The sequence below is a fragment of the Streptomyces sp. 7R007 genome (assembly GCF_054850255.1).
The window spans coordinates 281,333-337,746 of record NZ_JBTWMV010000004.1 but is presented as its reverse complement, the minus strand read 5'-3'; the positions used below and the strand labels follow the sequence as shown (position 1 = coordinate 337,746).

Sequence of the window (56,414 nt, the reverse complement as noted above, 5' to 3'; positions counted from 1 at the left end):
GCTGCTGAAGGGCCGCACCGCCGTCATCACCGCCGCGGCGGGCGCCGGCATCGGCGGCGCGACCGCCCGCCGGTTCCTGGAGGAGGGCGCGCGCGTGCTGATCAGCGACGCGCACGCGCGGCGGCTGAAGGAGCACGAGGCCGAGCTGGGCCGGCGCTTCCCGGGCGCGGTGGCGTCCGTGCCCTGTGACGTCACCGACGAGACCCAGGTGGCGACGCTGTTCGACACCGCCGTACGCACGCACGGCCGGCTGGACATCGTCGTCAACAACGCCGGGCTCGGCGGCACGTCGTCCCTCGTCGACATGACCGACGAGCAGTGGTCCCGCGTCCTGGACGTGACGCTGAACGGCACCTTCCGCTGCACCCGGGCGGCCCTGCGCCGGCTCCGGGAGGACGGACGCGGGGGCGTGATCGTCAACAACGCCTCCGTCGTCGGCTGGCGCGCCCAGGCCGGCCAGGCCCACTACGCCGCCGCGAAGGCCGGGGTGATGGCGCTGACCCGGTGCGCGGCGATCGAGGCCGCCGAGTACGGCGTGCGGGTCAACGCCGTCTCGCCCAGCCTCGCCCTGCACCCGCACCTGGCGAAGGTGACGACGCCCGGGCTGCTGGAGGAGCTGACCGCGCGCGAGGCCTTCGGGCGGTACGCCGAGCCCTGGGAGGTGGCCAACGTGATCGTGTTCCTGGCGTCCGGCTACTCCTCGTACATGACGGGCGAGGTCGTCGCCGTCAGCAGCCAGCACGCCTGACCGCCGGAGCGGATCACAATGGACCCGTGCCGACCAAGAAGCCGACCAAGAAGAAGCCCCAGGTGACCGCCGCACCCGCCCGGCGCCGCGAACTCCTCGACACCGCCGCCGAGGTCTTCGCCGAGCAGGGCTACAACGCCACCACCGTACGCAAGATCGCGGACCACGCGGGCATGCTCGCGGGCAGCCTCTACTACCACTTCGACTCCAAGGAGTCGATGCTGGAGGAGATCCTGCGCACCTTCCTCGACGAGCTGTGGAGCGGCTACGACGCCGTCCTGGCGGCCGAGTCGGGGCCGCGGGAGACACTGGAGGCGCTGGTCACCGAGTCGTTCCGGGAGATCGACCGGCATCGCGCCGCCGTCGCGATCTACCAGAAGGAGAGCCGGCAACTGGTCGCGCAGGAGCGGTTCGCGTTCCTCGCCGAGTCGCAGCGCAAGTTCGAGAAGGCGTGGCTGTCCACGCTGGAACGCGGGGTCGCCGCCCGGGTGTTCCGGGCCGACCTCGACGTCCGCCTCACCTACCGGTTCGTGCGCGACACCGTGTGGGTGGCCGCGTCCTGGTACCGGCCCGGCGGACAGCACAGCCCGGAGGAGATCGCCCGGCAGTACCTGTCGATGGTGCTGGACGGGATCGCCGTACGCGAATAGCCCGTTCTGCTGAGGGAGTTGCCATGGCCGAGGCCTACATCGTCGAAGCGGTCCGTACGCCCGTGGGGCGGCGCGGGGGTGGGCTGAGCGGGGTCCATCCGGCCGATCTGGGCGCGCATGTGCTGCGCGAGCTGGTGGCGCGGGCGGACGTGGACCCGGCAGCCGTCGAGGACGTGGTCTTCGGCTGCCTGGACGCGGTCGGGCCGCAGGCCGGGGACATCGCGCGGACCTGCTGGCTGGCGGCCGGACTGCCCGAGGAGGTGCCCGGTGTGACCGTCGACCGGCAGTGCGGCTCCTCCCAGCAGGCGGTGCACTTCGCCGCGCAGGGCGTGCTGTCCGGCACGCAGGACGTGGTGGTGGCGGGCGGGGTGCAGAACATGTCGCAGATCCCGATCGCCTTCGCGACCCGGCAGGCCGCCGAACCGCTCGGCTTCACCGAGGGCCCCATCGCGGGCAGCGCGGGCTGGCGGGCGCGGTACGGGGACCGGCCCGTCAACCAGTTCGCGGGCGCCGAGATGATCGCCGCGAAGTGGGGGATCAGCCGTGAGGACCAGGAGGAGTTCGCGCTGCGGTCGCATCGCAGGGCGCTCAGGGCCATCGACGAGGGCCGGTTCGAGCGGGAGATCGTGGCCTGCGGCGAGGTCGCCGTCGACGAGGGGCCGCGCCGGGACACCTCGCTGGAGAAGATGGCCGCGCTGAAGCCGGTGATCGACGGCGGCACCATCACCGCCGCCTGCTCCTCGCAGGTCTCCGACGGGGCGGCGGCCCTGCTGCTCGCCTCGGAGCGGGCGGTGCGCGAACACGGGCTCACGCCCCGCGCGCGCGTGCACCACCTCTCCGTACGCGGCGAGGACCCCATCCGCATGCTCTCCGCGCCCATCCCGGCCACCGCCCACGCCCTGAAGAAGACCGGCCTGACCATCGACGACATCGACCTGGTCGAGATCAACGAGGCCTTCGCGCCGGTCGTCCTGGCCTGGCTGAAGGAGACGGGCGCCGACCCGGGCAAGGTCAACGCCAACGGCGGCGCGATCGCCCTCGGCCACCCCCTGGGCGCGACCGGCGCCAAGCTGATGACCACCCTGCTGCACGAACTGGAGCGCACGGGCGGCCGTTTCGGCCTCCAGACGATGTGCGAGGGCGGGGGCCAGGCCAATGTGACGGTCATCGAGCGCGTGTGACCGGAGGAACTAGACAGGGGTCACCCATTTCGGCGGACGGAGTCCGGCGCAGGCTCCCGAAGCCTGGGAGGCCCCCTGGGGCCGAGTGGCGCGAGGGGAGCCGTGGGGGATGGTGCCGATGTGCGAGGGCGGCGGTCAGGCCCATGTGACGGTCATCGAGCGGCTGTGAGTCCGGCGGTCAGGGAGTCGCTGTGAGTCTCCGGAGGGTCTCCTCCGCCTCCTTCACGATCCGTTCCACCAGTTCCGCGCACGACGGCAGGTCGTCGATCACCCCGGCGACCTGCCCGGACGCCATCACGCCGAGGTCCGTGCGGCCCTCCACCATCGCCGACCTCAGCAGCATCGGCGTGTTCGCGGCCAGCAGCACCTGGCCGAACGACAACTGCTTGCCGTGCCTGAGGGCGAGTCCGTCGCGCACCATCTGCCGCCAGGTCAGCCCGGACAGCCTGCGGAACCCCGCCGCCCGGCGCACGGCGTGCCACAGGGCCCTGGCGCGGCCGGAGTTCTCCAGCGCCGACACCAGCTCCGTACGCAGCATGCGGTGCGGCAGCCCGTCCACGGCCCGGGTCACGGTGACGTCCCCGACGCCCGCCGCCAGATACCTCGCCTTCACCGCGTCCGGCACCGTCGAGTCCGACGTCAGCAGGAACCGCGTGCCCATCGCGACCCCGGCCGCCCCGTAGGCCAGCGCCGCGACCAGCCCCCGCCCGTCGAAGAAGCCGCCCGCCGCCACGACCGGTATCCGCACGGCGTCCACCACCTGCGGCAGCAGCACCGTCGTCGCCACCTCGCCGGTGTGCCCGCCGCCCTCGCCGCCCTGCACGAGCACGGCGTCCGCCCCCCAGGCCGCGACCTTCTCCGCGTGCCGCCGGGCGCCGACGGACGGGATGACGACGACACCCGCCTCCTTGAGCTCGGCGATCAGCTCGGGCGAGGGCGCGAGCGCGAAGGAGGCGACCCGCACCCCCTCCTCGATCAGGATCCGCACCCGGTCCCCGGCGTCCGCCGCGTCCGCCCGCAGATTCACCCCGAACGGCGCCCGGGTACGGGACCTGACCTCCCGTATCGCCTCGCGCAGCCCGTCGGTGGTCATCGTCGCGGAGGCCAGGATGCCGAGCGCGCCCGCGTTCGCCGTCGCCGAGACCAGACGGGGGCCCGCCACCCACCCCATGCCCGTCTGCACGATCGGATGCCGGACGCCGGTCAGCCGGGTGAGCGCGGTGTCCATCGCTAGGAGACCTCCCCGGCACGGGCGTTCGCCGGGTCGAGGACCTCGCGGATCAGCCGCAGCTCCTCGGCGGACGGCTCGCGGGTGGACGGCACCTCCTCGGGGACGACGAGGGGGAAGGAGGTCGCCTCCGCGACCTGCTCCACCGTGACGCCCGGGTGCAGCGAGGCGAGGCGCATCGTGTGGTCGGGGGTGGCGAAGTCGAAGACGCCCAGGTCGGAGACGACCCGCGGGATGCGGTGGAAACGCGCCCCGTCCGCGTGGTCGTAGCCCACCCCGCACACCAGATCGACGCGCTCCACGAACACGCGCCGGGAGTGCCGCGGCACCCAGTAACTCGTCGGGTTGTTGAGGGTGTTGACCGGCGCTCCCCGCACCCCCAGCAACTGGCGCGTGGGCCGCTCCCAGTCGCCGATGCAGGAGATGTTCTGGTTGCCGTACCGGTCGATCTGGCTCGCGCCCATCATCACGTGCCGCCGGCCGCCGGTGACGAAGGTCAGGTGCTGCCGGTACGGCAGCCAGCCCTCGGGCGTGCCGTCGGGACGCACCAGCGTCGCCTCGCCGTCGGTGAGCAGCAGGTCGGGCGAGAAGGTGAGCCGGGCCAGCCGGGCGCCCAGCGCGGGGATCAGGCCCATGGGGCTGGCCAGCACCTCCCCGTCGCCGCGCCATGCCTCGGCGCAGGCGATCACGCAGTACTCGGCGCGCGAGACGGTCATCGGCCCGCTCCCCGGGTCAGGTTGAGCCGGCGCCCGGCGAACTCCGGCCACGGCGTGGTCGCGTACTCCCGTTGCGCGGCCTCGTCGCGGTCGTAGTCGGGAGCGCAGGAGGTGAAGTGGGCGCCGTTCGGCGCCTCGACGACCCCGGTGACGGAGTGCCGTTTGACCAGCAGCGACTGAAGCGGCGCCTCCTTGGTCAACTCCGCCGTGTCCACGATCCGTTCGCAGGAGACGTACGCCTCGTCCGCCGCCTCGCAGAACAGGTCGTCGAAGTACGGGTCCGGGCCCAGGTACTGCCCGTTGCCCAGCCGGTCGGCGCGGTTGACGTGGACCAGGGCCGCGTCCAGGCGCAGGGCGGGCATCGCCACGAACGTCTCCCCGTCCTCGTACGGCGAAGTGACCGTGCGCAGGCCGGTGTTGACCCGCATCACGTCCGAGCCGAGGCCGGCCCGGACCGGCAGGAACGGCAGCCGGTTCGCCGCCGCGCGCAGCCCCCACAGGAACATCGCCTCGTCGATCTCCATCAGTTCCAGGGCGCCGCGCTCGCGGGCCGCCCGGTAGTGCGGTTCCAGGGGGATCGAGTCGAGGGTGACGAAGGCGGCCACGAGTCTGCGTATCCGCCCGGCGGCGGCCAGCATGCCGACGTCCGGACCGCCGTAGGAGACGACGGTCAGGTCGGTGACGCCCGACCGCAGCAGGGCGTGCACCAGCGCCATCGGCTTGCGGCGCGAGCCCCAGCCGCCGATGCCGAGGGTCATGCCGCTGCGCAGCCGGGAGACGGCCTCCTCGGCCGTCATGGTCTTGTCGCTCACACGCCCTCCCTGCCGAACCCCTCGCGGACCCGGTCGGCCACCCCGACCGTGCTCGCCTCGTAGGTGAAGCCCTGCTCGAAGCGGTAGCTGCGGCGCACGTCCACCGGGTCGATGCCGTTGATCGCGGCCTTGGCCAGGCGCAGCAGCTGCCCGTCCTTGGCGGCGATCTCCCGTGCCAACTCCAGCGCCGCCTCCAGGAGTTCATCGCGCGGCACCACCCGCCACACCGAGCCGTGCGCGTGCAGCTCGGCCGCGGTCACCGTGCGGGAGGTGTAGTACAGGGCGCGCATCAGGTGCTGCGGCACCAGCCGGGCCAGGTGCGTGGCCGCGCCCAGGGCGCCGCGGTCCAGCTCGGGCAGCCCGAAGACGGCGTCCTCGCTCGCCACGATCGCGTCCGCGTTCCCCACCAGCCCGATCCCGCCGCCCAGACAGAACCCCCGCACGGCCGCCACCACCGGCACCTCGCACTCGTACACCGCCGCGAACGCCTCGAAGCAGCCCCGGTTGGCGCCGGCCAGCGCGGCCGCCCCCTCGGCCTGGATCTCCTTGATGTCCACGCCCGCGTTGAAGCCGCGCCCCTCGGCCGCGAGCACCACGCACCGCACCCCCGGATCGCGGCCCGCCGCGCGCACCGCCTCGGCCAGCGCGAACCAGCCGCGCACCGGCAGCGCGTTCACCGGCGGGAAGTCGACCGTGACGACGGCGATCGCGTCCTTGTCCGGCCCCTTTTCCGGGGCCGAGGTGGAGACACCCATGGAAGCATCAGCTACCTTTCCACCTAACGTTTGTTAGGTGGAGGGTAGCGGCGAATGGAGCTGAACGGGAAGGTCGCCGTCGTCACCGGCGGGACCCGCGGGGTGGGCGCCGGGATCGCGCGGTCCTTCACCGAGGCCGGCGCGCGGGTCGTCGTCTGCGCGCGCAGGCCGCCCGACGTGCCGCTGGACGGCGTCGAGTTCCGCCCCCTCGACCTGCGCGACCCGGACGCCGTACGCGCCTTCTTCACCGGATGGGACCGCCTGGACGTCCTCGTCAACAACGCGGGCGGCACGCCCTACCGGCGCCTGACGGAGGCGGACGCGGAGCGGCACGCGCGGGTCGTCGAGCTGAACCTGATCGCTCCGCTGACGGCGTCCCTGGCCGCGTACGACCACCTCCGGGCGAGCGGGGGCTCGGTGGTGATGGTCGGGAGCGTGAGCGGCGGCCGGCCCTCGCCCGGCTCGGCCGCGTACGGGGCGGCGAAGGCGGGGCTGGAGAGCCTCGCCCGTTCCATGGCCGTGGAGTGGGCGCCCGAGGTGCGCGTCAACACCCTCGTCGTCGGCATGGTCCGCACCGAGCTGTCCCATGTGCACTACGGCGGCGAGGAGGGCGTCGCGGCGGTCGCCCGCACCGTGCCGCTGGGCCGCCTGGCGACACCGTCCGACGTGGGCGCCGCCGCCGTCTTCCTCGCCTCGGACGCCGCCGCGTACATCACCGGCGCGAGCCTGCTGGTGCACGGGGGAGGGGAGCGACCGGCGTTCCTCGATGCCGCGACCGCCGACAAGGAGACGTGAGATGAGCGGAATCTGCCAGGGCAGGGTGGTCGTCGTCACCGGCGCCGGGCGCGGCCTGGGGCGGGCCCACGCGCTCGCGTTCGCGGCGGAGGGCGCCCGGGTCGTCGTCAACGACCTGGGCGTGGGACTGGACGGCCGCCTCGGGCCCGACAGCCCGGCCGGACGGGTGGTGGACGAGATCCGCGCGGCGGGCGGCGAGGCGGTCGCGCACGGCGGCGACATCGCGACCGGCGAGGGCGCCGCATCCTTGATCGCCACCGCCCTGGAGACGTACGGCCGCCTCGACACCCTCGTCAACAACGCCGGGTTCCTGCGCGACCGGATGCTCGTCAACCTCGACGAGGACGACTGGGACGCGGTCCTGCGCGTCCACCTCAAGGGGCACTTCCTGCCGCTGAAGCACGCGGCGGCGCACTGGCGGGCGCAGGCGAAGGCGGGCCGCACGCCCCTCGCCCGGATCGTCAACACCAGCAGCGGGGCGGGGCTGTCGGGATCGGTGGGGCAGGGCAACTACAGTGCCGCCAAGGCCGGGATCGTCGGCCTGACCCTGGTCGCCGCCGCCGAACTCGCCCGCTACGGCGTCCAGGTCAACGCGATCGCGCCCGCGGCCCGCACCCGGATGACGGAGCGGACGTTCGCCGAGACGATGGCGGCGCCCGAGGCGGGCTTCGACGCGATGGCCCCGGAGAACGTCTCGCCCCTCGTGGTCTGGCTCGGCTCCGCCGCGAGCACGGGCGTCACGGGCCGGGTCTTCGAGGCGGAGGGCGGCCGGATCACCGTCATGGAGGGCTGGCGGCCGGGCCCGAGCGCCGACAAGGGGGCACGCTGGAGCCCGGCCGAGGCGGGACAGACGGCTCTGAAGCTGCTGGAGCAGGCCGAGGCGCCGGGGGCGGTGTACGGGGCCTAGCGGCTCACTCGGTCAGCGGCGCGCTCCGGGGGTCGTGGTGTCGGCGCTGCCGCGGCACTCCACGCCGTGCGGCTGACGGCTGACGGCTGACGGCCTACGTGTCGCACTCCAGCACCGTCCGGCACAGGGCGCACCGCGCCCGCATCCGGCCCCGGACCGGCACCCGGATCCGCTGGTGGCAGGTCGGGCACGGGAACGACACCCGCAGCGGGCCCCGGCCCTCGGGAGTGAAGGTGTACGGGGTCCCCGGATGGGGGGCGGCGCCGGTGTGGTCCTGGGCGTGGCGCCGGTCGCGGGCGTACCGGCGCCGGCCCGCCCAGCCGGCCGCGGTCAGCGGCGGCTGCTCCCCGTCGTGGCGGGCCTTGGCCAGGCCCTTGACGTAGGCCGTGTAGGCCTGCGGGCTGGTGAACCACACCGACGGGTCCTCGCCGAAGACGAGGGCCCGTTTCGCCAGGACGTAGCCGAACTCCTCCGGGGTGAGGTAACCGAGCTTCTGCGAGGACGCCCCGTCCTCCCGGAAGGCGTCGAGCAGCAGCCAGCCCGCCCCCAGATAGGTCGTCGCCGTGTCGGTGAGGATCTCGTTGTCGCGGGTGCCGGGGAAGGACAGGTCCAGCCGGTGCAGGTAGACGTGCATCACCTCGTGGGCCAGGGCCGCCCCGATGTCGCGCCGGTGGGTGCGGAAACGGTCGTTCAGCTCGACGAAGTACTCGGGACCCGCGGCCAGTTCGACGTTCGCCGCGTGCGTCATCTCACGGAAGCCGACCACGAAGCGGGCGTCGGGCAGCCGGTAGTGCCGCACCAGCTCCCGGGCCACGCGCTGGGTGCCCAGATACAGGTCGTCGGTGTCGCAGAAGGCCACGTCGGCGGGGGCGACACTGGTCGCGAACGTCTGGATGGTGTCGTACGACAACCGTTTGTAGAGCGCGGTGATGGCGGCCCGCACCGTCTCCAGGTGTGGGAAGCCGTGCTCGACCGGTCCGCCGTTGGCCACGCCTGAACCCCCAAGACGCCCTGAACCCGATTCCACTCTACGGGGACACGGGCGGATTTTCGCCGCCGGAGTCCGGCGCCCGCAGCCGCGGCGCGCCCCCCGCCGCGGCCACCCCCTCCAGCTCCAGCAGCCACACCTCGTTGCCGCCCTCGCGCAGTACCGGCCCGGGCACGTACAGCGACCGCTGCGGGCCCGCCGACCAGTACCGGCCCAGCCCGAAGCCGTTGACCCACACGAACCCGCGGGTCCAGCCCGGCAGTTCCAGCACCGCGTCCCCCGCCCCGCGCACCGTCACACCACCCCGGTACAGGCCCCGCGCACCCTCCCCGGGCAGCTCCCCGAAGCCGACCCCGGAGACGTCCTCCAGCGCGTCCAGGCGCAGCCCCCGCGCGCGTACTCCGTGCAGGAACTGCCGCTCGTGCAGCAGCCCCCCGGTGATCCCCTTGGCCTCCCCGCCGCGCGGCCCGTAGTTCACCCTGCCCAGGGACTCCACCCACAGCTCCACGCGCGCGTGCCCCGCCACGGGCGCCGGGAGCTGTACGTCCTCCTCGGTGAGCACCCCGGCCCGCTCCCCGTCGACGTACACCACCGCGAGGTCCCGCAGCCCGCGCGCGATCAGCGGGTACGGCCGTCGGGGACCCGGCACGGTCACCTCGTAGCGCACGATCCCCCGGTCCACGCCGAGCTCCTCGAAGGTGGGCGGGACGGGAGAGGCGACCTCCGACCCGCCGAGCGCGTCCAGGACGGCGTCCAGGGGCGCCCACCCGGTCAGTTCCACCCCGGCGGGCGCACCCAGGGCCGGGGGAGCGGGCGGCGGGTCGGCCACCGGGCCGTACTCGGCGAGGACCTCCCGCAGGGCCCAGAACTTCTGCGTGGGGCGCCCGTACTCGTCGACGGGCGCGTCGTAGTCGTACGACGTCACGTCCGGCTCCAGCGGCCCGTCGTGCAGGGCGCCGCCGCCCCGGTTGGCGCCCGCCCAGCCGGCGAAGCTGGTGCCGCCGTGCGCCATGTAGAGGTTGACCGAGGCACCGCACTCCAGGATCTCGCGCAGGACCGCCGCTGTCTCCGCCGCGTCCCGGGTGACGTGCCCGGCACCCCAGTGGTCGAACCAGCCGCACCAGAACTCCATGCACATCAGCGGCCCCCGCGGCCGGTGCCGGCGCAGCGTGCCGAACGCCTCGCGCGCGTGGGAGCCGAAGTTCACCGTGGCGAGGACACCCGGGAGGGTGCCGCCGGTGAGCATGTGGTCCTCGGGGCCGTCGGAGGTGACCAGCGGCACCGTCACGCCCGCCGAGCGCAGCAGCGCGGCCAGCCGGCGCAGGTACTCCGCGTCCGAGCCGTAGCTGCCGTACTCGTTCTCCACCTGCACCATGACCACCGGGCCGCCCCGGTCGACCTGCCGGCCCACCACCTGCGGCAGCAGCCGCCCGAACCACCGCCCCACCTGCTCCAGGTAGCGCTCGTCGCTGGTGCGCGCGTGCCCGGTCAGCCAGTGCGGCAGCCCGCCGTTCTCCCACTCCGCGCAGATGTACGGCCCCGGGCGCACGATCGCCCACAGCCCCGCCCGACGGGCCGCGTCCAGGAACCGGCCGAGCGCCCCCACGTCCCGGTACTCGCCCGGCGCCGGCTCGTGCAGGTTCCACGGCACGTACGTCTCCACGCAGTTGAGGCCCATCGCCCGCAGCATCGCCAGCCGGTGCCCCCAGTACGCCTCGGGCACCCGGAAGTAGTGCAGCGCGCCGGACAGCAGCCGCACCGGCCGCCCGTCCAGCAGGAACTCCGTCTCCCCCACCGTGAACTCGCTCATGCCGCCACCCTCACCCCTGGCGGCGATCACCGTCCATGGACAAAGATCACGGCTACTTGGACCCGGGCGGCGGGAGAGGGGCGCGGATGTACCACACCTGGATGCGGTTCTTCAGCCCCGGCCCGGTCCACCACCGGCTCGGCCTGGTCTGCCTCGGCGTGGGCCTCCAGTACGGCCCCCTGCCCACCGTCGGCCCCCGCACCCTCGACCACCACGTCGCCGTCGTCATCAGCGCCGGCACCGGCTGGTACCGCAGCCCCGACGGACGCCGGACCACCGTCACCGCGCCCGCGCTGCTGTGGCTCACCCCCGGAGTGGAGCACCACTACGCGCCCGACGGCGACGCCGGCTGGGACGAGGGCTTCGTCGACTTCACCGGCCCCGCCACCGCCACCTACACCGACCTCGGCTACATCGAACCCGACCGCCCCGTCGTCCCCCTCGCCGACGCCGCCGGCCCCCGCGCCGTCATCGGCCGCATCGCCCGCGCCGCCCGCCGCGGCAACCCCCTGCTGGAGGTGGAGACCGGCGCCGCCGTGCACGAGCTCCTGGTCGCCCTGCGCCGCGCCCGCGCCGACCTCGCCCCCGACGGCGACCGGGTGCTGGAAGCCCTCGCCCGCGACGCCTGCCTGCCCCTGTCCGTCGCCGAGCACGCCGCCCGGCACGGCATGACCCCCGCCGAACTGCGCGCCGCCGTCCGCCGCGGCGCCGGCTGCAGTCCCAAGGACTACCTGCTCGGCATCCGCCTGGGCCGCGCCAAGGAGCTCCTCGCCGGCACCGAACTGCCCGTCGCCGCCGTCGCCCGCCGCGTCGGCTACGACGACCCGGCCTACTTCTCCCGCCTGTTCACCCGCCGCGTCGGCACACCCCCCGTCCGCTTCCGCGCCCAGCAGTACCGCGCGGTCCCCGGCGGCTGGAGCCACCAGGTCCCCGACCCCGACGATCCGCCGATGATCGGACCCGCCCCCGGCACGTAGGCTGTGCCCCCATGACCACCAGCGACAACAACGCGGCGGGCGCCGTGGACCCCGCCGTCCGCGAGGAACTCGCCCGGCTGCGCGACAGCATCGACAACATCGACGCCGCCGTCGTCCACATGCTCGCCGAGCGCTTCAAGTGCACCCAGCAGGTCGGCCACCTCAAGGCCCTCCACCAGCTGCCGCCCGCCGACCCGGCCCGCGAGGCCCGCCAGATCGAGCGGCTGCGCGCCCTGGCCGAGAACGCCAAGCTCGACCCGGCCTTCGCTGAGAAGTTCCTCAATTTCATCATCGCCGAGGTGATCCGCCACCACGAGCGCATCGCGGAGGACACCGTCAACGGCGGTGCGCCCTCGGCGAACTGACCTCGGCGGATCCCGCGAGGGGAGTGACAGACGGGCCCGCGGGAGGCATGCTTCCCGAGCACTCGTCGTCGCCCGGCGGACACACACCGTCAGGGCCGCGGTCGTAAGCTGGTTGTCCCACGCGGGAGGGACGTCGGGCCATGCCGTCGGATGCCAAGATCCTCATCGTCGACGACCACGAGGACACGCTGTACGCCCTGGAGAGCGCCCTGGCCCCGCTGGGTTACCTGCTGGGCCGCGCCACCAGCGGCGACGAGGCGCTCAAGCAGGTGCTCCGCGGCCGGGTCGGCCTGCTCCTGCTCGACGTGCGCATGCCCGGCGTCAGCGGCCTGGACGTGGTGCGCTACATGCGCCGCCTGGAGCAGACCCAGCACATCCCGGTCGTCCTGCTCACCGGCTTCGGCCCGGACCACGAACTGACCGCCACCGCCTTCGGCCTCGGCGTCGCCGACCTGGTCATGAAACCCATAGACCCCTGGTCGCTGCGCACCAAGGTCCGCTACCTCTACGACGCACACCAGCGCCAGCTCATGCTGGAACGCGAGATCCGCGAACTGCGCGAGCTGGTCAAGGACCCGGCCCCCCGCCCCGCCCTGCCGCACCCGGACGCCCGCGTCCCCCTCCAGCGCGACACCGGACAGACGGCGCCCGCGCCGGAGCGGACATAGGCCGCGTACCGGTCCGCCTCTGTGCCGTGCCGGTGCCATCAGGCAGCATGTCCTGCATGTCCGTACTGACGCGCGACGAAGCGCAGACCCGTGCCAGGCTCCTCGACGTCCAGCGGTACACGATCGACCTCGATCTGACCGCCGGGGACGAGCTGTTCACCTCCCGCACCGTCATCCGGTTCACGGCCCGCGCGGACGCGGACACCTTCGTCGAGCTCAAGCCGGCCGAACTGCGCAAGGCCCTCCTCGACGGCCACGCCCTCGACCTCGACACCTTCGAGGGCAACCGCCTGCCCCTGACCGGCCTGACCGCGGGCGAGCACGAACTGCTCGTCGACGCGACCATGCGCTACTCCCGCACCGGCGAGGGCATGCACCGCTTCACCGACCCCTCCGACGGCGAGACGTACGTCTACACCCAGCTGTTCATGGAGGACGTCCAGCGCGTCTTCGCCGCCTTCGACCAGCCCGACCTCAAGGCCGTCTTCGAGCTGACCGTGCGGGCCCCCGAGGGTTGGAGCGTCCTGGCCAACGGCCTCACCCGGCACCTCGGCGAGGGCCGCTGGCAGGCCGCCCCCACCCCGCCGGTCTCCACCTACCTCGTCGCCGTCGCCGCCGGCCCCTGGCACTCCGTGCGCACCGAGCACCGCGGCCTGCCCTTCGGCCTGCACTGCCGCCGCTCCCTCGCCCCCCACCTGGACGCGGACGCCGACGAGCTCTTCGAGATCACCCGGCAGTGCTTCGACCGCTACCACGAGAAGTTCGACGAGCCCTACCCCTTCGACTCCTACGACCAGGCGTTCGTCCCCGAGTTCAACGCCGGCGCCATGGAGAACCCCGGACTGGTCACCTTCCGCGACGAGTTCGTCTACCGCTCCGCCGTCACCGACACCGAACGGCAGACCCGCGCCATGGTCATCGCCCACGAGATGGCCCACATGTGGTTCGGCGACCTGGTCACCCTGCGCTGGTGGGACGACATCTGGCTGAACGAGTCCTTCGCCGAGTACATGGGCTACCAGACCCTCACCGAGGCCACCCGCTTCACCGACACCTGGGTCGACTTCGGCGTCATGCGCAAGGGCTGGGGCTACGACGCCGACCAGCGCCCGTCCACCCACCCGGTCGCCCCGGAGAACGTCGACGACACGGCCTCCGCCCTCCTCAACTTCGACGGCATCTCCTACGCCAAGGGCGCCTCCGCGCTACGCCAGCTGGTGGCCTGGCTCGGCGAGAAGGACTTCCTCGCCGGCATCAACACCCACTTCGCCCGGCACAGGTTCGCCAACGCCGCCCTCGCCGACTTCATCGACTCCCTCGCCTCCGCCACCGACCGCGACGTCCACGCCTGGGCCGACGCCTGGCTGCGCACCACCGGCGTCGACACCCTCCGCCCGGTGATCACCCCCGGCGAGGAGGGCACCTGCGACCTGCGCGTGGAGCACACCGGCAGCCGCCCGCACCGCATCGCCGTCGGCCTCTACGACCAGGACGTCACCGGCGAGGGCCGCCACCTCGTCCTGCGCGAACGCCTCGACCTCGACGTCCCGCAGGGCGAACCCCACCCCCTCGGCAAGCGCCCCGCGCTGCTCCTGCTCAACGACGGCGACCTCACCTACGCCAAGGTCCGCTTCGACGCCGAGTCCTTCGAGACCGTCCGCACCTGTCTGTCCGGCCTGCCCCAGCCGCTGACCCGCGCGGTCGTCTGGAACGCCCTGCGCGACGGGGTCCGCGACGGCGAACTGCCGCCCGCCGCCTACCTGCAGGCCGCCCGCGCCCACCTCCCGCACGAGAGCGACCTCGCCCTCGTCCAGGGCGTCCTCGCCTTCGCCACCGCCCAGGTCGCCAACCGCTACACCGCCCCCGAGGAGCGGCCGGCGGCCCTGGCCACCCTCGCCTCCCTGTGCCGCGACCTCATCCGCCGCACCGAGGACGGCGACAACCCCGGCCTGCGCCTGACCGCCGTACGCCACCTCGTCGACGTCACCTCCCAGCCCGACACCATCGCCGCGTGGCTCGCCGAGGGCACCGTCCCCGGCGGACCCGAGCTCGACCCCGACCTGCGCTGGCGCGTCCTCGCCCGGCTCGCCGTCCTCGGCGCCACCGACGAGGCCGCCATCGCCGCCGAGCTGGCGCGCGACCCGTCCGCCACCGGCCAGGAGGGCGCCGCCCGCTGCCGGGCCGCGCTGCCCGACGCCGAGGCCAAGCGGACGGCGTGGGAGGCGATGTTCGCGGGCGACGACCTGTCCAACTACCTCTTCACCGCCACCGCCCAGGGCTTCTGGCAGCCCGAACAGGCCGAGCTGGTGGGGGAGTACGTGGAGCGCTACTACGCCGACGCGGTGGCCGTCGCCGCCCGCCGCGGCCCCGCCATCGCCGAGGCGGTCGGCCGCTACGCCTTCCCGCACTACGCCGTCGACGCCGACCACCTCCGCCGGGGCGAGACCTGCCTGCGCGAGGCCGACCCGATCCCGTCCCTGCGCCGCAAGCTGGTCGACCAACTCGACGACCTGGCACGGGCGTTGCGGGTCCGGGAAGCTTAGAGCGCCGAGGGGGGGCAGGGGGATGAGCCGGCGCCGGGGGGCCTCGGTCATCAGCCCCGCAGCCGCAGCTCCGCCCGCCGTACCCCGCCCTCCCGCGGCCCCGTGCGGCGGTTGCCCGTCGCCGGGCCCGGCGCCGACGGTTCCTCCAGCGTGAAGCCGAGCGCTTCGAGGAACCGTTCCCCCGGCCGCCACCCGGGCGGCACGGTCGCCGTCACCCGCGTCACGCCCGCCGCCCGCTCCAGCAGGGACCCGGCCACCGCCCGGCCCAGCCCGCGCCCCCGCGCCCAGGGCGCCAGCAGGAACAGGCCCACCGCCACCTCGCCCGGCGCCGGGTGGTCCCGTACCGCGTCCACCAGACCCGTCACCTCTGCGTCCCGCTCCACCACCAGCAGCACCTTGTCCTGCGGCGAGGCCCCCCGGGGCAGCGAGTAGAACAGGCTCTGCACATCGCCCGGCGCCGACGGCAGCCCCGTGGCCGCCACGAACCAGTCCTCACACGCCTCGAACAGCGCCAGCAGCGGCCCCTCGTCGGCCGGCTCCGGCTCCCGTACGACGACCCGCTCACCGGGCACGTCGACCCACCACGCATCCGTCATGCGGGCGACGTTACGTCCGTGCACCACGGGCCCCAACTTGTTTTCCCCGGACGGGAGTACCCCGGTCAGTACCCACTTTCGGGTTCCGATCGTTGAACTCTTCGGGCGCGCCCCCGCAACCGAGTACAAGCTGGAAGTCCCTCTGCCCGGCGCCCCGGAGGTCCCACCATGAGCACGCCGCCCCTCGCCTCAGGCCCCCGAGGTCCCCGCGCCCTGCGGCCGCTGCTCGACACCGTCCTCGACGCCCTCGCCACCGGCGCCGACGCCCGCGGCGGACCGCTGCCGGCCGGCGGACCGCGCGCCGTCGCCGCCCGGGTGCGGGACGCCCTCGGCGACGTCCTGCCCGAGGACGGCGACCCCGACGCCCTGCGCGCCCTCGTGCACACGCTCGCCGAAGGCGCGGCCGACCCCGCCGACCCCCTGTGCGCCGCCCACCTGCACTGCCCGCCGCTCGCCGTCGCCACCGCCGCCGACCTCGCCGCCAGCGCCCTCAACCCGTCCCTCGACTCCTGGGACCAGGCCCCGGCGGCCTCCGAGCTGGAGGCCCTCGTCGCGCGGGCCCTCGCCCAGGCGGCCGGTGCCGCGGACGCCCTGGTCACCAGCGGCGGCACCGAATCCAACCAGCTCGCCCTGCTGCTCGCCCGCGAGGCGCACGGCGGCGGCGTCCACCTGGTCGTCGGCGCCAACGCCCACCACTCGCTGCCCCGCGCCGCCTGGCTGCTCGGCATGCCCGACCCCGTCGTGGTCCCCGCCCCCACGGGCACCATGGACCCGGCCGCGCTGGACGCGGCCCTCACCGCCCTGCCCGGCCCGCATCTCGTCGCCGCCACCGCCGGCACCACCGACGCGGGCCTCATCGACCCGCTGCCCGAGATCGCCGGCCTGTGCGCCGCCCACCGCGCCCGGCTGCACATCGACGCCGCCTACGGCGGGGGCCTACTGTTCAGCGACCGCCACCGCGACAAGCTCGCCGGGCTGGAGCGCGCCCACACCGTCACCCTCGACCTGCACAAACTGGGCTGGCAGCCGGTCGCCGCCGGCCTCCTCGCGGTCCGCCACCCCCGCGACCTCGCCGCCCTCGCCCAGCGCGCCGACTACCTCAACGCCGACGACGACACCGAAGCGGGCCTGCCCGACCTCCTCGGCCGCTCCCTGCGCACCACCCGCCGCCCCGACGTCCTCAAGATCGCCGTCACCCTCAGAACACTCGGCCGGACCGGCCTCGGCGCCCTGGTCGACCAGGTCTGCGACCGGGCCCGGGAGTTCGCGGCCCTGGTCCACGGCCACCCCGGCTTCGAGCTGCACGACCGGCCCGTCATCAGCACCGTCCTGTTCCGGCCCGCCCACGCCACCGACGACGCCGTGGCCGCCGTACGCCGGCGACTGCTCACCGACGGGCGCGCCGTCCTCGGCCGCGCCCGGCTGGCGGACCGCCTCTGGCTCAAGGCCACCTTCCTCAACCCCGCCACCCGCCCCGACGACCTGACAGCCCTCCTCAAAGCCGTCGAAGCAGCCACCGCACCACCGGACGTCACCGCAGCCCCCGCGGAAGGAAACACCCCCTCATGACCCCCACGCCCAACCCCCCACGCCCCGAACCCGACGCCCCCCGCGACCTCGTAGGCATCGGCATCGGCCCCTTCAACCTCTCTCTCGCCGCCCTCGCCCACCCCCTCGCCGGACTCGACACCGTCTTCTACGAACAGCGCCCCGGCTTCGACTGGCACCCCGGTCTGCTCATCGACGGCGCCCGCGTCCAAGTGCCGTTCCTGGCGGACCTGGTGACCCTCGTCGACCCCGCCAGCACCTGGTCGTTCCTGAACTACCTCAAGGAGCGCGAGCGGCTCTTCCCCTTCTACTTCGCCGAGCGCTTCCACATCCAGCGCGCCGAGTACGACGCCTACTGCCGCTGGGTCGCCGGCAACCTGCCCGGACTGCACTTCGGCCACCAGGTCGACGCCGTGCGCTGGAACCCCGAACGGGACGTCTTCGAGGTCGACTTCACCCAGCTCGACGCGGACGGCGAGGCGGAGGCGCTCGGCCGGACGTACACCCGCAACGTCGTCCTCGGCGTCGGCACCGAGCCGTACGTCCCCGAGCCGCTCAAGCCGCTGGTCGAGGCGCCCACCGTGCCCGTCGTGCACGCCGCCGACTATCTCGCCCACCGCGACACCCTGCTCGCCGCCGGACACGTCACCGTCGTCGGCTCCGGGCAGTCCGGCGCCGAGATCTTCCTCGACCTGCTGCGCGCCCGCCCCGCCGGCCACGAGCGACTGCACTGGATCGGCCGTACCGGGGCCTTCGCGCCCATGGAGTACTCCAAGCTCGGCCTGGAGCACTTCACCCCCGACTACACCCGCTACTTCCACGCCCTCGCCGAGCCCGTCCGGGACCGGCTGGTCGCCTCCCAGTGGCAGCTCCACAAGGGCATCGACGCCGACACCATCGCCGCCATCCACGACGAGCTCTACCGCCGCAGCCTGCACGGCGGCTGGCCCGACGTCGTCCTCACTCCCGGCGTCCGCGTGCGCACCGCCGGCCGCATCGCCACCACCAAGGTCGAACTCCACCTCGAACACGTCCAGCAGGACACCCGCTCCCGCCTCACCACCGACGCCGTCGTCCTGGCCACCGGCCACCGCGAGCGCCCCCTTGACCGCATCCTCGCCGGTCTCGACCCCTACCTGCGCCGCGACAGCCGCGAACGCCCGCGCGTCGACGAACACTTCCGCCTCGTCCTCGACCCCTCCGTCACCGGCGCGGTCCACGTCCAGAACGCCGGCCGCCACACCCACGGCGTCGGCACCCCCGACCTCGGCCTCGCCGCCTGGCGCAGCGCCGCCATCCTCAACTCCCTCACCGGCAAGGAGGTCTACCCTCTCCCCACCCGGACGGCCTTCACCACCTTCGGGCTCGACCAGCCGCACGAGCACCGCGTCCCGCAGGCCCGCCGGCCCGCCCAGGCCCTCACCCCGCTCGTCGACGGCCGGTAAGAGACCGTGCGGGGAAGGAAGACGTCCGGCGGCCGCGGTGTTGAGGCCGCCATGACCACCACCTGGATCGCCGCGCACCGCTACGCCGTCATCGACCCGCACGAGGACTTCCACCTCTTCGAACCCCGCGGCTTCGCCGACCAGACCGTCCGGCAGTCGTTGCGCCTGGCCGGGGGAGGGGAGGCGCTGCGGGTCCGGCTGAGCAACCGGTACGGGCGGGCGCCCCTGGAGGTCGGCGGTGCCCGGCTCGCCGTGCGCACCCGGGGCAGCCGCATCGACCCCGGAAGCGACACGCCGCTGCGCGTGTCGGGGGCCGACGCCTTCACGATCCCCGTCGGCGAGGAGGCCGTCAGCGATCCGGTCGAGCTGCCCGTGAGCGCGGGGGAGGAGCTCACCGTCAGCCTCCACCTGCCGGGCGACACGGGGCCGAGCACCTACAGCGCGGTGCCGTACGACATCGGGTACGCGGTCCCCGGCGACCGGCTGTCCGACCAAGTGCTGCAAGGCGCCGAGGAGTTGCCCCTCGGTCACTTCCTCGCCGGGGTGGACGTGCTCGCCCCCGCCGACACCCGTATCGCCGTCGCCTTCGGGGACTCCTGGATCGAGGGCGCCTTCACCACGCCCGGCGCCGACCGCAGCTTCCCGTCCCGGCTCGACCGGCGCCTGGCACGCGGCTGGATCGTCAACACCGGCATCTCCGGCAACCGGCTGCTCACCGACGAGGTCGGCGCCCATCTGCTGTCCCGGATCGACCGCGACGTCCTCGCCGTCCCCGGCGTCAGCCACGTCCTGGTCCACATCGGCCTCAACGACCTCGGCCTGCCCGGCGCCATCGCCCACCCCGAACCCGCCGCGGTCCCCACCGCCGAGGAGCTCCTGGCCGGGCTGACCACGCTCGCCGACCGCCTGCACGCCGCCGGCCTCACCGTCGTCGGCTCCACCATCGGGCCCTACGCCGGCACCGTCTACGACGGCTACGACACCGAGGCCGGACAGGCCGTGCGCCGCGAGGTCAACGCCCGGCTGCTGGCGGGCGACCACCCCTTCGACGGGCTCGTCGACGTCGCCGCCGCCGTCGCGGACCCGGACCGCCCCGACCGGATCCGCGACGACTTCAACGCCGGCGACGGCCTGCACGTCAACGACGCCGGCGCCCAGGCCATCGCCGACGCCGTCGACCTGTCCCTGCTGAAGCTGTAGAGCGCTAGAACACCGGCGTGCCGTCCCGGGTCAGCCTCCAGTCCGCCGACGCGAAGTCCTTCGGGTCCAGCACGCCCTTCGCGGTCACCCACTCCGCGATCCGGGTCCGGATCTCCGTGGACTCCGACCACAGCTCCTGCGCCGACGCGACGTGCGGGAACGCCCCGCCGCCGTTGGCGCGGTAGTTGTTCACCGCCAGCACGAACTGCGCCGAGTCGTCCAGCGCGGCCCCGTCGTGGGTCAGGTTCCTGATCCGCGACCCGGCCGGCCGGGCGATGTCGATCTCGTACGAAAGGCCGGACACGTAGTCGTAGTTGTAGTCCGGGCGCCCGTTCGCGTTGGTCAGCGCCTCCACGTCGACCACCGCCTCCGGTGCCGTCTGCACGAAGTACTCCGCGGAGTACTCCAGGTACGCCCGCAGCTGCGCGCCCGTCATCAACTTGGCGACCAGCGTGTTGTCGTACACGTAGAGGGACGACAGGTCCCGGATGGTGACATCGCCGGCCGGGATCTCCGACGTCCGCGAGAACGGCGAGGCCTGCGCGACCACCGGCAGCGAGGCGTACGCCGTCCCCGCCAGCGCCGCCTTCACCACGTCCTCCTGGACCTTGGTGATCAGGTCGATGATCGGCGCGTCCTTGTACCGTGCCTCGACCGTCGTCAGCGTCTCGGTCGCCGTACCGACCACCTGGTTGACGTACGCGACGACCTTCGCGTGCTCGTCCGACAGCAACTTGGTGATCTTCGGATCGTCGGCGACGGTGCTGGAGTTCAGCACCGTCGACGCCACCGACTCCACGCTCCAGCGGCCCTTGTCGAAGACCAGCTCGACGTCGAACACCGACAGCCGCTCGGCGAACGCCAGCGGCTCCGACAGCACGACCGTCCTCCCCGTCCGGGCGTTGGTGACCTTCAACTCCGGGATCTCCACGTGCGCGTGCCCCACGAGGATCGCGTCGATGTCCGGCACCTGCTGCGCCACCAGCGCGGCCGAGTTCTCCACGTACGGCAGCTGGTCACCGTACGACGACGTCCCCGACGAACCCGAGTGCGCCGAGACGACCACCACGTCCGCGCCCATCGCCTTCAGCCTCGGCACCCACTTCGCGGCCTGCTCCTCCAGCCCCGGGAACGCCAGCCTGCCCTGCACGTACGCCTTGTCCCAGATCGCGATGCCGGGGTTGGTCAGCCCGAGCACGGCGACCCTCACCGGCGGCAGTCCCGGCACGTGGAACGTCTTCATGACGTACGGCGGGAAAGCGGGCCGCAGCGTCTTCGCGTCCACCGCGTTCGCGCCCAGCAGCGGGAAACGGCACTGCTCCTCGAACCTGCGCAGCGTCTCGATGCCGTAGTTGAACTCGTGGTTGCCCAGCGCCGCCGCGTCGTAGCCGATCGCGTTCATCGCCTGCGCCATCGGGTGCACCGGCCCGCCCTCGGCGGTGATCGGGTCCACCTTCGCGTAGTAGTACGTCAGCGGGGTGCCCTGGATCGTGTCGCCGGCGTCCAGCAGCAGCGTGTTGCGGCGGCCCCGCTCCGCGCGGATCCGGTTGACCAGGGTCGAGATCCGGGCCAGGCCCTGCGCGTTGCCCGCCTTGTCGGAGTACTCCGCGTTCTTGAAGTAGTCCCAGTTGAAGACGTGCCCGTGCAGGTCGGTGGTGCCCATGACGGTGAGCGAGTACCGCCGGGCGGGCCGCCGCCCGCCCTCCGCGGCCTCGGCCGCCGGAGCCGCCACGGCACTCGCCAGCGCCACCCCCGCTCCGGTCGCGGCGGACTTCTCCAGGAACTTCCGGCGGTTCAAGGGCATGTCTCGATCTCCTCGGGAAACGGTCAACGACGCGCGTAGATTCTGACCTGCCCACGGCAAGCGGCAACAGGTCTGCCAGGTTGCGATCCGGTGACCTCACCCGGCCCGCGCGTGCCGGGAACTGACAGAGTGGGACGTATGACCACACCACCCGCAGAGGGCTCCGAGTTCGTCCCCTACGGCACCCCCGAAGCCCCCCGTATCGCCGTCCGCGGCGAGGCCCGCCTCGAAGTCGACCCCGAGATCGCCCGCATCGGCGTCACCGTCGCCTCCCGCGGCAAGGACCGCCGCACCGCCCTGGACGACCTCACCCGCCGCAACGCCGCCGTCCTCGACCTCGTCAAGAGCTACGGCGAGGCGGTCGAACACCTGGAGACCGGCGCCTTCTCCATCAGCCCGGAGCTCAGGGAGCGCGGCCGGGGCGAGCGGATCCACGCCTACCACGGGCGCGTCCACCTCACCGCCGAACTCACCGACTTCACCGCACTGGGCGAACTCACCACCCGTCTGGCCGACCTCGACCTCACCCGCGTCGACGGCCCCTGGTGGGCCCTGCGCCCCGACTCGCCCGCCCACCGCCAGGCCCGCCAGCAGGCGGTCCGCGAGGCGGTGCAGCGCGCCCGGGAGTACGCCGAGGCGCTCGGTACCACCCTGGCCGCCCTGGTCGAACTCGCCGACATCGGCGCCGAGAACGCCCGCCCGCTCGCCCCGGCCGCGCCCGGCGCGCGGATGCGCTCCATGGCCGCCGGCGCCGAGGACACCGCCGCCGCGCCACTCGACCTCGAACCCCAGCGCCAACGGGTCTACGCCCAGGTCAACGCCCGCTTCACCATGCGGCCGCCCACCCTGTGACGGGGCGGGCTTTGCAGCCGGAACGCTCATCAGAGCGGGTCGCCGCCCACTTCAACACTTGTCAACATCCCTTCACCGAAAGGTTGTTGAGTAGTCATGCCGGACCAATTCTCTACCGGCCGGTAAGCCATAGGCTCGACGACATGCGCCGAGCAAAGATCGTCTGCACCCTGGGCCCCGCCACCGACTCATACGACCAGATCAAGGCACTGGTCGAAGCCGGAATGGACGTCGCCCGCTTCAACCTCAGCCACGGCGGCTACGCCGAGCACGAGGAGCGTTACCAGCGCGTCCGCAAGGCCGCCGACGAGACCGGCCGCAGCGTCGGACTCCTCGCCGACCTTCAGGGCCCGAAGATCCGTCTCGGCCGCTTCACCGAAGGTCCCGTACTCCTTGAACGCGGTGACACCTTCACCATCACCGTCGAGCAGGGCGCCGAGGGCGACCGCCAGTCCTGCGGCACCACGTACGCCGGACTCGCCGCCGACGTCACCCCGGGCGAGCGCATCCTGGTCGACGACGGCAAGGTCTGCCTGCGGGTCACCGGTGTCGACGGGCCCCGCGTGCACACCGAGGTCGTCGAGGGCGGCATGGTCTCCGACCACAAGGGCCTCAACCTGCCCGGCGTCGCCGTCTCCGTGCCCGCCCTGTCCGACAAGGACGAGGCGGACCTGCGCTGGGCGCTGCGCACGGGCTTCGACGTCATCGCCCTGTCCTTCGTGCGCAGCGGCAAGGACGCCGAGGACGTCCACCGCATCATGGCCGAGGAGGGGCGCCGGCTGCCCGTGATCGCCAAGGTGGAGAAACCGCAGGCGGTCGACGCGATCGAGGACATCGTGGCCGCCTTCGACGGCATCATGGTCGCCCGCGGCGACCTCGGCGTGGAGATGCCCCTGGAGCAGGTGCCGATCGTGCAGAAGCGCGCGGTCAAGCTGGCCCGGCGCAACGCCAAGCCGGTCATCGTCGCCACCCAGATGCTCGACTCGATGATCGACAACTCCCGCCCGACGCGGGCGGAGGCGAGCGACGTCGCGAACGCGGTGATCGACGGCACGGACGCGGTGATGCTCTCGGGCGAGACCAGCGTCGGCAAGTACCCCGTCGAGACGGTCCGCACGATGGCGAAGATCGTCGAGGCGGCGGAGGAGGACATCCTCGCCAAGGGCCTGCCGCCGCTGACCGAGAGCAACAAGCCCCGCACCCAGGGCGGCGCGGTGGCCCGCGCGGCGGCCGAGATGGGCGACTTCCTCGGCGCGCGCTTCCTGGTCGCCTTCACGCAGTCCGGCGACACGGCCCGCCGCCTGTCCCGTTACCGCTCGCCGATCCCGATGCTGGCCTTCACCCCCGAGCCGTCCACCCGCTCCCAGCTCAGCCTCACCTGGGGCATCGAGACCTTCCTCGGCCCGCACGTCGAGTCCACCGACGCGATGGTCGACCAGGTGGACGAACTGCTCCTGAAGTACGGCCGCTGCCAGAAGGGCGACGTCGTGGTCATCACGGCCGGCTCACCGCCGGGAGTCTCCGGCTCCACGAACATGGTCCGCGTCCACCACATCGGCGAGGACGACAGCCCCGCATAGGTCAGTGCTTGGGGCCTACGTGGGCGTCCATGAGGGCCACGGAGATGGTGCGCGGGTATTCATAGCGCTTGCGCTCACCGGCGGCCATTCGGATCGTCCAGTCGGTGACGCGGCATCCGTCCGAGTGGATGAGACCCCGGAGGCTGTACGCAGGCTCGTCGAGGTCACGTTCGTCGCACCGGGGGCACTTCGGATCGTGTTTGCCGGGGCACTCACCGATCTGCGAATGCATGCGGCCACTCTGCGCCACTGATCGTGACCGCGTATATCAAAAAACGGAGGATCACGCGAACGTGATCCTCCGCTTCGGGTCCCGAAGTGCCCGGTGTGGGATTCGAACCCACATGCCCAAAGGGCACGGCATTTTGAGTGCCGCGAGTCTGACCAGTTCCTCCAACCGGGCAGGCCAGGTGACCGGTGTGAAGTGTACCGGGTCACCGCGCCTCCCCGCCTCTAGGTAGTCTTCTTACGCAGCAGCACCTGCCCGGCCCGTACCAAGGAGCCCCCGTGACCGCCCCCGAGTCGCCCCAGCCCGTTGACGTGTCCGATGACGACAAGTCGCATGTGCCTCCGCTGACGACCCGTGTCGTCATCGCCGAGGACGAGGCCCTGATCCGGCTCGACCTCAAAGAGATGCTGGAGGAGGAGGGCTACAGCGTCGTCGGCGAGGCCGGGGACGGTGAGCAGGCCGTGGAGCTCGCCCGCGAGCACCGGCCCGATCTCGTCATCCTGGACGTGAAGATGCCGAAGCTGGACGGCATCTCCGCCGCCGAGAAGATCGCCGAGGAGCGCATCGCGCCGGTGCTGATGCTCACCGCCTTCTCGCAGCGCGACCTCGTCGAGCGGGCGCGGGACGCCGGCGCCATGGCGTATCTGGTGAAGCCGTTCAGCAAGAGCGACGTCGTGCCGGCGATCGAGATGGCCGTCTCGCGGTTCACCGAGCTGAAGGAGCTGGAGAAGGAGGTCGCCGACCTCACCCAGCGGCTGGAGACGCGCAAGCTCGTCGACCGCGCGAAGTCGATCCTGCAGACGGAGTACGGGCTGACCGAGCCGGCCGCGTTCCGGTGGATCCAGAAGACGTCGATGGACCGCCGCATGTCCATGCAGCAGGTCGCCGAGGCCGTCATTCAGGACGCCGAGGAGAAGAAGTCCGGCAAGGGCTGACCCCCACGACCCGACGACGACCGAGGCCCGCGTCCCTGGCAGCAGGGGCGCGGGCCTCGTCGTACGGCCGACGCGGTCTAGTCCTCGCCGAGGTAGGCCTTGCGGACCGACTCGTCGTGCAGCAGGTCCTGGCCGGTGCCGGACAGGACGATGTTGCCGACCTCCATGACATGGCCGTGGTCGGCCAGCGACAGCGCCGCCTGCGCGTTCTGTTCGACCAGGAGGATGGTCGTGCCCTGGGACTTGAGTTCGACGATGGTCGACATGATCTTCTGCATCATGATCGGGGAGAGGCCCATCGACGGCTCGTCGAGCATCAGCAGCTTCGGCTGCGACATCAGCGCCCTGCCCATGGCGAGCATCTGCTGCTCACCGCCGGAGAGGGTGCCCGCGGCCTGCCTGCGGCGCTCTCCCAGGATCGGGAAGAGGTCGTAGGCGCGCTGGATGTCCTTCTCGATGCCCTCCTTGTCCTTGCGCAGGAAGGCGCCGAGGCGGAGGTTCTCCTCGATGGTGAGGCGGGGGAAGATGTGCCGGCCCTCGGGGGAGTGGGCGAGACCCAGGGCGACGATCTTGTGCGCGGCGACGCCGTTGAGCGGCCGGCCGTCGAACATGATCTTGCCGGAACTCGGCTTCAGCAGACCCGAGAGCGTGCGCAGGGTGGTCGTCTTGCCGGCGCCGTTGGTGCCGATCAGGGTGACGACCTGGCCGGCCTCGACCTTGAAGGAGATGCCCTTGACGGCCTCGATCTTGCCGTAGGCGACCCGGAGGTCCTCGACCTCGAGCAGTGCGGTCACTGGGCGTCTCCCTTGGTGGTGCCGGCGACGTCCGCCTCGTCGGCGGGGGCGCCGTCGAATGGCTCGCCCAGGTAGGCGGCGATGACGCGCTCGTCCGCCTGGACGACCTCGGAGGTGCCCTCGACGAGCTTCTCGCCCTGGACGAGGACGGCGACACGGTCGCAGAGGTTGAAGATGAAGCGCATGTCGTGCTCGATGACGAGGACGGCGATGCCCATGTCCCGGATGGCGAAGACGAGTTCCTCGGTGGCCCGCGTCTCCTGCGGGTTCATGCCGGCGGTCGGCTCGTCGAGCAGCAGCAGGCCCGGCTCGGACGCCAGCGCCCGCGCGATCTCCAGCTTGCGCTGCTCACCGTAGGGGAGGTTGCGCGCGAGGTGGTCGCGCTTGTGCGCCAGGCCGATGAACTCCAGGAGTTCCATGGCCCGTTGCTCGCTGGCCTGCTCCGCCTTCCTGAAGCCGGGGCCGCGCAGCAGGGCGGACCACAGGCCCTCCTTGGTGCGGGTGTGGCGGCCGACGAGGACGTTCTCCAGGACCGTCATGTTGGCGAACAGCCGGATGTTCTGGAAGGTGCGGGCGATGCCCGCCTTCGTCACCAGGTGCGGCTTCGGCGGCAGCACGGTGCCCTTGAAGGAGACCGTGCCCTCGGTCGGGATGTACAGGCCCGTCAGGCAGTTGAAGAAGGTCGTCTTGCCGGCGCCGTTGGGGCCGATGAGGCCGACGATCTCGCCGGAGTTGACCGTGAAGTCCACCGAGCGCACGGCGGTGAGGCCGCCGAAGCGCATGGTGACGTCGCGGGCTTCGAGTACAGGTGTCGTCATGGTTCGTTACGCCCCTGCCTTGGTGACGGCCGGTTCGTCGGTCAGCGTCTCTGTTTCTGGTACGTCGAGTTGGCCGGTCTCGTGGAATTCGAGCTGGCGCCGGCGGTTGGCGATGATGCCCTCGGGGCGGAAGCGCATCAGCAGGATCAGCGCGATGCCGAAGGCGAGCAGCGACTTGTCCTGGAGGAAGTCGAGCTTCTCCGGGAGCAGGTAGAGCAGCGCCGCGCCGAGCAGCGGTCCGGCCACCGTGCCCATGCCGCCGAGGACGACCGCGGCGAGCAGGAAGGCGGAGTTCGGCGGCGTGGAACCGGCGAACTGGTAGGGGTTGGGGACCACGCTGTACGTCACGTGCGCGCTGACCGTGCCGGCCAGACCGGCCAGGGAGGCGCCCAGGGCGAAGGCGATGAGCTTGACGCGGAAGCCGTTGATGCCCATGGCGGTGGCGGCGGTCTCGTCCTCGCGGATGGCGATCCAGGAGCGGCCGATGCGGGAGTCGGCGGCGCGGGTGTAGACGGTGACCACGATCGCCATGATCAGCACCATCAGCAGGTAGTAGTTGGCGAACCGGCCGAGGGTGAAGCCGCCGAGGTCGTGCGCCTCCCCGAAGTTGAACCCGAAGAGGGACAGGTCGGGGATGGAGGGGATGCCGTTCGGGCCGTTGGTGAGGTCCGGGCCGGAGACGCCGTCCATGTTGTTGACGGCGATGCGGAAGATCTCACCGAAGCCGAGGGTGACGATGGCCAGGTAGTCGCCGCGCAGCCGCAGGGTCGGGGCGCCGATGAGGACGCCGAAGACGAGCGAGGCGGCGGCGCCGGTCAGGGCGGCGGCCCAGAAGGGGAACTGGACGCCGGAGAACTTGGAGAACTCGGAGCCGGAGACCAGGGCCGCGGTGTACGCGCCGACGCCGAGGAAGGCGACGTACCCGAGGTCGAGGAGGCCGGCGAGGCCGACGACGATGTTCAGACCCAGGGCGACCGTGCCGAAGATCAGGATGTTGACGCCGATGTTGGCGTAGTGGTCGTCGGTCTGGGTGAACGGGAAGGCGATGGCCGCGAGGAAGCCCATGGCGAGCGTGAAGCTGCGGTTGGCGGCGACCATGCCGGAGAACCGGTCGAGCAGCCCGGCGGTGTGCAGGGCCCACACGCTGAAGACGACGACGATGAGGTAGCCGATGAACAGCTCGCCGTACTCGGTGTCGATGCCGTAGGTGAACACGGCCAGGCCGATGATGCTGACGACCGTGATCGCGGCCCGCTGGATCCAGGGGGAGACCGGCTGGGGTGCCGGGATGCGGTCGGGCTTGGCGAGGTAGGCCTTGACGGTCTCCTTGGTCGACTCGCCGGCCGGCTCCGGCAGCGCGAACGCGCCGACGACCGGGATCAGCGAGGCGATGACGGCGACGTAGGTGCCGGGTTCCCAGTTGGCGAGGCCGCCGAGCTTGGCGGCGATCTCGATGGCGGTGAACCAGGTGACGCCGAGGCCGCCGACGGCCAGCAGGACCAGCGGCGCGTTGTTGCGGGCGGGCAGCAGCCAGCCCAGGCCGCGCACGCCGTAGGCGGCGAGCGCGAAGACGGCCACCAGGACGCCGGCGATGAAGGTCAGCCACTGCAGGCCGCCGGGGTAGCCGGTGACGGTGAGGTCGCCGGGGAAGTCGGCGGTCCAGGTCCAGGCCAGGAACGTGGAGGCGGCGGTCGCGATGCCGCCGACCAGGAGCAGGGCGCGGGCGGCCGCGAGCGGCAGCGGGATCAGGCCGCGCGGTGCGGGTGCGGGGGTGGCGTCCGCGGGCGGGGTGGCGGGGGTCTTGGTCGTCTCGGTCATGTGATCACGCCCTGTCCGCGACGCGCTCGCCGAGCAGGCCCTGTGGCCTGAACAGGAGCACCAGGATGAGGAGTACGAAGGCCCACACGTTGGCCCAGCTCTGGCCGCCGAGCTGCTGCATGCCGGGGATGTTGTTGATGTAGGCGGAGGCGAGGGTCTCGGCGATGCCGAGGACGACGCCGCCGAGCATGGCGCCGTAGATGTTGCCGATACCGCCGAGGACGGCCGCGGTGAACGCCTTCAGGCCCATCAGGAAGCCCATGCGGTAGTCGATGCTGCCGTACTTCAGGCCGAAGGCGAGGGCGGCGACGGCGGCGAAGAAGCCGCCGATGGCGAAGGCGATGACGATGATGCGGTTGGTGTCGATGCCCATGAGCTGCGCGGTGTCCGGGTCCTGCGCGGTGGCCTGCATGGCGCGGCCGGTGCGGCTCTTGCGGACGAACCAGGCCAGGGCCGACATGCACACGACCGCGGAGACGATCAGGAAGATGTCGGCGTCCTTGATGGTGACGGAGCCCAGGTCGTGGGTGGTGTCGAGGCCGGGGAAGGAGCGGGCCTTGTCGGCGCCCGGGTAGAAGTTGCGGACGACTTCCTGGAGGGCCAGGGACAGACCGATGGCGGTGATGAGCGGTGCCAGGCGTGGTGCTCCGCGCAGGGGCCGGTAGGCGAAGCGTTCCGCCCCGACCGCGACGAGGACGGAGACGATGGCGCCGCCGACCAGCATCAGGGGGATGGCGGCCGCCATGGGGGTGCCGTCGGGCAGGATGTAGAAGTAGACCGTGAGGGCGCCGAAGGCCCCGGTCATGAAGATCTCGCCGTGCGCGAAGTTGATGAGCTGGACGATGCCGTACACCATCGTGTAGCCGATGGCGATCAGCCCGTACATCGAGCCGAGGAGCAGCCCGTTGGCCAGCTGCTGCGGCAGGGTGTTCACCGCGTGGCCTCCATGTCGCTGGTGGTCGTGTGCACAGACTCGGTGACAGATTCGGTCTCTGTGTGCACTGGATGTGTGCAAGGTCTGGGTGTGGCAACGGGCCGCGCGGTCGGGGTCCTCCTTCCGCGCGGCCCGTGGGGCGGTGGTGCTTGAGGATTTAGACGGGGTTGGCGGTGCCCGAGGTCACGGCCACCCACTTGCCGCTCTTGACCTGGTAGACCGTGAGCTGCTTGTTGCCGGTGTCGCCGTACTGGTCGAAGGAGACCTTGCCGGTGATGCCCTCGAAGTCCGACTTCTGGACCTCGTCGACGACCTTGGAGCGCAGGCTGTTGATGTCGCTGGGCAGCTTGCCGCCGTTGGCGTCCTTGACGGCCTTCACGGCCTTGATGATGGCGGTGGCGGCGTCGTAGGAGTAGCCGCCGTAGGCGCCGTAGTCGCCCTTGTAGCCCTTGGCCTTGTAGGTCTCGATGAACTGCTTGGCCGCGGGCAGGGTGTCGACCGGGACGCCGACGGAGGTGACCAGGTCGCCCTCGGCGGCCTTGCCGGCGACGTCGATGTAGGTGGTGGCGTACATGCCGTCGCCGCCGAACAGCGGGATCTTGACGCCGGCGTCCTTGAGCTGCTTGGTGATCAGCGAGGACTCGTCGTACTGGCCGCCGTAGTAGACCATGTCGGCGCCGGAGTTCTTGATCTTGGTGACGAGGGAGCTGAAGTCCTTGTCACCGGTGTTGACGTGGTCGGTCTGGACGACCGTGCCGCCGCGCTTCTTGAACTGCTCGGAGAAGATCTTGGCGAGGCCGGCGCCGTAGGTCTGCTTGTCGTCGACGACGAAGGCCTTCTTCTTGCCCAGGCCCTTGCCGCCGGTGGCGGCCGCGTACTGGGCGGCGTAGGCGCCCTGCAGCTCGTCCGTGGTGGCCGTACGGAAGTACGTCTTGTACGGGCGGGTCTTGCTGGTCTGCCAGTTCTTGCCCTGGGTCAGCTCGGGGTTGGTGTTCGAGGGGGAGATCTCGACCATGTTGGCCGAGGCGAACACCTGCTGCATCGACTGGGCGACGCCGGAGTTCAGCGGGCCGACGGCGCCGACGACCGTCTTCTCGCCGACGAGCTTGGTGGCGTTCTGCTGGCCGTTGGCGGGCTGGGCCTTGTCGTCCAGCGCCTCGACCTTGAACTTCACGCCGGGGACCCAGTTGTTCTTGTTGGCGTCGTCGACGGCGACCTGGACGCCGTACTGGATGCCGAGACCGGTGGTCGAGTTCTCACCGGAGAGCGGGGCGTCCACGCCGATGACGTAGGTGGTGGACCCGCTGGAGCTCTTGTCACCGCTGTCGTCTCGGGAGCCGCAGGCGGTGAGTGTCAGAGCTCCGGTCGTGAGAACGGAGGTAAGAATCACCAAGGAACGCTGTCGCACAATCAGTCCTTTCCGCAGGCGGTCCGCCCCGGTGGGGCGACGGGTGCCGCGCTGGTACCGAACTCCCGATGGAGCGGTGACTGGCCGTGACTCTAAGCCCGTCCGTAGGCCGGAGCATCGCCGCGGAGTGGCTTGTGACTTTCTTGTTATGACGTGATGCGGGCCGAAGTGGGGGGAAGGGGGCTCTCGGTCGTTTTGGCGCCATTTCCGCTCAGTCCGCATTCTGAGAACCTGCACTTCCGCTTGGCCGTGAGGGCAGCGTGGCGGGTGCGGCGCCGCAGGCCGTACGGAGAAGGCGGGAAAGGTCCCTCGCATACCTGCCGCCGAAGATGAAAGTGTGTTGTTGTATTGCGCGTGTGTTACGCAGCGTTACGACAAGAAAGGGTAGGTCCTCATCGATGGGCAGACCCGAACAGTCGGATACGGAAATCTTCACCGTAATGCGGCGTGTTGCCCCGGCGTGGACGGTAAAGGCGGGGTCGGGAGTGGAACGCACGGCGAGGCCGCCGAGATCCGTGCCGGTGGCGCGGACGGTGACCGGGGGGCCGTAGTCGATGGACACCGCGAAACGGAACAGGCCGCTGGTGTCGTGCGCGCCGATCGGTTCGGCGAGACCGAGGTAACCCCACCGGGTGACGTTGGCGGGGTACGGCAGGGGTTCGGGGGGCTCGGCCCGGTCGGGGGCGCCGGCGGTCGGCAGCAGCAGTACGCCGACGGCGACCGCGCCGACCACGAGGGCCGCGAGCAGGGCCCTGCGCACCCGCCGCGGCACCCAGCGCCGGCGGCGCCCGAGCCGGTCGGCGAGCCGCGGCGCGTCGCTGCCGATGACGTCACCGCCGCCGCCCACCCCGCCCGTGCCGCCCGGCTCGACGGGCCCGACGCCGCTCACGACCGCAGCCTCATGGGGAAACGGTAAGGGGCGCCGGTCGCCCGCTGCCAGGCCGTCGTTCAGCCGGCGACGCCGAGATGCGAGGCGTCCCCCGGGCGCGCGTCGCGCAGGAGGCAGGTCAGGCGGGCGGTGCACACCCGGCGCCCCTCCTCGTCGCTGATGACGATCTCGTACGTCGCCGTGGAGCGCCCCCGGTGCACCGGCGTGGCCACCCCGGTCACCAGCCCGGACCGCACGCCCCGGTGATGCGTGCAGTTGAGGTCGACGCCCACCGCGATCTTCGAGCTGCCGCCGTGCAGCATCGAGCCCACCGACCCCAGCGTCTCGGCGAGGACGGCCGACGCCCCGCCGTGCAGCAGCCCGTACGGCTGGGTGTTGCCCTCCACCGGCATGGTGCCGACGACCCGCTCCGCGGACGCCTCCACGATCTGGACGCCCATCCGCGCCCCGAGGTGCCCCGCGGAGAACAGCGCCGGGAGGTCGACGCCGAGCGAGGCGTACTCGTCGATGACCTCTTGCGGGAACGTCACATGCTGCTGCTCGCCCATCGTGCCGGGCTCCGTTCGTCGTGATCGGTACGGCTTCCTACCGCTGAGCAAACGCTCAGTCGGTCGCCGATTGTTCCAGACGGACGACGACGGACTTGCTGGCCGGGGTGTTGCTCGTGTCCGCGGTGGCGTCCAGCGGCACCAGCACGTTGGTCTCCGGGTAGTACGCGGCCGCACAGCCGCGCGCGGTCGGATAGTGCACCACCCGGAATCCGGGCGCCCGCCGCTCCACGCCGTCCTTCCACTCGCCGACCAGGTCGACGTACGACCCGTCCGCGACCCCGAGCCGCTCGGCGTCCTCGGGGTTGACGAGCACCACCCGGCGCCCGTTCCTGATCCCCCGGTACCGGTCGTCCAGGCCGTAGATCGTGGTGTTGTACTGGTCGTGCGAGCGCAGCGTCTGCAGCAGCAGCCGCCCCTCGGGCAGCTCCGGGTACTCCACCGGGGCGGCGGTGAAGTTCGCCTTGCCGGTCTTCGTCGGGAAGCGGCGCTCGTCGCGCGGCGCGTGCGGCAGCGCGAAGCCGCCGGGGCGGGCCACGCGCGCGTTGAAGTCCTCGAAGCCGGGCACCACGCGCGCGATGCGGTCGCGGATGGTGGCGTAGTCCTTCTCGAACTCCTCCCACGGCACCACGCTGTCCTCGCCCAGCACCCGCCGGGCCAGCCGGCACACGATGGCCGGCTCGGACAGCAGGTGCGGGCTCGCCGGCTCCAGCCGGCCGCGGGAGGCGTGCACCATGCCCATGGAGTCCTCCACGGTCACGAACTGCTCGCCGCCGCCCTGCAGATCGCGCTCGGTGCGGCCGAGCGTCGGCAGGATCAGCGCCCGCGCGCCCGTGACCGCGTGCGAGCGGTTCAGCTTGGTCGACACGTGCACGGTCAGGCGGGCGCGCCGCATGGCCGCCTCGGTGACCTCGGTGTCGGGGGAGGCGGAGACGAAGTTGCCGCCCATGGCGAAGAACACCTTCGCCTCGCCGTCCCGCAGCGCGCGGATGGCCCGGACGACGTCGAAGCCGTGCTCGCGCGGCGGCGCGAACCCGAACTCCTTCTCCAGCGCGTCCAGGAACGCGGGCGCCGGGCGCTCGAAGATGCCCATCGTGCGGTCGCCCTGCACGTTCGAGTGGCCGCGCACCGGGCACACGCCCGCGCCCGGACGGCCGATGTCGCCGCGCAGCAGAAGGAAGTTGACCACCTCGCGGATGGTCGGCACCGAGTGCTTGTGCTGGGTCAGGCCCATCGCCCAGCACACGATGGTGCGCCGCGAGGCGAGCACCATCTCCAGCGCCTTCTCGATCTCCGCGCGCGTGAGACCGGTCGCGGCGAGCGTCTCGTCCCAGTCGGCGGCGCGGGCGGCCGCGGCGAACTCCTCGAAGCCGTGCGTGTGGTCCCGCACGAACGCCTCGTCGACCGCGCCCTCGGTCTCGAGGATCAGCTTGTTCAGCAGGCGGAAGAGCGCCTGGTCGCCGCCGATGCGGATCTGCAGGAACAGGTCGGTGAGGGCGGCGCCCTTGAGCATGCCCTGCGGGGTCTGCGGGTTCTTGAACCGCTCCAGGCCCGCCTCGGGCAGCGGGTTGACGCTGATGATCCGCGCGCCGGCCGCCTTCGCCTTCTCCAGCGCGGAGAGCATACGGGGGTGGTTCGTCCCCGGGTTCTGGCCGGCGACGATGATCAGGTCGGCCTGGTAGAGGTCCTCCAGCAGGACGCTGCCCTTGCCGACGCCGATCGTCTCCGACAGCGCCGAACCGGACGACTCGTGGCACATGTTGGAGCAGTCGGGCAGGTTGTTGGTGCCCAGCTCGCGGGCGAAGAGCTGGTAGAGGAAGGCGGCCTCGTTGCTGGTGCGCCCGGAGGTGTAGAAGACGGCCTCGTCGGGGGAGCCGAGCGCGGCGATCTCCTCGGCGACGATGTCGAAGGCCCGCTCCCAGCTCACCGGCTCGTAGTGCGTGCCGCCCTCGGGGAGGTACACGGGGTGCGTCAGCCGCCCCTGCTGGCCCAGCCAGTACCCGCTCCTGGTCGCCAGGTCGGCGACGCCGTGCGCGGCGAAGAACTCCGGGGTGACGCGGCGCAGGGTGGCCTCCTCGGCCACCGCCTTCGCGCCGTTCTCACAGAACTCCGCCGTGTGCCGGTGGTCGGGCTCCGGCCAGGCGCAGCCCGGGCAGTCGAAGCCGTCCTTCTGGTTCACCCGCAGCAGCGTCAGCGCGGTGCGCTTCACGCCCATCTGCCGCTGGGCGACGCGCAGGGTGTGCCCGACGGCCGGCAGCCCCGCCGCCGCGTGCTGTGGCTCGGCTACCTGCGGGGCGTCCTGGACCGGGTCACCCTTGGGTGGCTTCGTTGCCATCGCGGCGCTCTCCTTCACTGGCACACGAGAGGTACGTATCCGATCCTCGCACGCCGGACCGACAGCGAAGGCGGCCGGTCGTGCACGGGGCGCGATCACTGCTTGCGCCCGCCGTGCCCGGGCCTTCCGGCGGTGCCGGACCGGCGGGGACCCCCGACTGTCAGTGGCGCATGGCAGGATCGGGGACGTGGCAGAGACAGCATCGAAGAAGACCGAGAACACCCCCGGCGGCAAGCGACCCCGACTGATGCTCATGGACGGGCACTCGCTGGCCTACCGCGCGTTCTTCGCGCTGCCCGCGGAGAACTTCACGACCGCGACGGGCCAGCCGACGAACGCGATCTACGGCTTCGCGTCGATGCTGGCCAACACCCTGCGCGACGAGGAGCCCACGCACTTCGCGGTGGCCTTCGACGTCTCCCGCAAGACCTGGCGCTCGGAGGAGTTCACCGAGTACAAGGCGAACCGCTCCAAGACCCCGGACGAGTTCAAGGGCCAGGTCGAGCTGATCGGCGAGCTGCTCGACGCGATGCACGTCTCGCGCTTCGCCGTCGAGGGCTTCGAGGCGGACGACGTGATCGCCACCCTCGCCACCCAGGCCGAGGCCGAGGGCTTCGAGGTGCTGATCGTCACCGGCGACCGCGACTCCTTCCAGCTGGTCAGCGAGCACACGACGGTGCTGTACCCGACGAAGGGCGTCTCGGAGCTGACCCGGTTCACCCCGGAGAAGGTTTTCGAGAAGTACGGGTTGACGCCCGCCCAGTACCCCGACTTCGCGGCCCTGCGCGGCGACCCGTCCGACAACCTGCCGGGCATCCCCGGCGTCGGCGAGAAGACGGCCGCCAAGTGGATCAACCAGTTCGGCTCCTTCGCCGAACTGGTCGAGCGCGTCGACGAGGTCAAGGGCAAGGCCGGGCAGAACCTGCGCGACCACCTGGAGTCCGTCAAGCTCAACCGCCGCCTCACCGAGCTGGAGCGCCGCGTCGAGCTGCCGAAGACGGTCCCGGACCTGGAGCGGGCCGCCTACGACCGCAAGGCCGTCGCGATGATCCTGGACACCCTGGAGATCCGCAATCCCTCCCTGCGCGAGCGGCTCTTCGCCGTGGACCCCGGCGCCGAGGAGGCGCAGACCACGCCGGTGAGCACGGACGGCGTGGAGCTGGACGGCACGGTGCTGGCCACCGGCGAGCTGGCCGGCTGGCTCGCCGAGCACGGCACGGGCACCCTGGGCCTCGCCACCGTCGACACCTGGGCGCTGGGCACCGGCTCGGTCGCCGAGGTCGCGCTCGCCGCGCCCGACGGGCCGGCCGCCTGGTTCGACCCCGCCCAGCTCGACGAGGCCGACGAGACGGCCTTCGCCGCCTGGCTCGCCGACGAGGCCAGGCCCAAGGTCCTGCACAACGCCAAGGGCGCGATGCGCGTCTTCGCCGAGCACGGCTGGAGCGTCGCCGGTGTCTCCATGGACACCGCCCTCGCCGCCTACCTGGTCAAGCCGGGCCGCCGCTCCTTCGACCTGGACGCGCTGTCCCTGGAGTACCTGCACCGCGAGCTGGCCCCCGCCGCCGCGGCCGACGGCCAGCTCGCCTTCGGCACGGACGACGGCGCCGAGGCCGAGGCCCTGATGATCCAGGCCCGTGCCGTCCTCGACCTGGGCGAGGCCTTCGAAAGCCGCCTCCAAGAGGTCGGCGCCGCGGAGCTCCTGCGGGACATGGAACTGCCCACCTCGGCCCTGCTGGCCCGCATGGAGCGGCACGGCATCGCCGCCGACCGGCCCCACCTGGAGGCCATGGAGCAGATGTTCGCGGGCGCCGTCCAGCAGGCGGTGAAGGAGGCGCACGCGGCGGCGGGGCACGAGTTCAACCTGGGCTCGCCCAAGCAGCTCCAGGAGGTCCTCTTCGGCGAGCTGGCGCTGCCGAAGACGAAGAAGACCAAGACCGGCTACACCACGGACGCCGACGCCCTGGCCTGGCTCGCCACCCAGACGGACAACGAACTGCCGGTGATCATGCTCCGCCACCGCGAGCAGGCCAAGCTCCGCGTCACCGTCGAGGGCCTGATCAAGACCATCGCGACGGACGGCCGCATCCACACCACCTTCAACCAGACCGTCGCCGCCACCGGCCGCCTGTCCTCCACCGACCCCAACCTTCAGAACATCCCGGTGCGCACGGACGAGGGCCGCGCGATCCGCCGCGGCTTCGTGGTCGGCGAGGGCTTCGAGTCCCTGATGACGGCCGACTACAGCCAGATCGAGCTGCGCGTGATGGCCCACCTCTCCGAGGACGCGGGCCTGATCGAGGCGTTCACCTCCGGCGAGGACCTGCACACCACCGCCGCCTCCCAGGTCTTCGCCGTGGAGCCCGGCGCGGTCGACGCGGAGATGCGCCGCAAGATCAAGGCCATGTCGTACGGCCTCGCCTATGGCCTGTCCGCCTTCGGCCTCTCCCAGCAGCTGAACATCGACGCCGGTGAGGCGCGCGCCCTGATGGACGCCTACTTCGAGCGTTTCGGCGGCGTCCGGGACTACCTGCGCCGGGCGGTCGACGAGGCCCGGGCCACGGGCTACACGGCCACCCTCTTCGGCCGCCGCCGCTATCTGCCCGACCTCAACAGCGACAACCGCCAGCGCCGCGAGGCGGCCGAGCGCATGGCCCTGAACGCGCCGATCCAGGGCACCGCGGCGGACATCGTCAAGCTCGCCATGCTCAAGGTGGACGAGGCCCTGCGCGAGGCCGGCCTCAGGTCCCGCATGCTCCTTCAGGTCCACGACGAGATCGTCCTGGAGATCGCCCCGGGCGAGCGCGCGGCGACGGAGGAGATCGTCCGCCGGGAGATGGCGAACGCGGTCAGCCTGAAGGTCCCCCTGGGCGTCTCGGTGGGCGTGGGCCCGGACTGGGAGTCGGCGGCGCACTAGCGTCACTCTGGTGGCCCCCGCAGAAACGCCCCCCATGCCCGCCTCCGGCAAGGATGCGGGCATGGGTATACGACTGCTCAACCGCCGTCCGGCGGCAGCACCGGCGGACGCGAGGACGGCGCCGGCCCTGTCACCGGCGCCTGTACCACCCTTCGCGGTCACCGCGAGCACCGCCCGCATCCCCACCGACCTCGCCGAGGTCCTGCGCACGCTCCCGCGCACCCTGGCCCGCGCAGTCCGCCGGCGCTGACCGCCACACCCGTACCCCCACGGCGTACAGCGGCAGCCCGAGCGCGAGCCCCGCGCCCGCACCGAAGCACACCGCCGGCACCAGCTCCCACGGCCGCGCCGCCGACCCCCAGGTCGCCCACCACGCGGCCGCCCGCTCCACGGCCCCCACCCCGGCGCACCCGCCGATCACGGCCGCGGCCCACCACCGGTCCCGCACCGACAGCACGGGAACCGCCTGCGCGGACCCCGGCACCACCCGCCGCAGCGCCCGCGCCACCCACAGCACGATCACCAGCGCGGCCACCACCGAGCCGCCGTACTGCAGGTACCAGTACAGCGGGAACCCCCCGGCCTCGCGCCCCAGCACGGGAAGCAGCCGCGTCCCCCACCGGTCGTGATGGGTGAACGCGTCCCACACGACGTGCGTCAGCGCGCCGAGCGCCGCGGAGACGTACCACCACCCCACCGACGACGGCCGCACCCGCGCCCGCGGCAGCCCGCACCGCAGCAGGGCCGCCGGCCGCGGCTGCCGGGGCCGCGGCAGCAGCGCCACCAGCGGCTCGCGCAGCAGCAGCCACAGCCCGGCCAGCGCCCAGGAGACGAGGACGTCGACGGTGAGGACGCCCGCGAACGAGTGCGTGACGTCTCCGAACTCCATCGCCCCGGACACGACACTCGCCGCGTAGTAGGTCATGTCGGGCGAGAAGGAACCCGCCACCAGCATGGCCGGAACCAGCCGTCCGCGGCCGGTCCCGTCGGTGCGCACGGCCGGCAGCACGGCCGCCGCATGGCTCAGGGTGAAGGGCAACGCGGCTCCTCACTAAGGGGGTTGGTCCGAGGTGATCGATTACGTCCAGTATGGGTGAGGACCCACGGGGCAACGGGACATGGCCAAGTGGTGAAAACCGGGCGCGACCGGGTCCCCACGCAAGGGAAGTTGTCATAGGGTCGCTTGGGCCGCCGAGCCGGGCAGCGCGTCGAACGGAACACCGAAGGGCGCGACGGGGCAACCGGCAGGGCGGGTCGATCGTCACAACAGGGCGAGAACGTCAGACGGAAGAAGGACGCGGACGCGTCCAGGGGAGGGGTTCGCTTTATGGCGGCGCAGTTCGGCAGGCGGCTGTACAAAGGCGCGGCTACCACGGCCGTGGCGGCGCTCGCGGTCGCGGCGCTCTCCGCGTCCCAGGCCCCGGGTGTCACCACCGACGGCCACGGCAGAACGACCGCCGCCGACGCCCAGCCCACGCCGGACGCGACGGCCTCGGACGGCGGCAGCGCCACCGGCAACTCGCCGTACTACACGGACCTGCCGCCGCTGAACAGCCCGAACCCGAGCCCCAGCCCCTCGCCGACCATCGGCACGCCGGTCACCGGCGGCACGGAGGCGGGCATCCCGGCGACCGTCCTGGACGCCTACAAGAAGGCCGCGGCCGCGCTCGCCGACGCCAAGCCCGGCTGCAACCTGCCCTGGCAACTGCTCGCCGCCATCGGCAAGGTCGAGTCGGGGCAGGCGCGCGGCGGCGAGGTCACCGCGGACGGCACCACGATCACCCCGATCCTCGGCCCCGCCCTCGACGGCAACGGCTTCGCGCTCATCCGGGACACCGACGGCGGCAAGTACGACGGCAACAGCGAGTACGACCAGGCCGTCGGCCCCATGCAGTTCATCCCGTCCACCTGGACCTGGGCGGGCCGCGACGGCAACGGCGACGGGGTCAAGGACCCCAACAACGTCTACGACGCCGCCCTCGCCGCCGCGCACTACCTGTGCCGCTACGACTGGGACCTGTCCGACCAGACGGACCTCAACAGCGCGATCCTCAGCTACAACAACTCGCAGGACTACCTGACCACCGTCCTGTCGTGGTTCGAGTACTACCGCAAGGGCACGCACGAGATCCCGGACGGCACGGGCACCGTCCCCACCCACCGCAGCGACGGCACCAGCGGCGGCGGCAAGGACAAGGGCAACTCCACCACCAGGAAGCCGTCGTCCTCGACGCCCTCGACGACGCCGGGCACGTCCTCCCCGTCGGGCACCCCGGGCACGTCGTCCCCGTCCCCGACGCCCACGCCGACCGACACGGTCGACCACCTCCAGGACGCGGGCACCGCCAAGCTGACCGCGATGGCCGGGGACGCGTTCACGAAGAAGATCAGCACCAAGGCGGAGACCAAGGCGGGCAAGACGGTCGCCAAGGTGCGCGTCCGCTTCACGATCATCGGCGACGCGACCGACGCCACCTTCACCGGCGGCGAGAAGGTCGCCACGGTCATGACCAACAGCTCCGGCGTGGCCGTCGCGCCCACCCTCCAGGCGGGCGAGAAGACCGGCGACTTCACCGTCCGCGCCACCGTCGTGGGCCGTGCCGTCAAGGCCCTCGACTACACGGCGACCGTCACCGAGCGCGTCGCCGACGCCCTCGCCCGTACCAGCGACACCGCCCTGACCTGCACCGCGGGCGGCACCTTCGCCGACCCGGTCGAGGTCAAGGCCACCTACCAGGGCGCCGTCGCCGACAAGGTCGCGGTCACCGCCACTCTCGTCAAGTCCGCCGACGACGCCACCGTCAACGACAAGGGCCCCTACTTCAAGGACGCGAACGGCACGGCCGTACGCACCCTGACCGGCCTGGCGACCGACGCGAACGGCCTGCTGAAGCTGCCCGCGCTGTACGCCGACGACAACGCCGGCACGTACGTCCTGCGGCTGACCACCGCGGGCGGCGCGACGCTGGACGTCACCCTGACGGTGACCGCGGCGGCGGACTCGACGCCGTCGGCCTCCCCGAGCCCGTCGGCCAGCCCCAGCCCGAGCGCCTAGTCCTCGGATGTGAGCACGGCGCCCCCCGCCCGCGGCGGGGGGCGCCGTCGTTGTATGTGCGACCTGTTCTCATCTCCGCCGCCCGTTGCTACGGTGCCGGACCTGACGGTGTATCAGTTCGCGTCCGCCGGGAGGCTCGCATGCGTGCCCTGATCGCCGCCGCGACCGGTCTCGCCGTCGCGTTCGCCCTGGTCCTCACGATCACCGCCATGGGCACGCCGGACGGGAAGACCTCCCCGAAACCGCTGCTGACGACGGTGCCCGCACACCCGTAACCGCCCGCGAGGGAGGCCGAGATGCGCCGCAAGGCCAGTCTGATCCTGCTCGCCTTCGCCGTGTTCTTCGCGGCGCTGTCCCCGCTGCTGCGCTGGTACGCCTTCCCGCGCCTGGCCAAGATCCCCGCCAACCAGTACCAGGACATGGTCCTGGAGGCGAAGAACGCCACCCTCCTCGACTACGGCACGATGAAGGCCAGGACGGTCCCCAAGGTCACCATCGTGCAGACCCTCAAGGGCGACGTGCGGGCCGCGCGGAGGATCGAGAAGACGGCGGGCCGGGACGTCGTCGTCTGGGACGGCCTCTCCTACGTCCAGGGCCCCGACGGCAAGATGGTCTCCGAGATCCCCGAGCGCTACATCTTCGACGCCCACAGCCAGGACCCCGTCCACGCGACCGGCGAGATGGTCGACGGCGACCCGGTGAAGCGGACCGGCATCGAGTTCAAGTGGCCCTTCCTGACGCAGAAACGGGACTACGAGTACTTCGACGCGCAGACCCGCACCACCAACCCCATCCACTACAAGGGCACGCGGACCTTCCGCGGCGTCGAGGTCTACTACTTCGAGCAGACCATCCCCTGGACCAAGGTCCCCTTCCCCAAGAAGATGCCCGTCGCCGGCATCACCCCCGAGTCCGTCGCCAAGACCGGCACCACCCGCTGGTACACCACGGTCCGCCGGTTCTGGGTCGAGCCCGTCACCGGCGCCCCCGTCTACGGCGAGGAACTCCACAAGGAGGAACTGCGCGGCGGCACCCTCCTCGGCGGCCGGGACAAGGTGACCGCGTTCGCCGGCGACGTCAGGATGCGCGAGGACTACATCCGGCACACCGTCGCCCTGGTCAAGCACAACCGCACCCTCGTCCTGCTGATGACGTCGTACCTGCCCTGGGGCTTCCTGATCCTCGGCACCCTGCTGCTCGCCCTGTCCCTGTGGCTGGAGGCGCGCGGCCGCCACCCGGCCGATCCGCAACCGGCCGAGACCTCGGCGCCGGAGCCGGTCACCGCCTGAGGCGCGCGTTGGTGTGCCGCGTCGGCACGGCGCCGGCCGGGTCCTCGGGCCAGGGGTGCTTCGGGTACCGGCCGCGCAGCTCGGCGCGCACCGCCTTGTAGCCGTCCTTCCAGAAGGAGGCGAGGTCGGCGGTGACGGCGGCGGGCCGGCCGGCGGGGGAGAGCAGGTGCACCAGCAAGGGCACACCGGCGACCGCCGGCGACTCCTGCAGCCCGAACATCTCCTGCAACTTCACGGCCAGCACCGGCTGCGCGGGGTCCGCGTAGTCGATCCGGATTCTGGACCCACTCGGTACGGTGATCCGCTCCGGCGCCAGCTCGTCCAGCCGCCCGGCCTGACCGGAGGCCCACGGCAGCAGACGTGCCAGCGCCTGGCCGGCGTCGATCCGCGCGAGGTCGGCCCGCCGTCGGGCCCGGCCCAGTTCCGGCTCCAGCCACTCGTCCACGCGCGCGTGGAGCGCGTCGTCGCACACGTCCGGCCAGGGCTCCCCGAGGTGCAGCCGCAGGAACGCGAGCCGCTGCCGCAGCACCCGCGCCTCGGGCGCCCACCGCAGCAGACCGAACCCTTCCTGCCGCAGCCCTTCCAGAAGCGCTTCGCGTACGAGGGCGGGGTCGGCGTCCTCCAGGGGACGCGAGGCCAGCTCGATCGCCCCGAGCCGCTCCACCCGCCGGGCGACCACATCGCCGTCCGCCCAGTGGACCTCCTCCGCCCGCGCGTACAGGGACGCGGCGGCGCGCCGGGCCACGTCCTCGTCGATCACGGCCGCGAGCCGCACGCGCGCGTGCCCCTTGCCGACGGGGCGGTCCGCCACGGCCACGGCGATCCAGGGAGACCCGCCCAGGGGACTGCCCGCACCGAGCTCCGCGCGTGTGCCGGACGCCATGAGCCAGGAGTCGCCGTCGGCCCTGGCGACCCGCTCGGGAAAGGCCAGCGCGGCGACCTCCCCCACGAGCGCGTCATCGCCACCGGTCACCCGGTCACCGGGACGGGACGGGCGGCCGGGTTCCGTGGTGAGGGCGCGCAGCCTGCGCACCTCCGCCCGCCACCGCCCCGCGTAGGCGTCACTCCCGTGCCGGGCGGCCCGCAGCGCCGCCGCGAGGTCGTCCCCGTACTCCCGCGGCGGCTCCTCGCTCAGCAGGGCCACCGCCTCGGCCGCCCGCTCGGCACCCGCGTCCAGCAGCGCCCGCCCCAGCCGCGGATGCAGGCCGAGCCGGGACAGGCGGATACCCCGCTGCGTGGCGTGGCCCGTGGAGTCGACCGCTCCGATCGCCGTCAGCACGCCCCGCGCCGCCGCCATCGCGCCACCCGGCGGCGGATCCAGCAGCGCCAGCCCGGACGCCTCCGGATCGCCCCAGCAGGCCGCCTGGAGCGCGAACGCCGTCAGGTCCGCCACCTTGATCTCCGGCGCAGGGAAACGCGGCAGACGCGCGTCCTCGGCCTCCGCCCAGCACCGGTACACCGTCCCCGGCGCCTCACGCCCCGCCCGCCCCGCGCGCTGCCGCCCCGCCGCCTGCGACGCCCGTACCGTCACCAGCGCGCTCAGCCCGCGCGCGTGGTCGACGCGCGGCTCCCGCGCCAGCCCGGAGTCGACGACCACCCGCACGCCCGGCACCGTCAGCGAGGACTCGGCCACCGAGGTCGCCAGCACGACCCGGCGCCGCGCGCCCGGCGCCAGCACCGCGTCCTGCACGGCCGCCGGCGCCCGCCCGTGCACCTGGAGGACGTCCACGCCGTCCAGGTCCCCGAGCAGCCCGGCCACCCGCGCGATCTCGCCCACGCCGGGCAGGAAGCACAGCACGTCCCCGTCCCGCTCGGCCAGCGCCCGCCGCACCACCGACGCCACGTGCGCCGGCAGCGCCGGATCGACCCGCATCCCGTGCGGTGGCCTCACCGGCCGTACCGGAGGCGCCCACACCACCTCCACCGGATGCGCCACGCCCTCGGCCGCCACCACCGGCGCCCCGCCGAGCAGCGCCGCCCAGCCCTCCGCGTCCGTGGTCGCCGAGGCGGCCACCAGCCGCAGCTCCGGCCGCAGCGTCTCGCGCACGTCCCACAGGAAGGCCGCCGCCGTGTCGGCGTCCAGATGCCGCTCGTGGCACTCGTCGAGCACCACCACGTCCACCCCGGCCAGCTCCTGGTCGCGCTGGAGCCGTTGCAGCAGCACACCGGTGGTCACGACCTCCACGCGCGCGTGCCGGCCCACCACCCGCTCGCCGCGCACGGTGTACCCGACGCTCCCGCCCGGCTTCTCGCCCAGCAGCCACGCCATCCGCCGGGCGGCGGCCCGGGCGGCGATCCGCCGCGGCTCGGCCACCACGACCCGGCGCGCGGGCCCGTCGCCGACCAGGCCGGCCAGGGCGAGCGGGACGAGCGTCGTCTTGCCGGTGCCGGGCGGTGCCACCAGGACCGCGGTGCCGGGCCCCGCCAGGGCCTCGGTCAGCGCGGGCAGGGCACCGCGGACGGGAAGGGCGTCGAGGGCGTCGTAGCGGATCACCCGCTCAGTCTCGTACGCACACGAAGATCGCCGTCCCCGGGATCAGGTTCCCGCGCAACGGCGACCAGCCGCCCCACTCGGAGGTGTTCCAGACCGGCCACTCCGGCTCCACCAGGTCCACCAGCCGGAAGCCGCCGGCCACCACGTCCCGCACCCGGTCGCCGATCGTCCGGTGGTGCTCCACGTAGACCGCGCGGCCCTTCTCGTCCTGCTCGACATAAGGAGTGCGGTCGAAGTACGAGGCCGAGACGCTCAGCCCCTCCGGGCCCGGCTCGTCCGGGAACGCCCAGCGGATCGGATGCGTCACCGAGAACACGAGACGGCCGCCCGGGCGCAGCACCCGGTGGACCTCCCGCAGCACCCGCACCGGATCCGCCACGAACGGCAGCGCCCCGTACGCCGAGCACGCCAGATCGAAGGAGGCGTCCGCGAACGGCAGCGCGCCCGCGTCCGCGCACACCAGCGGGAACGACCCGCCGATCCGCAGCGCGTGCTGCAACTGGCGGTGGGAGATGTCCAGGGCGACCGGGCGGGCGCCCTGCGCGGCCAGCCAGCGCGAGCACTGGGCCGCGCCCGCGCCGATCTCCAGGACCTCGCGGCCCTTGAGCTCCTCCGGCGGCCCGAGCAGCTCCGCCTCCACCTCGTCCAGGCCCTCGGGGCCCCACACGAAACGGTCGTCGCCGAGGAACGTACCGTGCTCGACCTGGTACTCGTCCGCGTTCCGGTCCCACCAGCCGCGGTTGGCGCGGGCGCTCTCCGTGACGCCGGCAGCGCGCCGCGTGGCCTCCGGCTCGAACTCGGGCTCGGACGATACGGGCTCTTGGATGATCGGCTCCCTCGTCGTACTCTTCCCTCCAACCGGGCGCCCCGAGGGGTGTCACGGAAGGGGTGTCCCGGGCCTGCGTGGCCTCCGGAGACAGTTCTTGTGCCGGGTATGCGGCGATCCGCCCCGGGTGTGCGCCTTCGCGCATTGACCCTGTCCGGCTGCCCCCGTATGCTACAAGTTGCGCTGCGGGCCTGCGCACCTCAGACGTAGCAGGCTGCGCTCGCATCTGTTGTATGTCCCCTCGGTTGTCGAGGCGCCACCAGTGGTTTTGTGTGGCGCTTCCTTGGCTGTCCGGCTTCTGCAGAGCGAAACGGGCTCCCGGCGTAAGCAGTACCTACGACTTCAATGTCCGTACCGGAGCCCTTTCCCACATGACGAGCAGCACCGAGACCACCGCCACCACCCCGCAGGTAGCGGTCAACGACATCGGTAACGAGGAAGCCTTCCTCGCAGCGATCGACGAGACGATCAAGTACTTCAACGACGGCGACATCGTCGACGGCGTCATCGTGAAGGTCGACCGGGACGAGGTCCTGCTCGACATCGGTTACAAGACCGAAGGTGTCATCCCGAGCCGCGAGCTCTCGATCAAGCACGACGTCGACCCGAACGAGGTCGTTGCCGTCGGCGACGAGATCGAGGCCCTGGTCCTCCAGAAGGAGGACAAGGAAGGCCGCCTGATCCTCTCGAAGAAGCGCGCCCAGTACGAGCGTGCCTGGGGCACCATCGAGAAGATCAAGGAAGAGGACGGCATCGTCACCGGTACCGTCATCGAGGTCGTCAAGGGTGGTCTCATCCTCGACATCGGCCTCCGCGGCTTCCTCCCGGCCTCCCTGGTCGAGATGCGCCGTGTCCGCGACCTCCAGCCCTACGTGGGCAAGGAGCTCGAGGCGAAGATCATCGAGCTGGACAAGAACCGCAACAACGTGGTCCTGTCCCGCCGTGCCTGGCTGGAGCAGACCCAGTCCGAGGTCCGCCAGACGTTCCTCACGACCCTCCAGAAGGGTCAGGTCCGCTCCGGTGTGGTCTCCTCGATCGTCAACTTCGGTGCCTTCGTGGACTTGGGTGGCGTCGACGGTCTGGTCCACGTCTCCGAGCTGTCCTGGAAGCACATCGACCACCCCTCCGAGGTCGTCGAGGTCGGCCAGGAGGTCACGGTCGAGGTCCTCGACGTCGACATGGACCGCGAGCGCGTCTCCCTGTCGCTGAAGGCGACCCAGGAAGACCCGTGGCAGCAGTTCGCCCGCACGCACCAGATCGGTCAGGTCGTGCCCGGCAAGGTCACGAAGCTGGTTCCGTTCGGTGCGTTCGTCCGCGTGGACGAGGGCATCGAGGGCCTGGTCCACATCTCCGAGCTGGCCGAGCGCCACGTGGAGATCCCGGAGCAGGTCGTCCAGGTCAACGACGAGATCTTCGTCAAGGTCATCGACATCGACCTCGAGCGCCGTCGCATCAGCCTCTCGCTGAAGCAGGCCAACGAGTCCTTCGGTGCCGACCCGGCCTCGGTCGAGTTCGACCCGACCCTGTACGGCATGGCCGCGTCCTACGACGACCAGGGCAACTACATCTACCCCGAGGGCTTCGACCCCGAGACCAACGACTGGCTCGAGGGCTACGAGAAGCAGCGCGAGGAGTGGGAGCGCCAGTACGCCGAGGCGCAGCAGCGCTTCGAGCAGCACCAGCAGCAGGTCATCAAGAGCCGCGAGGCCGACGCTGCCGCCGCTGCCGAGGGCGGCGACGCCGCCGGTGCGGCCCCGGCCGCGGGTGGCGGTTCGTACTCCTCCGAGGGTGCGGACACCTCCGGTGCCCTGGCCTCGGACGAGGCGCTGGCCGCGCTGCGCGAGAAGCTCGCGGGTGGCCAGAGCTGAGCCGACGCTCACCGAGCAGCAGCTCCTGACCGAGGGGCCGCACCTTCCGAGGTGCGGCCCCTCGGCCGTGTGTGCAGAAACGTGCGAGATACACGAGTAACCCGTGGGCCGTAACCGGTCGTTGGGAGGCTCTCCCGGTCGGTCTTGATCGGGAAGGGGAGCCGAAAGATGGCACGGACTCAGCACGTCTCCGGTACCAGCCGCCGCTCGTTCCTCCGCAGCGTCGGGCTCAGCAGCGGCGCCGGGGCCATGTTCGCCACCATGGGGGCCCTCGGGTTCGCCCCCACCGCGCAAGCCGCCCAGCGGGAGCAGCCCTTTCGGGCACCGCGCGCCGGGGACTTCACGCTCACCGGGCGGGCCGCCGCGAAGGTCGTCGTCCTCGGCGGCGGCATCGCCGGTCTGACCACCGCGTACGAACTGGGCAAGGCGGGCTACGACTGTACGGTCCTGGAGGCCAGGGGCCGCACCGGCGGCCGGAACTTCACCGTGCGCGGCGGTGACACGACCACCGACCTGTACGGCAACACGCAGACCGCCCGCTTCGCCGACGGCCACTACATGAACTGCGGCCCGGCCCGTATCCCGCAGTGGATGGTCACCCTCGACTACTGCCGTGAACTCGGCGTCCCCATCGAGGTGTTCACGAACGTCAACGCCGACGCCTACCTCTACAACGAGTCCGCCGGGATGACCGGGCCGGTGCGCTACCGGACGGCGAAGGCCGATGTGTACGGCTACGTCTCGGAGTTGCTGGCCAAGGCCGCGAACAAGGGCGCCCTGGACCAGGAGCTGACGGCCGAGGACCAGGAGCGGCTCGTCGACTTCCTGGCGGACTGGGGGGAGCTGGGCGACAAGCTGACGTACGAGGGCGGTGAGCGGCGCGGATACACGACCGTTCCGGCCGCCGCCGGCACCCCGGGGGTGCTGCTGGGGGACGTGCCCACCGCCTCGGAGGTCTTCGCCAGCGGGGTCGGACGCTACTTCTCCTTCGAGTTCGGCTTCGACCAGGCCATGCTGATGTTCCAGCCGGTGGGCGGCATGGACCGGATACCCCGGGCGCTGACGAGAGCGATCGGCGCCGGGCGCATCCGTACCGGCGCCGTCGTCACGAAGGTCACCGACACCGGCGGCGGGGTGCGGGTGACGTACACCCAGGACGGCCGTACGAAGGCCGTCGAGGCCGACTACTGCGTCGCCGCGATGCCGCCGAACATCCTCGCCAAGGTCCCGCACAACCTCGGCTCAGGCGTGCAGTCCGCGCTGGAGGCGGTCACACCGTCGTCGGCCGCCAAGATCGGGCTGGAGTACCGGTCCCGGTGGTGGGAGCTCGACCACCACATCTACGGCGGCATCACGGAGACCGACCAGGACGTCACCCACATCTGGCATCCGTCGTACGGCTTCCACGGCGAACGCGGGGTCCTCATCGGCTACTACAACTACGGCGACGACGCCGACTCCTACGCCAGGCTCACCCCCAAGGCGCGCGAGCGGCGGGCCGTGGCCGCCGGGGTGAAGATCTACGGGGACAAGTACCGCACCGAGCTGGCGTCGTCCTTCTCCCACCACTGGCGGCAGACGCCCCACCTGGAGGCCGCCTGGCACGACACGCCGGGCGGGCCCGACGACGTCCGCTACAAGCCGCTGAACGAGCCGACCGGACGCGTCTACTTCGCCGGCGACTGGCTCAGCTACACCGACGCCTGGCAGCACGGCGCGTTCACCTCGGCGCGCAAGGCGGTGAGCGCCCTGCACGCGCGCGTGCTGTCGGCGTGAACCGCGGCCGGCCATGAAAAGGCCGTAAGAGATGCCTGATCAGGGGCACGGGTGGGAATGCCCGTGCCCTGAGGGGCGTTGTGCAGTACGAACACGAGGAGGAGCGGTCACAGTGCTTGATCCGCAGGGTTTGTACGCATGGGAGCCGAAGGGCCTGGCGGTCGTCGACATGGCGCTCGCGCAGGAGTCGGCCGGCCTTGTCATGCTCTACCACTTCGACGGATACATCGACGCGGGCGAGACCGGCGACCAGATCGTCGACCGGCTGCTCGACTCGCTGCCCCACCAGGTCGTCGCCCGCTTCGACCACGACCGGCTCGTGGACTACCGCGCCCGCCGTCCGCTGCTGACGTTCAAGCGGGACCGGTGGACCGACTACGAGGAGCCCACCATCGACGTGCGGCTCGTCCAGGACGCCACCGGGGCACCCTTCCTGCTGCTGTCCGGGCCCGAACCGGACGTGGAGTGGGAGCGCTTCGCGGCGGCCGTCCAGCAGATCGTGGAGCGGCTCGGCGTACGCCTGTCGGTCAACTTCCACGGCATCCCCATGGGCGTCCCGCACACCCGCCCCGTCGGGCTCACCCCGCACGGCAACCGCACCGACTTGGTCCCCGGCCACCGCAGCCCCTTCGACGAGGCGCAGGTGCCCGGCAGCGCCGAGTCGCTGGTCGAGTACCGCCTGATGGAGGCCGGCCACGACGTCCTCGGCGTCGCCGCGCACGTGCCGCACTACATCGCCCGCTCCCCCTACCCGGACGCGGCCCTGACCGCGCTGGAGGCCATCACGGCCGCCACCGGCCTGGTGCTGCCGGGCATCGCGCACGCCCTGCGCACGGACGCCCACCGCACGCAGACCGAGATCGACCGCCAGATCCAGGAGGGCGACGAGGAGCTCACCGCGCTGGTGTCGGGCCTGGAGAACCAGTACGACGCCGTCTCGGGCGCCGAGAGCCGGGGCAACATGCTGGCCGAGCCGGTGGACATCCCCTCCGCGGACGAGATCGGGCGCGAGTTCGAGAGGTTCCTGGCCGAGCGGGAGGGCGACAACTGACGCGGGCCTGCCCAGGCCCTAAGCTGCGGCTCATGTTGAAGGTAGGCCTCACCGGGGGCATCGGTGCCGGTAAGAGCGAAGTGTCGCGGCTGCTCGTCGAGTGCGGGGCCGTGCTGATCGACGCGGACCGGATCGCGCGGGAGGTCGTGGCGCCGGGGACGCCCGGGCTGGCCGCGGTCGTGGAGGCCTTCGGCGCCGACGTGCTCGCCGCCGACGGCAGCCTCGACCGGCCCAGGCTGGGCTCCGTCGTCTTCGCCGACCCGGACAGGCTCGCCGTCCTCAACTCGATCGTGCACCCCTTGGTCGGCGCCCGCTCCCGTGAGCTGGAGCAGGCCGCGGCGGCGGACTCCGTCGTCGTCCACGACGTGCCGCTCCTCGCCGAGAACGGCCTGGCGCCGCTGTACGACGTGGTCGTCGTCGTCGACGCGAGCACCGAAACCCAGCTCGACCGGCTCGTGCGGCTGCGCGGGATGACGGAGCAGGACGCCCGCGCCCGGATGGCCGCCCAGGCGACGAGGGAGAAGCGCCTGGAGATCGCCGACATCGTCATCGACAACGACGTACCGCTGGAGCGGCTGGAGAGCCGCGTGAAAGAGGTGTGGGCGGAGCTGGTGCGCCGGGCCCACGAGCCCCGGGAGCACCACCGGGAACAGCGACCGGAATAGCGACCCCCTTCCCGGGCGTTGAACCGGTCCAGTGAGGGAAGGACTCTGCCGTGCCCGAGACCAGCGGTTCGACCGGACGTACTCCGGAGACGCATGTCATCGACTTCCGTGCCGCCGAGCAACTGCTCAACGCGCGGGACCCGCGGGGCGCGGTGAAGCTGCTCGACTCGGTGATCGCCGCGCACCCGGAGAACACCGCCGCCCGGCTGCTGCGCGCGCGTGCCTTCTTCGCCGCCGCGCAACTGCGGCCCGCGGAGCTGGAGTTCACGATCGTCCTGGAGCGCGAGCCGGACAACTCGTTCGCCCACTTCGCGCTGGCCCGCACCTACGAACGGCAGGGCCGGCACGACCAGGCCAGACGCCACTTCCGGCTGGCGGCCGCGCTGGACCCCAACCCGCGCTACCTCAAGGCGGCGCGCTTCGACGACTCGGCCTGAGCCGGCGGCCGGCTAGCGGCTCTCCGGCGGGCGGTACGGCGGGACGTCCGGGCCCGGCTGGTAGTGCGGGCCCTGGCGCATGTGCCGCAGGATCACGGCCAGGTCGACCGTGATCACCAGCCACAGCACGCCACACGCGGCCGCCCAGCCGGGCCGCTCGGCCACCGCGAACGCGGCCGTACCGAAGACCGCCCAGAGCAGCCCCCAGACGCTCAGCCAGAACCGCATCCGCAGGGCACTGCGCGCGGTGGAGGGTTCACTGCCCGTACGCATCACCGATCACTACTCCCTGCTTGCAACGTACTCTCCGGCGGGGACCTTCTCCAAAGGGTGCCCCGGTCTGCGATGAGTTCCGGCGTCCGCCCCGGTCTACCCCTGTGACAGCACCACGGACCGCTCATCACAGGAGACCCTCATGTCCGAGACCACCGTCCCCGTCGTTTCCGCCGCCTCCCCCTCCGCCCGTGTCCGCCGCGCGCGTGTCGCTCTGCGGGTCGTGCAGGTGCTGCTCGCGCTCTTCTACGCCGGGGCGAGCGCGCTGCCCAAGCTGGTCGCCAACTCCACCGCCGTCGAGTCGTTCGACAAGATCGGATGGGGCAGCACGGGCATGTACACCATCGGCGCCCTCGAACTGGCCGGTGCCGTCGCCCTGTTGATCCCGGTGCTGCAGTCCGTGGCGGCGATCGCGTTGAGCGCGCTGATGGTCGGGGCGTTCGTCGTGCAGATGACCGTCTTCGACGGGCAGTACGCGGCCACGCCGCTCATCCTGATCGTGCCGCTCGCGCTGATCGCCTGGGCGAGGAGGGGCGCCAACGCGGAGCTGCTGCGCCTGGTGCGACGGCGGCCCTGATCTCCGTGGAACGTCAGGTGGCGTCCGGTCCGTGGCCGGACGCCACCTCGGTGTGTCAGTGGCCCGGGCGGCCTGAGCCGCCCATCAGCCCCCGCAGCCGCTCCAGTTCGCGGCGGTCGCGCTTGGTCGGGCGGCCGGCGCCGCGGTCGCGGATGCCGATGGGGGCGACGGCCTCGCGCGGCGGCGGGGGCGGCGAGTTGTCGACGTAGCACTGGACGGCCACGGGGGCGCCGACCCGCTTGCGGATCAGGCGCTTGACGATCACGACGCGCTCCCGGCCCTCGTGCCGGACGCGCACCTCGTCGCCGATCCGCAGGGAGTGGGAGGGCTTCACGCTCTGGCCGTTCACCCGCACGTGCCCGCCCTTGCAGGCGGCGGCGCCGAGCGAGCGGGTCTTGATCAGGCGTACGGCCCAGATCCAGCTGTCGACGCGCACGCTCTCGCCGTTCGCCGGTCCGGCCGCCTCCGCGGCGGCGATCGCGGCGGCGACCTTCGGGTCGGCCGTCTCGGCGGCCTTCGGGTCCCCCTCGGGGGCGGGCGGCCGCTCGCTCTTCTCCTCGTCGGTTTCGGAAGCCATGTCCTCGACCTTAGTCGCCCGGGGGCGGTGCTCCCGGCGGTTTTCCGTCCCGGTCCGCGTCCCGGGCTACGGCTGCTCGGTCCGCCCGCGCAGGAAGACGGCGCTGGTGAGCACCCCGAGCAGGACCAGCGCGGCGTTCAGCGCGACCGCCGTGCGCAGTCCGGCCAGGATGCCCGCCGCGCCCGTGCCGGTCATGGCGGCGGTGGCCACGGCGCTCATCACCGGCGTGCCCATGGTGATGCCGATCTGCTGGGTCATGGTGGCCAGGCCGGTGGCCAGGCCCTGCTCGTGGTCGGCGAGACGGGAGGTGGCGGTGACCATGAAGCCGACGATCACCAGCATGTTGCCGACGCCGCCGGCGAAGGTGGCCGCCGGCAGCAGCCAGAGCGAGGAGCGGTCCGTGCCGAGGCCGAGCAGGGCGGCCGTGGCCGCCGCCTGCAGGAGTCCGCCGGCGATCAGGGTGGCCCGGCTGCCGTACCGGCCGATGACCTTCGGGGCCACGGAGCCGCCGAGGACCGTGCCGACGCCCAGGACGGCGAAGCTGAGACCCGCCGCCAGCGGGGAGAAGCCGAGGACCTCCTGGAGGTAGAGGGTCAGCAGGAAGACCAGGGACGTCTCCGTGAGGAACGCGAGCAGACCGGCGGCGTTGCCCCAGGCGACCGTACGCCTGCCGAGCACGTCCAGGGGGACCAGCGGCGCGGCGACCCGGCGTTCGACGGCGAGGAAGAGGGCCAGGAGCACCGCGCCCGCCGCCAGGGGGAGCAGCGCGGCGGGTGCTCCCCAGCCGTGCTCGCCGGCCTGTGTGAGGCCGAGCACCACGGCCAGCAGACCGAGCGTGACCGTGACGGCGCCGGGCAGGTCCAGGCCGGGGCGTCCGGCGGGGCGGGACTCCTTGACGACCGCCGGGGCGACGAGCAGGACGGCGAGGGCGACGGGGACGTTGACGAAGAACGCCCAGCGCCAGGACAGCAGGTCGGTCAGCAGACCGCCGAGGATCGCGCCCGTGGTGAACCCGGCCGACATCAGCGCGCCGTTGAGGCCGAGGGCCTTCTCCCGCAGCGGGCCCTCCGGGAAGGACGTGGTCAGCAGGGAGAGGCCGGCCGGGGTCACGGCCGCCGTGGCCAGGCCCTGGAAGACCCGTGCCGTGATCAGCACTTCCGGGCTGCGTGCGAGGCCGCCCAGCAGCGAGGCCGCGGCGAGGACGGCGAGGCCGCCGAGGAACAGCCGGCGGCGCCCGAAGAGGTCGGCGACCCGGCCGAACAGCAGGGTGAAACCGGCGGCGCACAGCGCGAACGCCGTGGCGACCCACTGCAACCGCGCCAGCGGGAAGCCGAGGCCGGCCCCGATGACGGGGAGCGCCACGTTCAGGATGGAGAAGTCGACGGCCAGCATGAACTGGGCGGCGAGCAGCACGACGAGGGTGAGGCGGAGGCGGGGGGTGAGGGCGGCCGGAGCGCCGGCCGCCCGGGTGTCGGTGACGGTCATGACGTGGTGTTCCTTCCTGTCGCAGGAAGGCTCACGCACGCCACCCCGACCCAGCCAGAACCCACTCGTGGGTGGTCATGACGTGACCACCCTCGCGGATCCCGTTCGCCCGGGCCGGCGGGCATGATGACAGGGGCGCCCGGAGACGCCCGCCGACCGCGACGGGGCGGCACCGACACGCACGCCCCGGCCGAGAACCCGAGGAGGCACCGACCGTGCACGCCCCGTCCGAGCTGGGGGACTTCCTCAAGTCCCGCCGGGCCGCGCTGCGTCCGCAGGACGTCGGGCTGCCGCCACAGCCCGGCCACCGCCGCGTCCCGGGCCTGCGCCGCGAGGAACTGGCCACGCTCGCCGGCGTCAGCATCACCCACTACACCCGCCTCGAACAGGGCCGCGCCCACAGCGTCTCGGACTCCGTGCTCGACGCCCTCGCGCGCACCCTGCGCCTCACCGAGGACGAGACCACCCACCTCAAGAGCCTCGCCCGTCCCGCCCCCAGACCCCGCCCCACCCCCGCCCCGCAGGTCAGCGCCTCGGCCCGGCAGCTCCTCGCGGCCATGACCGACGTACCCGCCCTGGTCCTGGACCGGCGCGGCGACGTCCTCGCCTGGAACCGCCTCGGACACGCCCTGCTCGCCGGACACCTGGACCCCGGCGCACCGGACACCCCGGCCACCCGCCCCAACCTGATCCGCATGCTGTTCCTGGACGAGCGCTACCGGAGCCTGTACGCCGACCGGAAGGAGGAGGCCCTGCTCGCCGTCGCCTCCCTGCGGCTGGTCGCCGGACGGCACCCCGACGACCGCCGGGTCGCCGAACTGGTCGGTCAACTCTCCGTGCAGTCCGCCGAGTTCGCCGCCCTCTGGGCCCGGCACCCGGTGCGCACCTGCACCTCGGGCGTCAAACGGCTGCGCCACCCGCTCGTCGGTGCCATGGACCTCGGCTTCGAGAACCTCTGCCTGCCCGGCAGCTCCGGCCAGCGGATGATCGCGTACACCGCCGAACCCGGCACCCCCTGCGAGGCGGCGCTGCGCCTGCTCGGCAGCGGAGTCGACGTACCGTTGACGCATGGACAGCCTGGCCGAGCTTGACACCCGTGTCGCGGGCTGCACCGCGTGCCCGCGGCTGGTGGCGTGGCGGGAGGAGGTCGGCCGGGTCAAGCGCGCCGCCTTCCAGGACTGGACGTACTGGGCGCGCCCGGTGCCCGGCTTCGGCCCGCCCGACGCCCCGCTGCTGATCATCGGCCTCGCGCCCGCCGCCCACGGCGGCAACCGCACCGGCCGCATGTTCACCGGCGACCGCTCCGGAGACGTGCTCTACCAGGCGCTGTACGACATCGGGCTGGCCTCCCAGCCCACCTCGGTGTCCGCCGGCGACGGCCTCGCGCTGCACGGCGTCCGCGTCACCGCGCCCGTGCACTGCGCGCCGCCCGAGAACAAGCCGACGCCCACCGAGCGGGACACCTGCCGGCCCTGGCTCGTCCAGGAACTCCGGCTGCTGCGGCCGGCGTTGCGCGCGGTCGTCGTGCTCGGTGCCTTCGGCTGGCAGGCCGCGCTGCCCGCGTTCGCCGCGGCGGGCTGGACGGTGCCCCGGCCCCGGCCCGTCTTCGGCCACGGCACCCGCGTCCCGCTGGACGGCATCGACCTCTTCGGCTGCTTCCACGTCAGCCAGCGCAACACCTTCACCGGCAAACTCACCCCCGCGATGCTGCGCGACGTGCTGCGCACGGCGGCGGAGGCGGCGGGCCTGCCGGTGACATGAGGAAGCGGCGCAGGCCACGGCAGGGTTACGGCACCGGCCCGGGAGGGATACGGTGCCCGGATGCCCCTCTACCCGGAGATCGAACCGTACGACCACGGCCTGCTCGGCGTCGGCGACGGCAACCGCGTGTACTGGGAGACCTGCGGCAACCCGGACGGCAAGGCCGCCGTGGTGCTGCACGGCGGCCCCGGGTCCGGCTGCACCCCGTGGGCGCGCCGCCTGTTCGACCCCGCCGCCTACCGGATCGTGCTGCTCGACCAGCGCGGCGCCGGGCGGTCCACACCGCACGCGAGCGCGTACGACACCGACATGAGCGTCAACACCACCGCCCACCTCATCGCCGATCTGGAGCTGCTGCGCGCCCACTTGGGCATCGGGCGGTGGCTGGTGTGGGGCGTGTCCTTCGGATCGGTGCTGGGACTGCGGTACGCGCAGACGCACCCGGCGGCGGTGAGCGAGCTGGTGCTGACCGGGGTGGCGACCGGCTCGA

The 56,414-nt window shown here is 72.3% G+C and carries 51 protein-coding genes and 1 tRNA gene (2 of these 52 running past the window's edge); 28 read left to right on the top strand and 24 right to left on the bottom strand.

Annotation, left to right across the window (positions count from 1 at the left end; all coding sequences use genetic code 11):
• The 3 genes in view from ACYF6T_RS08295 to ACYF6T_RS08285 are tightly spaced (at most 26 nt apart) and all read left to right on the top strand, a layout consistent with a single transcriptional unit that may run on beyond the window.
• Window positions 1–748, top strand: the 3' portion of a protein-coding gene (locus ACYF6T_RS08295) for an SDR family oxidoreductase (RefSeq protein WP_461694730.1). 41 nt of this gene lie to the left of the window's left edge; the window shows 748 of its 789 coding nt (coding positions 42–789); its start codon lies off the left edge, out of view; the stop codon is at window positions 746–748.
• 26 nt (window positions 749–774) lie between these two features.
• On the top strand, window positions 775–1,398 hold the full coding sequence (locus ACYF6T_RS08290; protein WP_461694728.1) for a TetR/AcrR family transcriptional regulator: 624 nt from the start codon (window positions 775–777) through the stop codon (window positions 1,396–1,398).
• Between the two features lie 23 nt (window positions 1,399–1,421).
• Entirely contained in the window at window positions 1,422–2,579 is a 1,158-nt protein-coding gene (locus ACYF6T_RS08285; RefSeq protein ID WP_461694727.1) for an acetyl-CoA C-acetyltransferase, read from the top strand.
• 178 nt (window positions 2,580–2,757) lie between these two features.
• Here the strand turns inward: ACYF6T_RS08285 and ACYF6T_RS08280 are convergent, their stop codons facing one another.
• The 4 genes from ACYF6T_RS08280 to ACYF6T_RS08265 are packed head-to-tail and all read right to left on the bottom strand — an operon-like array spanning window position 2,758 to window position 6,090.
• The gene (locus ACYF6T_RS08280; protein WP_461694726.1) at window positions 2,758–3,807 is read right to left on the bottom strand and encodes an NAD(P)H-dependent flavin oxidoreductase; all 1,050 of its coding nucleotides are present in this window, start codon (window positions 3,805–3,807) and stop codon (window positions 2,758–2,760) included.
• A 2-nt stretch (window positions 3,808–3,809) separates the two neighbouring features.
• Window positions 3,810–4,523 carry a CoA-transferase subunit beta gene (locus ACYF6T_RS08275; protein ID WP_461694725.1) on the bottom strand — a complete coding sequence of 238 codons (714 nt, stop codon included), beginning with the start codon at window positions 4,521–4,523 and terminating at the stop codon, window positions 3,810–3,812.
• Window positions 4,520–5,335 carry a CoA transferase subunit A gene (locus tag ACYF6T_RS08270; RefSeq protein WP_461694723.1) on the bottom strand — a complete coding sequence of 272 codons (816 nt, stop codon included), beginning with the start codon at window positions 5,333–5,335 and terminating at the stop codon, window positions 4,520–4,522. The genes ACYF6T_RS08275 and ACYF6T_RS08270 overlap by 4 nt, the downstream gene beginning before the upstream one ends.
• A complete protein-coding gene (locus ACYF6T_RS08265; RefSeq protein ID WP_461694721.1) occupies window positions 5,332–6,090 on the bottom strand; it encodes an enoyl-CoA hydratase family protein in 759 nt (252 codons plus the stop codon). The genes ACYF6T_RS08270 and ACYF6T_RS08265 overlap by 4 nt, the downstream gene beginning before the upstream one ends.
• A gap of 54 nt (window positions 6,091–6,144) precedes the next feature.
• Here ACYF6T_RS08265 and ACYF6T_RS08260 point away from each other — a divergent pair, with 54 nt between their 5' ends.
• Both ACYF6T_RS08260 and ACYF6T_RS08255 read left to right on the top strand, forming a co-directional pair.
• Window positions 6,145–6,885 carry an SDR family oxidoreductase gene (locus tag ACYF6T_RS08260; RefSeq protein ID WP_461694720.1) on the top strand — a complete coding sequence of 247 codons (741 nt, stop codon included), beginning with the start codon at window positions 6,145–6,147 and terminating at the stop codon, window positions 6,883–6,885.
• Between the two features lies 1 nt (window position 6,886).
• Window positions 6,887–7,792 (top strand): SDR family oxidoreductase, encoded by a 906-nt coding sequence (locus tag ACYF6T_RS08255; protein ID WP_461694718.1) that lies wholly within the window; start codon window positions 6,887–6,889, stop codon window positions 7,790–7,792.
• Window positions 7,793–7,886: 94 nt separating this feature from the next.
• On the opposite strand, the gene ACYF6T_RS08250 is transcribed toward ACYF6T_RS08255, so the two are convergent.
• Window positions 7,887–8,783 carry a hypothetical protein gene (locus tag ACYF6T_RS08250; protein WP_461694717.1) on the bottom strand — a complete coding sequence of 299 codons (897 nt, stop codon included), beginning with the start codon at window positions 8,781–8,783 and terminating at the stop codon, window positions 7,887–7,889.
• Window positions 8,784–8,820: 37 nt separating this feature from the next.
• The gene (locus ACYF6T_RS08245) at window positions 8,821–10,590 is read right to left on the bottom strand and encodes a glycoside hydrolase family 35 protein (RefSeq protein ID WP_461694716.1); all 1,770 of its coding nucleotides are present in this window, start codon (window positions 10,588–10,590) and stop codon (window positions 8,821–8,823) included.
• Between the two features lie 86 nt (window positions 10,591–10,676).
• On the opposite strand from ACYF6T_RS08245, the gene ACYF6T_RS08240 reads away from it, so the two are divergent.
• The 4 genes from ACYF6T_RS08240 (at window position 10,677) to pepN (ending at window position 15,143) form a co-directional block, all read left to right on the top strand.
• The gene (locus ACYF6T_RS08240; protein WP_461694714.1) at window positions 10,677–11,567 is read left to right on the top strand and encodes a helix-turn-helix domain-containing protein; all 891 of its coding nucleotides are present in this window, start codon (window positions 10,677–10,679) and stop codon (window positions 11,565–11,567) included.
• Window positions 11,568–11,578: 11 nt separating this feature from the next.
• The gene (locus ACYF6T_RS08235; protein ID WP_461694713.1) at window positions 11,579–11,932 is read left to right on the top strand and encodes a chorismate mutase; all 354 of its coding nucleotides are present in this window, start codon (window positions 11,579–11,581) and stop codon (window positions 11,930–11,932) included.
• Window positions 11,933–12,072: 140 nt separating this feature from the next.
• Window positions 12,073–12,600 carry a response regulator gene (locus tag ACYF6T_RS08230; RefSeq protein WP_461694712.1) on the top strand — a complete coding sequence of 176 codons (528 nt, stop codon included), beginning with the start codon at window positions 12,073–12,075 and terminating at the stop codon, window positions 12,598–12,600.
• 56 nt (window positions 12,601–12,656) lie between these two features.
• The gene (pepN, locus tag ACYF6T_RS08225; protein ID WP_461694711.1) at window positions 12,657–15,143 is read left to right on the top strand and encodes an aminopeptidase N; all 2,487 of its coding nucleotides are present in this window, start codon (window positions 12,657–12,659) and stop codon (window positions 15,141–15,143) included.
• Window positions 15,144–15,193: 50 nt separating this feature from the next.
• Here pepN and ACYF6T_RS08220 read toward each other — a convergent pair whose 3' ends face one another.
• Window positions 15,194–15,739 carry a GNAT family N-acetyltransferase gene (locus ACYF6T_RS08220; RefSeq protein WP_461694709.1) on the bottom strand — a complete coding sequence of 182 codons (546 nt, stop codon included), beginning with the start codon at window positions 15,737–15,739 and terminating at the stop codon, window positions 15,194–15,196.
• 168 nt (window positions 15,740–15,907) lie between these two features.
• Between ACYF6T_RS08220 and ACYF6T_RS08215 the strand changes: the two genes are divergently transcribed.
• From ACYF6T_RS08215 to ACYF6T_RS08205, 3 genes are read left to right on the top strand one after another with little or no spacing between them, the layout of a single operon-like run.
• Window positions 15,908–17,308, top strand: a complete 1,401-nt coding sequence (locus tag ACYF6T_RS08215) for a pyridoxal phosphate-dependent decarboxylase family protein (protein ID WP_461694708.1) — start codon at window positions 15,908–15,910, stop codon at window positions 17,306–17,308.
• The gene (locus ACYF6T_RS08210; RefSeq protein ID WP_461694706.1) at window positions 17,305–18,732 is read left to right on the top strand and encodes a lysine N(6)-hydroxylase/L-ornithine N(5)-oxygenase family protein; all 1,428 of its coding nucleotides are present in this window, start codon (window positions 17,305–17,307) and stop codon (window positions 18,730–18,732) included. Before ACYF6T_RS08215 ends, ACYF6T_RS08210 begins: the two co-directional genes overlap by 4 nt.
• A 51-nt stretch (window positions 18,733–18,783) precedes the next feature.
• Window positions 18,784–19,932, top strand: a complete 1,149-nt coding sequence (locus tag ACYF6T_RS08205) for a GDSL-type esterase/lipase family protein (RefSeq protein ID WP_461694705.1) — start codon at window positions 18,784–18,786, stop codon at window positions 19,930–19,932.
• A 4-nt stretch (window positions 19,933–19,936) separates the two neighbouring features.
• On the opposite strand, the gene ACYF6T_RS08200 is transcribed toward ACYF6T_RS08205, so the two are convergent.
• Window positions 19,937–21,736: a bifunctional metallophosphatase/5'-nucleotidase gene (locus ACYF6T_RS08200; protein WP_461694704.1), complete on the bottom strand. Its 1,800-nt coding sequence runs from the start codon at window positions 21,734–21,736 to the stop codon at window positions 19,937–19,939.
• A gap of 138 nt (window positions 21,737–21,874) precedes the next feature.
• On the opposite strand from ACYF6T_RS08200, the gene ACYF6T_RS08195 reads away from it, so the two are divergent.
• Window positions 21,875–22,588, top strand: a complete 714-nt coding sequence (locus tag ACYF6T_RS08195; protein WP_461694702.1) for an SIMPL domain-containing protein — start codon at window positions 21,875–21,877, stop codon at window positions 22,586–22,588.
• 143 nt (window positions 22,589–22,731) lie between these two features.
• Window positions 22,732–24,168 carry a pyruvate kinase gene (gene pyk / locus ACYF6T_RS08190; protein WP_461694700.1) on the top strand — a complete coding sequence of 479 codons (1,437 nt, stop codon included), beginning with the start codon at window positions 22,732–22,734 and terminating at the stop codon, window positions 24,166–24,168.
• 1 nt (window position 24,169) lies between these two features.
• Here the strand turns inward: pyk and ACYF6T_RS08185 are convergent, their stop codons facing one another.
• On the bottom strand, window positions 24,170–24,400 hold the full coding sequence (locus ACYF6T_RS08185) for a hypothetical protein (RefSeq protein ID WP_461694699.1): 231 nt from the start codon (window positions 24,398–24,400) through the stop codon (window positions 24,170–24,172).
• 87 nt (window positions 24,401–24,487) lie between these two features.
• A tRNA-Leu gene (locus ACYF6T_RS08180) sits at window positions 24,488–24,571 on the bottom strand.
• A 104-nt stretch (window positions 24,572–24,675) separates the two neighbouring features.
• On the opposite strand from ACYF6T_RS08180, the gene ACYF6T_RS08175 reads away from it, so the two are divergent.
• Window positions 24,676–25,332 carry an ANTAR domain-containing response regulator gene (locus ACYF6T_RS08175; RefSeq protein ID WP_461694697.1) on the top strand — a complete coding sequence of 219 codons (657 nt, stop codon included), beginning with the start codon at window positions 24,676–24,678 and terminating at the stop codon, window positions 25,330–25,332.
• A gap of 77 nt (window positions 25,333–25,409) precedes the next feature.
• Here the strand turns inward: ACYF6T_RS08175 and ACYF6T_RS08170 are convergent, their stop codons facing one another.
• From ACYF6T_RS08170 to ACYF6T_RS08135, 8 genes are all read right to left on the bottom strand, one after another.
• On the bottom strand, window positions 25,410–26,126 hold the full coding sequence (locus ACYF6T_RS08170) for an ABC transporter ATP-binding protein (RefSeq protein WP_461694695.1): 717 nt from the start codon (window positions 26,124–26,126) through the stop codon (window positions 25,410–25,412).
• Window positions 26,123–26,944 carry an ABC transporter ATP-binding protein gene (locus ACYF6T_RS08165; protein ID WP_461694694.1) on the bottom strand — a complete coding sequence of 274 codons (822 nt, stop codon included), beginning with the start codon at window positions 26,942–26,944 and terminating at the stop codon, window positions 26,123–26,125. The genes ACYF6T_RS08170 and ACYF6T_RS08165 overlap by 4 nt, the downstream gene beginning before the upstream one ends.
• A 6-nt stretch (window positions 26,945–26,950) precedes the next feature.
• On the bottom strand, window positions 26,951–28,762 hold the full coding sequence (locus ACYF6T_RS08160) for a branched-chain amino acid ABC transporter permease (protein ID WP_461694693.1): 1,812 nt from the start codon (window positions 28,760–28,762) through the stop codon (window positions 26,951–26,953).
• A gap of 4 nt (window positions 28,763–28,766) precedes the next feature.
• On the bottom strand, window positions 28,767–29,696 hold the full coding sequence (locus ACYF6T_RS08155) for a branched-chain amino acid ABC transporter permease (protein WP_461694691.1): 930 nt from the start codon (window positions 29,694–29,696) through the stop codon (window positions 28,767–28,769).
• Window positions 29,697–29,853: 157 nt separating this feature from the next.
• Window positions 29,854–31,089 carry a branched-chain amino acid ABC transporter substrate-binding protein gene (locus ACYF6T_RS08150; protein ID WP_461694777.1) on the bottom strand — a complete coding sequence of 412 codons (1,236 nt, stop codon included), beginning with the start codon at window positions 31,087–31,089 and terminating at the stop codon, window positions 29,854–29,856.
• Window positions 31,090–31,315: 226 nt separating this feature from the next.
• Complete coding sequence (locus ACYF6T_RS08145; RefSeq protein WP_461694690.1) at window positions 31,316–31,993, bottom strand: hypothetical protein; 678 nt, start codon at window positions 31,991–31,993, stop codon at window positions 31,316–31,318.
• 59 nt (window positions 31,994–32,052) lie between these two features.
• A complete protein-coding gene (locus ACYF6T_RS08140; RefSeq protein WP_461694688.1) occupies window positions 32,053–32,541 on the bottom strand; it encodes a PaaI family thioesterase in 489 nt (162 codons plus the stop codon).
• A gap of 55 nt (window positions 32,542–32,596) precedes the next feature.
• A complete protein-coding gene (locus ACYF6T_RS08135) occupies window positions 32,597–34,876 on the bottom strand; it encodes an FdhF/YdeP family oxidoreductase (RefSeq protein WP_461694687.1) in 2,280 nt (759 codons plus the stop codon).
• Window positions 34,877–35,063: 187 nt separating this feature from the next.
• On the opposite strand from ACYF6T_RS08135, the gene polA reads away from it, so the two are divergent.
• Window positions 35,064–37,790, top strand: coding sequence for a DNA polymerase I (polA, locus tag ACYF6T_RS08130; RefSeq protein WP_461694685.1), 2,727 nt, complete (start codon window positions 35,064–35,066; stop codon window positions 37,788–37,790).
• 130 nt (window positions 37,791–37,920) lie between these two features.
• Here polA and ACYF6T_RS08125 read toward each other — a convergent pair whose 3' ends face one another.
• Window positions 37,921–38,829 carry a DUF4184 family protein gene (locus ACYF6T_RS08125; protein ID WP_461694684.1) on the bottom strand — a complete coding sequence of 303 codons (909 nt, stop codon included), beginning with the start codon at window positions 38,827–38,829 and terminating at the stop codon, window positions 37,921–37,923.
• 288 nt (window positions 38,830–39,117) lie between these two features.
• Here ACYF6T_RS08125 and ACYF6T_RS08120 point away from each other — a divergent pair, with 288 nt between their 5' ends.
• The 3 genes from ACYF6T_RS08120 (at window position 39,118) to ACYF6T_RS08110 (ending at window position 42,134) form a co-directional block, all read left to right on the top strand.
• A complete protein-coding gene (locus ACYF6T_RS08120) occupies window positions 39,118–40,845 on the top strand; it encodes a lytic transglycosylase domain-containing protein (protein ID WP_461694682.1) in 1,728 nt (575 codons plus the stop codon).
• 140 nt (window positions 40,846–40,985) lie between these two features.
• On the top strand, window positions 40,986–41,120 hold the full coding sequence (locus tag ACYF6T_RS08115) for an SPW_0924 family protein (RefSeq protein ID WP_461694681.1): 135 nt from the start codon (window positions 40,986–40,988) through the stop codon (window positions 41,118–41,120).
• Window positions 41,121–41,141: 21 nt separating this feature from the next.
• Window positions 41,142–42,134 carry a PorA family protein gene (locus ACYF6T_RS08110; protein WP_461694680.1) on the top strand — a complete coding sequence of 331 codons (993 nt, stop codon included), beginning with the start codon at window positions 41,142–41,144 and terminating at the stop codon, window positions 42,132–42,134.
• Here the strand turns inward: ACYF6T_RS08110 and hrpB are convergent.
• Window positions 42,124–44,628: an ATP-dependent helicase HrpB gene (gene hrpB, locus ACYF6T_RS08105; RefSeq protein WP_461694678.1), complete on the bottom strand. Its 2,505-nt coding sequence runs from the start codon at window positions 44,626–44,628 to the stop codon at window positions 42,124–42,126. The two genes, ACYF6T_RS08110 and hrpB, sit on opposite strands and share 11 nt — an antisense overlap.
• A gap of 4 nt (window positions 44,629–44,632) precedes the next feature.
• Window positions 44,633–45,457, bottom strand: a complete 825-nt coding sequence (locus tag ACYF6T_RS08100; protein ID WP_461694776.1) for a class I SAM-dependent methyltransferase — start codon at window positions 45,455–45,457, stop codon at window positions 44,633–44,635.
• A gap of 368 nt (window positions 45,458–45,825) precedes the next feature.
• On the opposite strand from ACYF6T_RS08100, the gene rpsA reads away from it, so the two are divergent.
• The 5 genes from rpsA (at window position 45,826) to ACYF6T_RS08075 (ending at window position 51,251) form a co-directional block, all read left to right on the top strand.
• Window positions 45,826–47,322, top strand: a complete 1,497-nt coding sequence (rpsA, locus tag ACYF6T_RS08095; RefSeq protein WP_093504378.1) for a 30S ribosomal protein S1 — start codon at window positions 45,826–45,828, stop codon at window positions 47,320–47,322.
• 249 nt (window positions 47,323–47,571) lie between these two features.
• Window positions 47,572–49,098 carry a flavin monoamine oxidase family protein gene (locus ACYF6T_RS08090; protein ID WP_461694774.1) on the top strand — a complete coding sequence of 509 codons (1,527 nt, stop codon included), beginning with the start codon at window positions 47,572–47,574 and terminating at the stop codon, window positions 49,096–49,098.
• Between the two features lie 112 nt (window positions 49,099–49,210).
• A complete protein-coding gene (locus tag ACYF6T_RS08085) occupies window positions 49,211–50,149 on the top strand; it encodes a PAC2 family protein (RefSeq protein WP_461694675.1) in 939 nt (312 codons plus the stop codon).
• Between the two features lie 32 nt (window positions 50,150–50,181).
• Window positions 50,182–50,814 (top strand): dephospho-CoA kinase, encoded by a 633-nt coding sequence (gene coaE / locus ACYF6T_RS08080; protein ID WP_461694674.1) that lies wholly within the window; start codon window positions 50,182–50,184, stop codon window positions 50,812–50,814.
• A 50-nt stretch (window positions 50,815–50,864) separates the two neighbouring features.
• Window positions 50,865–51,251 (top strand): tetratricopeptide repeat protein, encoded by a 387-nt coding sequence (locus ACYF6T_RS08075; RefSeq protein WP_461694673.1) that lies wholly within the window; start codon window positions 50,865–50,867, stop codon window positions 51,249–51,251.
• A gap of 12 nt (window positions 51,252–51,263) precedes the next feature.
• Here the strand turns inward: ACYF6T_RS08075 and ACYF6T_RS08070 are convergent, their stop codons facing one another.
• Complete coding sequence (locus tag ACYF6T_RS08070) at window positions 51,264–51,524, bottom strand: DUF6343 family protein (protein ID WP_461694672.1); 261 nt, start codon at window positions 51,522–51,524, stop codon at window positions 51,264–51,266.
• 142 nt (window positions 51,525–51,666) lie between these two features.
• On the opposite strand from ACYF6T_RS08070, the gene ACYF6T_RS08065 reads away from it, so the two are divergent.
• Window positions 51,667–52,101 (top strand): DoxX family protein, encoded by a 435-nt coding sequence (locus ACYF6T_RS08065; protein ID WP_461694670.1) that lies wholly within the window; start codon window positions 51,667–51,669, stop codon window positions 52,099–52,101.
• A 55-nt stretch (window positions 52,102–52,156) separates the two neighbouring features.
• On the opposite strand, the gene ACYF6T_RS08060 is transcribed toward ACYF6T_RS08065, so the two are convergent.
• Window positions 52,157–52,678, bottom strand: coding sequence for an RNA-binding S4 domain-containing protein (locus ACYF6T_RS08060; protein ID WP_461694669.1), 522 nt, complete (start codon window positions 52,676–52,678; stop codon window positions 52,157–52,159).
• Between the two features lie 66 nt (window positions 52,679–52,744).
• Entirely contained in the window at window positions 52,745–54,163 is a 1,419-nt protein-coding gene (locus tag ACYF6T_RS08055; RefSeq protein WP_461694668.1) for an MFS transporter, read from the bottom strand.
• A 215-nt stretch (window positions 54,164–54,378) separates the two neighbouring features.
• On the opposite strand from ACYF6T_RS08055, the gene ACYF6T_RS08050 reads away from it, so the two are divergent.
• The 3 genes in view from ACYF6T_RS08050 to pip are tightly spaced (at most 60 nt apart) and all read left to right on the top strand, a layout consistent with a single transcriptional unit that may run on beyond the window.
• Window positions 54,379–55,254 carry a helix-turn-helix transcriptional regulator gene (locus ACYF6T_RS08050; RefSeq protein WP_461694666.1) on the top strand — a complete coding sequence of 292 codons (876 nt, stop codon included), beginning with the start codon at window positions 54,379–54,381 and terminating at the stop codon, window positions 55,252–55,254.
• On the top strand, window positions 55,232–55,924 hold the full coding sequence (locus tag ACYF6T_RS08045; protein ID WP_461694665.1) for a uracil-DNA glycosylase: 693 nt from the start codon (window positions 55,232–55,234) through the stop codon (window positions 55,922–55,924). The genes ACYF6T_RS08050 and ACYF6T_RS08045 overlap by 23 nt, the downstream gene beginning before the upstream one ends.
• A gap of 60 nt (window positions 55,925–55,984) precedes the next feature.
• A protein-coding gene (gene pip / locus ACYF6T_RS08040; protein WP_461694663.1) for a prolyl aminopeptidase crosses the window boundary here: on the top strand, window positions 55,985–56,414 show its start. 533 nt of this gene lie beyond the right edge of the window; only the first 430 of its 963 coding nucleotides appear in the window; it begins with the start codon at window positions 55,985–55,987; the stop codon falls past the right edge of the window.

Bases quoted from the DNA above. Each gene is read 5' to 3' on its own strand.
- ACYF6T_RS08285 (WP_461694727.1), top strand. From the start codon at position 1,422: ATGGCCGAGGCCTACATCGTCGAAGCGGTCCGTACGCCCGTGGGGCGG.
- ACYF6T_RS08280 (WP_461694726.1), bottom strand. From the start codon at position 3,807: ATGGACACCGCGCTCACCCGGCTGACCGGCGTCCGGCATCCGATCGTG.
- ACYF6T_RS08275 (WP_461694725.1), bottom strand. From the start codon at position 4,523: ATGACCGTCTCGCGCGCCGAGTACTGCGTGATCGCCTGCGCCGAGGCA.
- ACYF6T_RS08265 (WP_461694721.1), bottom strand. From the start codon at position 6,090: ATGGGTGTCTCCACCTCGGCCCCGGAAAAGGGGCCGGACAAGGACGCG.
- ACYF6T_RS08260 (WP_461694720.1), top strand. From the start codon at position 6,145: ATGGAGCTGAACGGGAAGGTCGCCGTCGTCACCGGCGGGACCCGCGGG.
- ACYF6T_RS08255 (WP_461694718.1), top strand. From the start codon at position 6,887: ATGAGCGGAATCTGCCAGGGCAGGGTGGTCGTCGTCACCGGCGCCGGG.
- ACYF6T_RS08245 (WP_461694716.1), bottom strand. From the start codon at position 10,590: ATGAGCGAGTTCACGGTGGGGGAGACGGAGTTCCTGCTGGACGGGCGG.
- ACYF6T_RS08240 (WP_461694714.1), top strand. From the start codon at position 10,677: ATGTACCACACCTGGATGCGGTTCTTCAGCCCCGGCCCGGTCCACCAC.
- ACYF6T_RS08235 (WP_461694713.1), top strand. From the start codon at position 11,579: ATGACCACCAGCGACAACAACGCGGCGGGCGCCGTGGACCCCGCCGTC.
- ACYF6T_RS08230 (WP_461694712.1), top strand. From the start codon at position 12,073: ATGCCGTCGGATGCCAAGATCCTCATCGTCGACGACCACGAGGACACG.
- pepN (WP_461694711.1), top strand. From the start codon at position 12,657: ATGTCCGTACTGACGCGCGACGAAGCGCAGACCCGTGCCAGGCTCCTC.
- ACYF6T_RS08220 (WP_461694709.1), bottom strand. From the start codon at position 15,739: ATGACGGATGCGTGGTGGGTCGACGTGCCCGGTGAGCGGGTCGTCGTA.
- ACYF6T_RS08215 (WP_461694708.1), top strand. From the start codon at position 15,908: ATGAGCACGCCGCCCCTCGCCTCAGGCCCCCGAGGTCCCCGCGCCCTG.
- ACYF6T_RS08210 (WP_461694706.1), top strand. From the start codon at position 17,305: ATGACCCCCACGCCCAACCCCCCACGCCCCGAACCCGACGCCCCCCGC.
- ACYF6T_RS08205 (WP_461694705.1), top strand. From the start codon at position 18,784: ATGACCACCACCTGGATCGCCGCGCACCGCTACGCCGTCATCGACCCG.
- ACYF6T_RS08200 (WP_461694704.1), bottom strand. From the start codon at position 21,736: ATGCCCTTGAACCGCCGGAAGTTCCTGGAGAAGTCCGCCGCGACCGGA.
- ACYF6T_RS08195 (WP_461694702.1), top strand. From the start codon at position 21,875: ATGACCACACCACCCGCAGAGGGCTCCGAGTTCGTCCCCTACGGCACC.
- pyk (WP_461694700.1), top strand. From the start codon at position 22,732: ATGCGCCGAGCAAAGATCGTCTGCACCCTGGGCCCCGCCACCGACTCA.
- ACYF6T_RS08185 (WP_461694699.1), bottom strand. From the start codon at position 24,400: ATGCATTCGCAGATCGGTGAGTGCCCCGGCAAACACGATCCGAAGTGC.
- ACYF6T_RS08165 (WP_461694694.1), bottom strand. From the start codon at position 26,944: ATGACGACACCTGTACTCGAAGCCCGCGACGTCACCATGCGCTTCGGC.
- ACYF6T_RS08160 (WP_461694693.1), bottom strand. From the start codon at position 28,762: ATGACCGAGACGACCAAGACCCCCGCCACCCCGCCCGCGGACGCCACC.
- ACYF6T_RS08140 (WP_461694688.1), bottom strand. From the start codon at position 32,541: ATGGGCGAGCAGCAGCATGTGACGTTCCCGCAAGAGGTCATCGACGAG.
- ACYF6T_RS08135 (WP_461694687.1), bottom strand. From the start codon at position 34,876: ATGGCAACGAAGCCACCCAAGGGTGACCCGGTCCAGGACGCCCCGCAG.
- ACYF6T_RS08120 (WP_461694682.1), top strand. From the start codon at position 39,118: ATGGCGGCGCAGTTCGGCAGGCGGCTGTACAAAGGCGCGGCTACCACG.
- ACYF6T_RS08115 (WP_461694681.1), top strand. From the start codon at position 40,986: ATGCGTGCCCTGATCGCCGCCGCGACCGGTCTCGCCGTCGCGTTCGCC.
- ACYF6T_RS08110 (WP_461694680.1), top strand. From the start codon at position 41,142: ATGCGCCGCAAGGCCAGTCTGATCCTGCTCGCCTTCGCCGTGTTCTTC.
- rpsA (WP_093504378.1), top strand. From the start codon at position 45,826: ATGACGAGCAGCACCGAGACCACCGCCACCACCCCGCAGGTAGCGGTC.
- ACYF6T_RS08090 (WP_461694774.1), top strand. From the start codon at position 47,572: ATGTTCGCCACCATGGGGGCCCTCGGGTTCGCCCCCACCGCGCAAGCC.
- coaE (WP_461694674.1), top strand. From the start codon at position 50,182: ATGTTGAAGGTAGGCCTCACCGGGGGCATCGGTGCCGGTAAGAGCGAA.
- ACYF6T_RS08070 (WP_461694672.1), bottom strand. From the start codon at position 51,524: ATGCGTACGGGCAGTGAACCCTCCACCGCGCGCAGTGCCCTGCGGATG.
- ACYF6T_RS08065 (WP_461694670.1), top strand. From the start codon at position 51,667: ATGTCCGAGACCACCGTCCCCGTCGTTTCCGCCGCCTCCCCCTCCGCC.
- ACYF6T_RS08060 (WP_461694669.1), bottom strand. From the start codon at position 52,678: ATGGCTTCCGAAACCGACGAGGAGAAGAGCGAGCGGCCGCCCGCCCCC.
- ACYF6T_RS08055 (WP_461694668.1), bottom strand. From the start codon at position 54,163: ATGACCGTCACCGACACCCGGGCGGCCGGCGCTCCGGCCGCCCTCACC.
- ACYF6T_RS08045 (WP_461694665.1), top strand. From the start codon at position 55,232: ATGGACAGCCTGGCCGAGCTTGACACCCGTGTCGCGGGCTGCACCGCG.